The sequence below is a fragment of the Cloacibacillus sp. genome (assembly GCF_020860125.1).
Classification (GTDB): Bacteria; Synergistota; Synergistia; order Synergistales; family Synergistaceae; genus Cloacibacillus.
Genome location: NZ_JAJBUX010000069.1, coordinates 23,303 through 68,550, shown reverse-complemented (window position 1 = coordinate 68,550; position 45,248 = coordinate 23,303). Strand labels below are relative to the sequence as shown.

Sequence of the window (45,248 nt, the reverse complement as noted above, 5' to 3'; positions counted from 1 at the left end):
ATATATATATATGCCGTCTTCACTTATAGCCGGTTTTATAGCATTGTTCTGCGGTTGGCAGTTCCTTGATATTTTGCCGTTTGCGGTGAGAGAAAACGGTTCGCCGTATATGTCTTCCTACCCCTACCTTCTAGTAGTCGTTCTATTTGCCGGGCTCTTTCTTGGCAAAGAAGAGAATGCCCCGAAAGTTAAATTCGGAAATGTAGTCAAGGAGATCGGCGATACGTTTTTTTATAATCTAGGTTCAGAGTTTTGGCAGTTCGGCGCGGCTCTTTTGTTTGGGCTTCTGGTGTTGGCGCCGCTGTTCCCTTCACTGAATCAGGGGTTTGCAATCATGTTGCCGGCAGGATTTGTCGGTGGCCATGGTTATGCCACAGCAATTGGGCAGACGTTTCAGAATTATGGCTGGGAAGAGGCAATGACAGTAGGCTATACCTCTGCGACGGTTGGATTGCTAACAGGTATTATTGGTGGAATGATACTTATAAATATAGCCACAAGAAAAGGCTGGACCAGATTAGTAAAAGATGTGTCAAGTCTTCCTGAAAGCATGCTTACCGGTTTTGTCCCTGAAAAAGAACGTGTATCGATGGGCAAAGAAACAGTTAATCCTATTGCGCTGGATCCTTTTACATGGCATTTTGCCCTGGTAATGGCGGCCTTTGCAATAGGATATTACGTTTATAATTTGACCAAAACGGTTATGCCTGGTAAGTATGAGATACCTATGATGTGTCTTTCTATGCTGGCTGGTGTTGTCATACAAAAACTATTAGACGGTATGAAACTGGGAAATTATGTAGATAAACATGTGACCAACCGTATCGGTTCATGGGTTACTGACTATCTTGTAGCTTTTGGCGTAGCAAGCATTCAAATTTCTGTCGTTGTTAAGTATGCTGTCCCAATGTTGTTGCTATTCAGTTTTGGTGCTCTATCCTGTGTGATGGTCTGTATGGTTCTTGGCCGCAGGCTGTTTCATAATTTTTGGTTTGAGCGCAGCATCTTTGTCTTTGGATGGAACACCGGAGTTGTTGCGATGGGAGTTACACTGTTACGGGTCGTTGACCCAAGTTTTAAAACAAAAACGCTTGAAGACTATGGCCTAGCGTATGTGTTCATCTCATTCTTTGAAATAGCGATAGTGTCTATAGTTCCTAGCCTTGTGGCCAACGGAATTATCTGGGCACCAGCCATCGTTCTCACAGTTGCAGCGGTTGGTTGTTTCTTATTGTCGGCTGTAACTTGCGGATATTACGGTAAGGTGCCTCCCACAGCATTACGTGAGGGAGAAGAGGCAGTCATCAAAGATTTCCAGTCTTCTCTGGAGAAAAATCCTGCATGATGTGATTTTATTTTATAAAGAGATAAAAAGCCCTGCCATAGTTAGGCAGGGTTCTTTATTAGGGAGGCGAAAAAATGGGTTTCATAAATTTCATTTTATCGATGATAATAATGTTATTTTTTATATATACTTGGGGTAAAATAAAAAGAAAAATAGCATACAATAGATTTATAAAGGCAATTGATTTGCTCAATGATAAAAGGTATTTTGATGCTATAAAACATTTAGAGAATATTGGTGATGAATTAAAATACGACAGTATGTATTGGTTTTATTTAGCAACCGCCCTTGCGTGTGCAGGTTCCATTAGTGATGCGAATGAAGCTGCTGAGAAGTCGTTAAAGTTGGATGCAAATAATGTACATGCAAAGAATATTTTAAAACATATCAAAAAACAGTACCTACCTCGAGAATCTACTAATTGTAATTAATAACTAACATAAAAATCAATAAGTATATATCAATGAGAGTGTATTGATATTAATGAATAAATCAAATCAGATTTTTATATTTAGGACTTGAAATATTTCATTTCATATAATATAATATAAGAAATAAAACATTTCATGTTAATAATTAAGAAGCAAAAAATTGTTTTGTGTTAGGCATCACGTTGGGTATCTTAGGTAAGTAATGCGAATTACATTTGTATGAAAATTTTAGAGAAAGGTGTCATAGTAATGAAAGAATATCTCAACAAACACAGTGAACAGCTCTATGAATATGTGTTGAACGAGCGTTTTTTAAAGGCGCCACAACACATTCAAGCAATGTTGAAACGAATAGTCGTTGACACGTTTGGAGCCATTATTGCAGGCACGGAGGCACCGGTAAGCCGCATTACGCGTGAGGTTGCTAATGCTCAATATGCTCCTGGAAAATGTACTGTCCTAGGACAGAGAGGTAAGCTGGCAATGGTGGGAGCTGCTTTCGCGAATGGCGCGTCCGCCAATGCTTTGGACTGTGACGACGGTAACAGACCAACAAAGGGACACTGCAGTGCTTCTATACTTCCTGCGATATTCGCATTGGCGGAAGATATGCAGCTTTCGGGAGAACGTTTTCTTGACGCGCTGCTTGTCGCCTATGAGATTGGAATCCGTGCCTCTGTTCTAGTACATAAACTGCGGCCGGATTATCATTCTACAGGTTCATGGAGTGGACTTGGCATCGTTGCGGGACACTGCAATATAAAAAAATACGATATGGAGACATTTTTCCACGCACTTGGCATAGCAGAAGGATGGGGTGCCTATTCTCCGATGATGCGCGGAGTCGATTACCCGAATATGCTGAAGGATGCAATTTCCTGGGGCAGTATGTCCGGCACGGTTTCAGCACTTATGGCCGAAAAGGGCCATACTGGCATACCGCCGCTCTTTACATTTAAAGAGGCTGAACCAGAAATAGATACTCTCGGTAAGAAATACAGAGCTGAACAAAACTATTTCAAACCATTCTGTGCCTGCCGTTGGACTCACGCTGGCGCCTATGCAGCGAAAAATCTACTTGACAAGTACCATTGTGATGTAAACGACATAGCGGAGATAAAAATATGCTCTTTTGAAGAGGCTATCAGACTGCCATATTCTGAACCCTCCAATACTGAAAACGCACAGTATAATATTGGTTTTCCGATAGCCTCTTATCTTGTCTACGGTCAGGTTGGTCCTCGCCAAGTATTAAATGAGTTTAGGAATGAAAAGATCTTAACGTTAATGTCCAAGATGAAAGTTGAGCATGACCCTGAACTTCAGGCACTTTTTCCTACCACCAGCAAAACTAGACTAGAAATAACTATGAATGACGGTGCTGTCTATAAAAGCGAAGCCATGCAGCCAGAAGGTGATTATAATTATAAGCCATTTGACGATGTGTCAATAAAAGAAAAATATATGCGTTTTGTCTCTCCTGTGCTTGGCGAAGCCAAGACGGAAGCATTTTATGAAAATGTCATGAACATTGAAAAATTTTCTGCGGCGGCCGACATCCTTAAAGGACTTGATTTGTCCAACTAGCAGGTTGTTTGCGAAGGAGTTGTTATTATGAGAAAAGTAAAAAAAGAAAGTGTTAGGCATTACATTTCACCAGAATATAAGCTACATATCCTGGGTGATGAGAAGTGTCGCAAGATAGACGCATATGCGAGGCGCATAATGGAAGAAATTGGCATGATCGTCGGTGATGAGGAGATCAAGTCACGTCTACTGGACAACGGGGCGAAAGAACTTGGAAAAGGCTATGTTTCCATTCCCGGTTCTATGGTGGATAAGGCGCTGAAGACAGTTCCCTCTTCTTTTAAGCTTTATACGGTGAACGGCGAGCTTGCTATGGATATAAACAAAGTAAATAAATACTTTGGCGGCTCTACGAATAGCCTAACGTATGTTGATCCGGTCAGCGGCAAGATAACGGTGCACACGATGGAAACAGCGTCAAACGTAGCTAAGGTGGCCGACGCCCTTCCAAATGTCAATTATCTTGCCAGCAATGGGCTTGTATCAGACTGCGATCCTGCCATTGCAGGTCGTATGTGTTTTGCCAATACTTTGAAATATACAACTAAACCGATGTATTTTAGTCCGGACTATGCGCCAAGCTACAAAGACATAATTGAATTGTCAAGGGATATAAAGGGCGGAGCGCGGGCTCTCAGAGAGAAACCATTTTTATTTGGCTACTGTGAACCTGTACCTCCATTTAACCACAGCGGCGACAGCTTAAGGAAGCTGATGATATGTTCTGAAGCCGGAGTTCCCTGTATTTATATGCCATATTCTATGCGCGGCGGTACGGCACCAATCTTTCTTGCCGCTGCCTTAGCTCAGAATTTTGCGGAGATCCTTTCAGGACTGGTCATACAGCAAATAGCATATCCAGGAGCAGCTTTTATCGCTGGAAGTATGCCGACTGTGCTTGATATGAAAACGACTACTGGTTCGTATGGCGCTCCTGAGTTCCATTTCGGAATAGCCGCATCGGCTGAAATGTCAGATTTTTATAATCTGCCATTCTTTGGCACCGCTGGCTGTACCGATTCGCAGCATCTTGATATGCAGGCGGCGTCTGAGGTGACTATGGCGGTGCTTTCAACAGCCCTTACAGGTGCCGACATTGTGCATGACTTTGGCGTCATGAATCACGCCTCTGCTATCTCACCGGAGCTCTATGTCTATACTAATGAAATCTTAGATATGCTTCGGGTTTATCAGGGGGGTATTGACTGTTCTGACGAGGCCTTTTTATTTGATACGATCAAAAAGGTTGGTCCCAGGGGACATTACCTTGAAGAGGATTCCACTCTGGATAATTTTAAGTCTGTTTGGTATTCCAGGATATTTGATAGAAGTCTAACCGGAGAGATACCAGCTGATTCTTTTGCACAGAAGATAAAGCAGAAGACGTTGACGCTTATCAATGCGCCAGTAAATCCGGATATCGATCCGTTGATACTGCGGATTCTGACAGAACACGAAAAAAAGTGGAAGAAACTTATAGATTAAACATTAAAAAATTAGATTTAAGGAGAGATCAAGATGAGCCAGATACTGGAAATGATTGCCGAGGCATTAGTAGATGGGGCTGTCAGTACTGTAAAGACAAATGTACAGAAAGCAGTTGACGAAGGGATACCGGCAAAGGAAATATTAAACGATGGTCTGCTTGCTGGTATGGATGAGGTCAGCGTTCTGTTCAAAGACGGGGAGATGTTCGTTCCAGAAGTGTTGGTATCCGCGAAGGCAATGCAGGCTGGCGTCGAAATTATCAAACCTTTGTTGCTTGCGGCGGGTGCAGAACCGTCGGCAAAAATTCTAATGGTGACGGTTGAAGGCGACCTTCATGATATCGGTATTAAATTGGTGGGAATGATGCTTGAGGGGGCCGGTTTTGAAGTGATCAATATTGGTGTGGATATACCAGCCGCGGAAATTGTTGCGAAGGTTAAGGAAATTAAGCCTGATATCGTAGGTCTTTCCGCGATGTTGACCACAACAATGGCCACAATGAAGGATGTAATAGATGCCCTTAAAGAAGAGGGGCTTACCGACAAGATGCCTGTAATGGTCGGAGGCGCCCCGCTTTCTCCAATGTATGCGGAAAAAATAGGCGGATTTTACTCCTCTGATGCAAATGAGGCGGTAACGGTAGCAAAACAGCTTTTGTCTGTTTCAAAGTAAAACTCATAATTAAATTATGGAGGTTCATGTAATGAGTAAAATGGAATATCTGAAAGATATGCCGATAGCGGTTCTCGGCGGCGGAGCAGTTGGTAAGACTTGTGCGGCGGATGCAAAATTGGCTGGACGCGAAGTTCGTCTTTACGACATGATGCCGTTTGCCGAGACGACGCTTGCCAATATTGATAAGACAGGCATTCTGCTTGATGGCGTACAGCGTAACCTGTACTGTTTTGAGCGTTCCGGCCGCGCGTTCTTTGATATTGTAACAAGTGATATAGAAAAAGCGGTAAAGGGAGCGGGGCTGATCGTAGTCGCTGCGCCTGCGATGGCTCATGAGCCATTTTTCCGGGCTCTCATTCCTTACCTGGAAGATGGACAGGTCGTTCATATCTTTACCGATAATTTTGCCACGTTGCTGCTGCGCAAACTTATGCGTGAGATGGGATGTACGAAGAAAGTGATAATCGGCGGATGGTCATCAGCACCTTATGGAACCAGAATCGAAAATGTCAACGGCTTTGCCTTCCCGCATGTTGGTGTAAAATACCGTGCGATTACACTGAGGGGCGCCTCTCTTCCAATGTCTGATATCGATGATTTTCTTGAATCATCGAAATATCTGCCCTGCATCGACGCCGTGACACAGGGCAACGGTCCGGAGGCGGGAAATACCGTACTGGATATAGGCTTTGCCAATATCAACCCTGTTATCCATGTTCCCGCTACGATTCTTGGCGTGTCGACAATGGAGAACTGGGGGAAAATCTTCGGGGGCTACGATAAGAACAGTTACTCGATGTACTGCCATGGTTTATGTCCTTCCATTTGCGAAGTACAGTATCAATTCTACGAAGAAGAGAAAGCCATCGCAAAGGCAATTGGTGTTGGTACCCCATCCTATTCCTATGAATCCTTCTTCTCACGCCGCAGCGTTTTGACCCAGGAATATATGGGACTTAACAAAGACGGAAAGGATAACGTTGTCTTTCCGTTGGATCAGCCTTCGACCGAAGGCAATTTAGGTCCGAATAATATCAACCATCGCTACTTGACGGAAGATGTTCCGGTTGGATGCAAGATCTATCATGATCTTGGCGTTCAGTATGGTGTAGCTACGCCTGTCATTGATTCAATGATAATTCTTGCAGGTGCGATGCATAAGAAGAGTTTCTTCGAAACCAGCAAATATAGCTTAGCTTACCTAGGCATTGACAACATGAGCAAAGAGGATCTGCTGGAATATCTTAACAACGGAAACTATCGGAAGTAAGTTTATTTTTCTAATAAATGCGTAGGGATGAGATGGTTAATATTATCTCTACGCATTATGCTTAGATAATATGCCGCTTATATAAAAATATGAGATGGAATATTTCAAAGGTATAATTTTAGTTTTAGTGGCTACGTTTTTCTGGGGGGTGGCAAGCCCCATCGCCAAATTAATGGTGGCGGCCAATATACATGTATTGTCCGCCTTGGTTATAAGAAACGCTTTCGTAGTAGGTATGCTTGGTGTGTGGTTCTTATTTTTTAAAAAGGAAAGTTTAACAAAGGCATTTTTTGAAAAAGAACAGTTTTATTTAGTTGCCTCATTTCTTTCTGTAATATGCAATACAGGAGGATACGCTATGTCTCTGCAGTATCTCTCTGCATCGGAGGCAATCATACTTCATTATACTTTTCCATTATTCACATCAATCACGTCATTATATTTTGCACATGAAAAACCACGACGGGGAGATATTTTTTCAGGCATCCTCATTCTCTGTGGAGTATATGTTGCGGTGGTCGGCGCTGGCGTCCCGCATCTTGAAGAAATGCCGACATCCGGCATTCTGTGGGGATGTGTGTCCGTATGCGGCATAACGTCGTTGGTATTTTTTACAAGAAAAAGAGCGCAAGCAGAACGTATCGACCAGTATAAACTCCTCTTTTTTTCAAATTTGTTCGGCGGCATAGGGCTTTTTATATGTAAAACTATTTTTATTGGTTGGGCCGATGTTGCTAATTTTACGTTTCAATACTTGAGTATCACGTTATTTCAGGCTGTCACAAGTACTTTTGTGGCATATGCTTTCTTTTATTCCGCCTTAAACTATATTCCTGCCTCTTTTGTGAGTATAATAACGTCATTTGAAATAGTAGTCGTTTTCATCTTGGGCTTTTTACTTATCGATGCGATTCCGACGGCTGCAGAAATTTTGGGCTGTGTGCTCATTATTTTTGCGATAAGTTGTTCTGCCATAAGGACAAGATTCATTGATTCACTGCGCAAATTGACGTACGCGATTCAGTTAAAAAACAGAGGCGTCACTGGAGGTCATAAGAATGGGCAGTCAGATTCACGGTAAAATATTAGGCATTGACGCGGGAGGTACCTTTACTGATTTGGTTCTCTTATCAGAGAAAGAACTCTCGGTGGAAGATTTTGTAAAAGTTCCTACCGACAAAGAAAACATGGCAGATACAATAAAAAATGGATTGAAGCAACTCCTTAAAAATTTCGCTTCTAATGATATAAGGTCAATAAGTCTTGCAACAACTTTTGCCACAAATGCTTTGGTCGAAAATAAGATTCGTGAAACAGCGCTGATTCTTATTGGCTATGACGTTGAAAGGGTGAGTGCTGCAAGACGAAACGGCGTCTTTCCCACTGAGAGAATTATTGCGGTAAGTGGTGGCCATGATATGAAAGGGAACGAGAAGGCTGCTTTGGATATTGAAACTCTTGTCCCGTGGCTGAAAGAAAATATTCCTCACGCTGAGTCTGTTGCTGTCTCAGCTTTTTTTTCTGTGCGCAACCCGTCACATGAACTTAGAGTACGTGAGCTTATCTGTTCGATGTTCAATGGTAAGTATGTAACCTGCGGACATGAACTGTCATCTGACCTCGACGCGATGCTAAGGGCTGTGACAGCATCATTAAACGCCAATCTGATTCCAATTATAATGGATCTTTTTGAATCTGTTGAAAAGGTGTTCAGGAATGAAGGAATTGTCGCTCCTATTTCCGTAGTAAAGAGCGACGGAACGTTAGTTGGACTTGATTGGGCCAAATTACATCCTATCGAGAGTATATTATCCGGTCCGGCTGCGAGCGCGGTAGGGGCCAGTCATTTGGTGTGTGCCGGTAAATTTGGCAAACCATCATGGGTTGTGGACATCGGAGGAACGACAACGGATGTTATTTATCTTGATGCAAACGGCGCGCCGGCACAGAGAACCGAAGGCGCAACCATAGGCAGCCACAAAACGTTGATTAAAACGATAGATATTTACACATTTGGCCTTGGAGGGGATAGCCGTATATACGGTAGAGGGCGGAATGACAGGATTACTATCGGTCCCCGCAGGGTCTGTCCACTCTGTCGCTGCTTTATGAAAAGTTATGTGGGTGGAGTTGAAACAATAGATGACCTCAGATTTGCTGATGAGCCACTGATTGTCTTTCCTTCCAATGACGGAGCGTTTTGTGATGACTTTGAACGTGTGATTGCCAAAAAACTCGAAGGTGGTCCAATGGCTGCTCAGGAGTTGCTGACAGGCGAACGGTTGTTTAGTGTTGGACTGAAGCGTCTGGAAAGTATGGAAGAACGAGGGCTCATATCCTTTGGAGGTTTTACGCCGACAGATATGCTTCATGTTCTGGGCAAACTAAAAAAGTGGAATATTTCCGCTGCGTGTTCAGGAGCGGAGACTCTTGCAAAAGGGGAGGACTTATTATCTTTCTCAGAGGATGTATATAAGACGATCATTCACCATATAGCATATAACGTATTATGTAAAAGTTTTGAGCGAAGCGGCAGGGAGATCAGCAGTGACAGCGGCGCCGGTAATCTAATTTCTGATTCCCTATATAATGACAAGTCCAGAGGTCCTCAAATCAGGTTTGAACTTGACGGTATACTGATTGGTGCCGGAGCGCCGTCATGGGCCTTCATAAAGGATACCGCTGCAGTTCTGGGGTGTGAATTCAGTCTTCCGGAGTTCTCTGAGGTTACCGGCGCTGTTGGGGCGGCCGCAGGGACATTTTTACTCAATTATACTGTTTGGATAAACCCCATAGGCGGTGGCCGATTTAGAGCTCATCTCCCATTTGATATTGAAGATTTTGAAGATGTGGAAAAGGCAGTTTTTTATACGCTTGAGGTGATGATTCCATGGCTTCGAGAGCGTTCACTGAAGGCAGGCGCCATGGTTCCACATATTGAATACGAGCGGAACGATGAAATAATATCCACGGGCGGAAACAGTGTGCATATATGGACTGAACTGGTTTTTAAAGTGTGTGAAGAAAACGCTGCCGTATCAAATGTGTAATATGGAAGGAGAGAAAGTTGATGGAAATAATTAATCTAGATAAAGTGTCGTTTAATTGGCAGGATATACTGGCAAGACTTTCAAAAGGACGCAGAAAATCTTCCTCAGAAGATATGGTAGTGACTGCTGAGCGTGCTTACAAAGAGGGATTACCCGCTCTTCATATGCAGTCTGTGATAGAAGTTTATGAAAAAATTGATCTTCTAGATGGATGTCTGATGTTGTCACTTGGCGGAGGTGCTAAAGAAAAACTCTTAATCGGCCCCAGGGCTGGGTACCTTGTTCCGGCGGAAAAAGTTGCTGTAGTACTTAACACAGTCGGCTCAGGACTCGTTGTGCTTATGCAGGATTATTCACAGAAAAAAGATTATCTTATGATGTATTGCCTTGATCTTATAGGTGTGCAGGCTCTAGCAGAGGTTTCCAGCAACGCTAGAAAGTACGTAGAGTCGATGGCGGAGAAAATAGGCTGTGGTGTGGGGCCCTCGATGCAGCCAGGTTCTGTTAATGGATGGGGTGTGGACGGACAGCGTGATCTTTACCGACTTGGCCATGGCGAAAAAATTGGCTTAGAATTAAATGAAGCCACATTTTTAGTCCCTCATATTTCAAATTCCGCAGTTATTGGGCTTGGTGCGGATTACTCGGAGAATAAAGTTGGCTCTATGTGTCACGAATGTCCTCGAAGAGATGAATGCCTGTGGCGAAGAGAAAACGTGGAATAGGAAACAGTTTGCCACAGTAAAAGCCAACGCCAATCTTTGCTGTCAGCAAATGAAGCATGATATTTTTTGTTTACAGCTTACTCATGAAGTTATAGTCTTTAAATACGAACATATCGGACGAAATAATTGTTTTTTCGTAGTTGTTGAGGCGTTTCTTTATATATGCCTCATTTTTCTGGTAGATGGCTACGAGTAACGCGTGCATCAGCGTGATTGCTGGTGCGTTGGGGTCGACGAAAATCATCAAATACCTCTGTGGTGTTAACAGGTAGTGGGTACAGTATCTGATGATGGGAGAAAACCTGCTGTCGGTGATACCTATGGTCGTTATGCCTCTGCTTGTGACGGCCTCCAGCATTTTTTGTGTCTCAACGGGATATCGCGGATAGCTCAGGACAATGGCTACGGACTTTTCCGTCAGCGACTCCAACGCCCCGAAAAAAGGCATGTCAAGAGAATGTGCGGCCTTGACATTATCGTGAAAAAGCGGCAGGAAGTTTGTTAGGTAATCTGTCAAAAAAGAGTGCGTCGGTCCACCAATCAGTAAAATTTGATCTGCGGTGGCTATCTTGTCGACGCAGGTTTCAAAAACATCAGGATCTATTGTGTTTAAAGTCTCGTCCATCAGGCTTTTTTCCAACTCGAAAACACGTTTATATACAGGCCGGTCCTTGCGCCCGTATTGTTCTTGGCGAAAAGGGTTATTGAGGTTGGATTCTTGTGTCTGTCTGCGCAGATCCAGCAGAAACTCTGAAAAACTGGAATATCCTAAAGTGTAGACAAAACGCGTCAGCGTAGCCTCGCTTACCCCTGCCTGTTTTGCAATCATGGGAGCATTCATAAGGGCTGCTGCATACAGATTTTCACAAATATACCTTCCAAGAGTGGCCTGCTTTTTCGTTAATTTGGGCAACGCCTCCATTATTTTATCGCTTACCATTTAATATCACCCCGATATCCGCATGAAGAATACAAAAACTATAACATAAAACGATTATGTAGCGGTAATTATATTATAATTTTTGAGCCATTGCGATATATATTGAACTGTATGCCGCGCAATGTCTTATCTTTTATACGAAGCGCTATGGTTTGCATATGTACTTAATCCTTAATTTTATTTATTTTTATATAAAAATATATGATAGGGGAAAATAGGAATAAATTTTCAAAACATATATTGACAAAGAGAAATAGTATAATATAATTTTTGTAGAAATAATTTCTTATTAATTTATTTGTAGAATTAATTTCAATAAAAGAAAGGGGAGAAAGTGGAATGGCGAGCGGAAAAGAACTCGTAATGAATGCCCTTCGTTTTCGCGAGGTAGAGCGAGTACCCTGGGTGCCGTTTACGGGAGTGCACGTCGCACGCTTGGTTGATATGGATGCTGAAAGTTTTTTAAAAGATTCTGACGCCATCGTTAAGGGGGTTGTAGCTGCCGCAGAACGCTACCGCGCCGACGGCGTATGTTCTGTCTTTGATCTGCAGGTAGAAGCGGAGGTGTTGGGATGTTCGCTTAAATGGGCGCGTAAAAATCCTCCTGCGGTAGTGGGGCATGTTCTTGAAAATGGCGGCGATATTAACTCTCTGCCTGAATTTACAAAGGATAAAGGACGTATTCCTCTATGTCTTGAAGCTACGAAAAAAATCGTTAGCGAAATAGGTGATACAACGGCGGTCTTTGCCCTCATCTGCGGCCCTTTTACGTTGGCGATGCACCTGGCTGGAAGTTCTTTTCTTACGGGTATGATCGAGAATCCGGATTATGCGAAGGAGTTATTGGCTTATTGTTCCGGTATCTCAATGAAGATGTCAGAGTGGTACCTCGAGACTGGGGCACATGCGGTCGCCGTTGTCGATCCTATGACAAGCCAAATTTCTCCGCGGCACTTTAAACGCTTCGTCACTCCGACGATTGAGCCTCTTGTAAACGCGGTTCATGAACGCGGCGGTATTATAACTCTTTTTTGCTGTGGCAACGCCACAAAAAATATCGAGCTGATGATGCAGTGCAGACCTGATGGCATCGCGTTCGACGAACAGGTAGACCTTGCGATGGTGGCAGGGTTGGCCGATAAATACAATGTCTGTTTTGAGGGCAATATGGCACTTACGACGACGCTGCTTTTCGGTTCGCCGGAGGAGTGCGTCAAGGAGGCTGCGGAGCGTATCGCCATTGGAGGTAAACGCGGTTACATCCTTTCTCCGGGGTGCGACCTCCCATTTGACACCCCGTTCTATAATCTTGAGGCGGTAGGAAATTATGTACAGGATGGCGTCGTGCCGGAAAAGAACTCTGGATTCCTTTCGCTGGAAGAGGCACTTAAACAATGTGCCGATTCAGAGGAAGAAGACGATGATGTCAAAACTGAAGATGGGAAAATCTTTATTGAGATCGTCACACTCGACTCAGAAGGCTGTGCGCCGTGTCAATACATGGTGGAGTCGGTAAGGTCTGTGGAGCCGCTTTTTAACGGCAGAATCATATGGAGAGAGACTCTGATTAAAAGCCTTTCAGGTATACGCAGGACGCAGAAGCTAGGTGTTTCTACATTACCGACAATGCTCATCAATAACGAAGTCGTATTTGACAATATCGTGCCGACCAAAGAGGAGCTTTGTGCTGAGATCAACAAGCGTCTGAAATAGCCACACGGAACAGATAAAAAAACTTTGAATGGGAGGGGCACATCTATGGGGACTTTTAAACTTTTAAGCGACGCAGATCTTTTGTGCATCGACCAGGCATCGCGGGCATTGTTATGGGAGGTAGGCGTGGAGGTCCACGATGAAAGGGCGATGGACTATTATGAAAAGGCCGGCGCGCATGTTGACAGGGAGAAGTGTATGGTGCGCGTCCCCGATTATGTCATCACCGATACGCTGAAAAAATGCTCTTCCAGCGTGCGGCTGTACAACCGCAAATATCCGGAGCCGCTCGTAATCGGCGGTGATGACGTCTATTTCGGCACTGTCGGGATCGCGACAAATGTTCTGGATATAAATACCGATCAGTACAGATCTGTGCTGACACAGGATCTTGTAGACATAATCCAGCTCTCCGACGTGCTTGAACGTCCTCATTATATTCTCGTACCGGCGACGCCTACCGATGTGCCGTCTGCGGTAGTGGACCTTGTAGAGACGAAAGCATTGCTCATGAATACGAGCAAACATTTTATAACCGAGGCTCAAAACGCTGAAAATTGCAGAAGGGCGATCGAGATGGCGGCGCTTGTCGCCGGCGGCCTTGACAAACTTGTCGCGAAACCATTTATGACGATGCTTGTGACGCTGACCAGCCCACTGCATTTTCGCCAGGATGTCGCCGATCTCATAATAGAAACAGCGAAGGTTGGACTTCCGCTCTTTATCGAGTCAGGCCCAATGGCCGGTGGAACGGGACCAGCGACGATGGCGGGAAATCTTATCTGTGCTAACGCAGAAATACTTAATGCCTTTGTGTTGGCGAAGGCCGTCAACCCGGAGGTACCCCTTGTCTATGCCAGTTGGGCACGCCTTCTTGATATGCGCGCCGCCACCTGTTCCCATGGAGGGCCGGAATTTGCCATGCTCAGAGTTGGAACCAGCCAACTGGCGAAATACTACGGACTTCCCTGCGGCGGTGGTTCGGTGTTGGCGGATACAAAATCGATAGACGTCCAGCTTGGAATGGAAAAGATGGGAACGGGACTGCTGCCCGCGCTTGCTGGTACAAATATGTGCACGGGGATGGGGCTTTTCGCTGACGAAAACGCAATCAGCCTAGAAACTCTGGTCATTGACTGGGAGATAACGGGATGGATCGAGAGGGTTCTTCGCGGCATAGAGGTGACAAAGGAGGCCTGTGACCTTGCTGTATTCAAAGAAGTCGGACCTGGGGGCGATTTTGTCCGCTGTGCTCATACGAGAGAAAATTATAAGAGGGAAAGTTTCCTGCCGCATATCATGGACAGGGGCTATCTGGCTCTGGATAAAGATCCTCTGGCAAAGGAGATGCGCAAGCGGGCGAAAACTATGTATCCGAAGCTTATGAGGGAATACAAGGCGCCGGAAATTTCCGCCGATGTCGTGCGGCAGATGGACGAAATTATTGCTAGATAGGGGGCAGAGATCATGAGTAAACAGGAAATGCTGGGCAAAATCATCGCGGCGTTGATGGACCAGGACCGTACGGAGACGAATGCGTTGGTGGACAAAGCTCTGGAAAATGGCGTGACGCCGATGGAAGTCCTGAACGAGGGGTTGGCTGCCGGATTGCAGGAACTTGGCGTCCTCTTTGCCGAGGAGGAGGTATTCCTGCCGGAATTGCTGTTGGCTGCGGAGATCACAACCGACATAATGAAACGCCTCCAAGATAAATTTGAAGCGGAAGATACTAAAATCGAAAAGCGCGGGACGGTGCTTCTGGCAACTGTCGAGGGTGACGTGCACGATATCGGAAAGAGCCTTGTAGGCATGATAATGAACGCCTCTGGATATAACATTATCGACGCTGGGAAAGACGTGCCTAACAAAAAGATGATTGAGCTGGTAAAGGAACATAAGCCTGACATCGTAGGACTTTCGTCACTGCTTTCGACGACGATGCCAGCGCAGCAGGAATTCATCGAAATGGCTAAAGAGGCTGGTATAAGAGACCAGATAAAGGTAATCGTTGGCGGTGCTCCGGTATCGCGCGACTGGGCAAACAAGATCGGAGCCGACGGCTACGCGGAGGATGCCTCAGGTACGGTAATCGAAGCAGATATGCTGCTTGGGCTGAAATAAATATTTTTATTTATTTGGGGAGGGAAAGAAATGTACGTTTATCAGAAAGAAAACGCTGACAAAAAAATCATGAATGCGCAGGGTAGATATTTTGGCGGTGTTCCGATTGGTATAATACTGTTTGGTGTGGCAGGTTACACTCTACCACCGGGAAGTGTTGAAAATGCTACTTCATTTAAATATCCGGTTCACTATAAGGCGATTCCTGCGGCTTCCATTCCTAATGTAGTACAGCCAGAACCGCACCCGGAAGTATTAGCACAGCTGATAGAGGCTGGTAAAGAGATGGAGTTGCAGGGGTGTCGTGCTATAATCGGTGCTTGTGGATATTTTGGCAACTATCTCCCGATGGTTCGAAAAGAACTAAAAGTTCCGTGTTTTTTCTCCAGTTTGATGCAGCTTCCCATGATTTTAAACTCTATACCAGAAAATAAAAAAGTTGGAGTAATATGCGCAAACGGAAATGTTTTACCCAAATCGAACGTTTTGAAAAACTGCGGAGTACACGACCTGTCCAGGCTTGTCATTAAAGGCGGCGGCGGTTCGGACGTTCCGGAGATGACAAATGAAATATTGATTGATAGTGGCGGTTATAATCCTAAACAGCTTGAAAGGGACGTTGTTGCATGTGCCCTTCAAATGGTTGAGGAGGAGCCAGAGATTGCTGCGTTCATGCTGGAATGCACACTCTATCCCCCATGTTCATATGCCGTACAGGAAGCCGTCAGGATGCCCGTATATGATTTTATAACACTCATAGATTGGGTCCAGAGTGCGGTCGTCCACCGTCCGTTCTTCGGTTATATCTAACATCAGCGTGAGTATCTAGGTGTAAAGTGCAGGAAAACATTTGCTTATATTTTCCTGCACTAATTCATTACTGTAAAGGAGGGAAATGCTTTGAATAATAACTCTGCCGATAAAAAACAGAATAATATGGTATGTTATGTCTCGATGTTCCTTAGCTTAGCGGTGATTATAGTGGGGGTACTCTATCCTGAAGAATTTATAAGTAGAATGACAGGGCTCTTTGATATCCTGTCAAAAGATTTTAACTGGATATATCTAGGAGTAGTAACAGGATATGTTGTTTTTTTACTTTACTTGGCCCTGTCAAAGTTTGGTTCGATCAAGCTTGATCCTGATGGCTGCGAACCGGAGTTTTCTCTATATTCCTGGATAGCGATGCTATTTTCGATATCTTTAGGGGTAGGGATTATATTTTTTGGGGTACAGGAACCACTTTATCATTACCTGAATTCTCCAAGGATAACACCAGATACACCAGAAGCGGCAGTATGGAGCATGCGAATTATGTATTTGCACTGGGGGATTCACCCCTGGGCTGTTTATGCCTTCACAGGATTAGGCTTAGGTTATTTCTCCATGAAAAGGGGATTGCCATTACTTATTAGCTCCCTTTTGGAACCAATCTTAAGGGGAAAAAGCTACCGCAAATTTGTGGAAACATCTGTAGATATGTGGATCATGGTACTGACCGTTACAGGTCTTGCATCGGCCTTTGGCATGGCATGTAGTCAGATAACTTCTGGTGTTCACTATGCGTTAGGAGTCCCTAACAATTTTACCGTTTACATAATTGTAAATATATTTATGTCGATAATCTATATCGCTACCGCTGTCAGCGGTGTTGATAAAGGTATAAAGATAGTTTCTGACATTAATCTAACTTTGGCGCTGTTTTTTCTAGCAGCAATGTTTTGTCTAGGGCCAACGACGAAAATCATTCAGATAATGTTCTCTTCTCTTAGTAGTTACCTGCAGAATTTTATTGGTGATTCATTATTGATGGATCCGTTTGACGAAAAATTTTCGCAATGGCATCAATGGTGGACCGTCTTTTATTGGGCCTGGTGGTGTTCGTGGGGTGCGTTCTGCGGTATATTTATTGCTCGTATATCCAAAGGTCGAACGATACGTGAATTTGTCTTTGGAGTAATGGGGATTCCACCGATAATTTTGTTTATCTGGTTCTCGACCTTTGGTGGTTCCGGCCTGGAACTTATTATGGGCAATGTTAATCACATATTGCGACAAGTTGTCATGAATGATCCTACAAGTGTAACCTTTGAATTCTTGAAATTTCGGCCACTGACTCATTTGTGGTACTGGATAGTAATATTTCTTCTGTTTACCTTCCAGATCACGTCAGCAAACTCGGGTGCGTGGGTAATGGCGACGTTATCTTCCAACGGTACAGTTAACCCGACTAAAAGAAGAATTATAATATGGAGCATAGTGATGTCATCTACAGCAGCCATTATATATAAATCCGGTGGTATAAAGGGATTGCAGATGGTGGCACTTTGTGTTGCGTTTCCATATTTGATATTAACAGCTTTTGCAATTTACGCTATGATGAAAGAATTTGTTGAAGTAGAAGCTCCTAAACTAAAATAAAAAAATAATCGAAGGATGAGTTAATCATATTTGAGCAGTCTAGGACCGAATCTTATCGGGCCTAGGCTTTGGAGTTTTTAACCAGACATTATAATTTACTTAGTTGCTTTGTTATATAATAAAAATAATGAGGAAGGTCAGAATGGCTGAGATAGGAAATATTCATGAACAAAATGGAATACTTGGCATAGACGCAGGGGGAACCTTTACCGATCTTGTTTTTTGGAGCGAGGCTGACGGTACGGCCATTGCCTCGGCGAAGACTCCTACCATGCATTCAGATCTTGCCGGTACTATAGAAAATGGCCTGAAACTAATACTTGCGGAGGTAAATCCGGAGCAGATCAAAGCCTTTAATCTGGCGACGACGCTGGCCACCAACGCTATCGTGGAAAATAAACTTCGCCCCAGCGCTTTAGTAATTATAGGCTACGATCAAGATATTGCCGAGAAATACAGCCACGAAAAAAAATTTGGCACTGACCTTGTCTATCAGATAAGAGGCGGACATGATCCGAAGGGCAACGAAGCGGCGCCGTTTGACGAGGCGGCATTTTGTGAAATCTGTGACGCGATACTGCCCGAAATTGAGACAGTGGCCGTGTCGTCGTTCTTCTCCGTTCGCAACCCGGCGCATGAGATACGCGCGCGGGAGATTATCCGTACCAAAAGGCCGGATATCCATGTGACATGCGGTCATGAGCTGGCTACTGAGCTTGACGCTTTGAAAAGAGCCACCACCGCAGCGCTGAACGCAGGGCTTATCCCGATAATCATTGAACTTTTGAACTCTGTCGAAGACGTCTGTACCAGATTAGGTATCAATGTGCCGATAATGGTCGTAAGGAGTGACGGTTCTCTTGTCAGCATGGATTGGGCACGTGTGCACCCGATAGAGACGGTACTTTCCGGACCGGCGGCCAGTGCCATCGGCGCCTGTTATCTGGCAAAGGCCGCTGGATTTGTCAGAGGGTCATGTATAGTGGATATCGGAGGTACGACGACGGATATCATTTATCTGGATGAGGGCGGGCATCCAGTTATTGGTACGAGGGGAACCACCGTCGGAGGCCATCATACTCTTGTAAAATCTATCGATATTTTTACATTTGGCCTTGGCGGAGACAGCCGAGTGCGTTTTTCAAAAGACAAGGAACTGCTGATTGGTCCGAGGCGTGTCCGCTCTTTATGTTCAGCAGCAGCCGATAACTCAGAGGTGATAAGCTGCCTGAAGGATATTCTCGCGGAGGGTACCTCTCAGGAACCGATAGTAGTTTTTCGCGGAGAGAAATGCCGAGTCTCCGACAGCTTTGAGAAGAGGATATTGTCGGCTCTAGGAGATAGACCGTCGACTGTAAGCCGCCTGTTGAAAGATGAACGACTTTTGAACATGGGAATGATACAGCTTGAGGAGATGGAAAAGAGGGGGCTGATTCAATTTGCGGCCTTCACTCCGACGGACGCGCTGGTTGCTTTAGGCAGGCTCAGTAAATGGGATAGCTGCGCTTCCGAGCTGGGGGCAAGGATACTTGCCGGCGGTAACTTGGAATCTGTTGCAGGCTTGTGTACTTTGGTGTGTGAAAAAGTGAGTCAGCTCGCCGTGAAAAATATTTTTGTAAAAAGGCTTTCCACACAGGGATTTGATTTTGCTCGCCATAATGGGGCTATTTCGCTCATCGATTTTGCGCTTTCTTCCCAAACTAGCCTGCCTCCAGCGCTTCTGCTCAAATTGAACACGGAACTGATTGGCGTGGGGGCTCCCTCGTGGGCCTTTATACCGAGGATCGGGGAAATACTTTCCGAAGAGGCTATACAGCCGGAAAATGCCGGTGTAGCTGGTGCGGTAGGAGCCGCGGTGGGAACGTTTTTTCTCCGGTACTCAGTGCTGATTACGCCGCTAGCCGCGGACGGCGGTTACCGGGCCCATCTTCCGGTAGGGATCAAAGATTTTGAACATTTGGATGAAGCGGTTAGCCATACTGTCGAAGCTCTTGTTCCGTGGGTAACGGAGCGGGCGCTGAATGCCGGTGCAAAGCGCCCGGTTGTCTGTCACAAACGTGAAGACACTGAAGCTTTGGTCGCCGGAGGAATACGGAAGATTCACCTTTCGACACATATCTATTTTGACGTTTCCGAAGACCTCGCAAAATAAATATGTTTTTGTCTGGTCCGCAGAGGGGAGATGATTTTAATGAAAGATACCGCAGACAACTTTGTATACCTGATTTCTTGTACGAGAGTGAACCCGATGGAGGGTGAAACTCTGGGGGAACTTATGAGACGCTCTGGAAGCGAGGTGGCTGAACCGTGCGGCGGAAACGGAACCTGCGGCAAGTATCGTGTAAAGATTAAAGGTGTCGTCACCGACTGCCCTGAGAGGGAACGGCTGCTTCTTAGCGATGAAGAGATTGAGGCCGGCATAAGGCTGGCCTGTATTACGCCGGCAAAAAGAGGCATGGTGGTGATCCGGGCAGACGTGGAGCCGCAGCACATGAGGATACTTTCCGGTGAAGAATGCGCCGCAGCCGACAACGACGGCAGTAAGGATGAAAAGGTGTTGTTTTCTATCGCTGTCGATATTGGGACCACGATGATTGTCGCCTATCTTGTCAATAAGAGTTGTGGTACGGTAATCGCGGTTTCATCGGCGATGAACCCCCAAGTGACATTTGGCGCTGACGTTATCTCCCGCATCGGATATGCCTCGGAGAGGGAAGATGGCCTGGCGGTGCTTCAGAGCAGAGCTGTCGACGCGGTGAACAGGCTGATATTCAACCTGCAGAGGCGGGCATCCGTCTCGGAAGATGAGATAACAGAGGTTGTCGTCTCTGCCAATACCACGATGGAACATCTCTTTGCCGGTGTATCGCCGGCGAGTATCGGCAGGGCTCCTTTTACTCCACAATACCATGAATTTCCGACTCTAACCGCCGCACACATGAATCTGGCGCTTTCTCCGGAGACCGTTGTCCGTCTTTTGCCCAATATATCCGGTTTTGTCGGCGGCGACATCACTGCCGGGATAATCTATACAGGAATGACAAAATCGGAAAAGCTGTCGCTGCTCATAGATATAGGGACAAACAACGAAATGGTGCTTGGCTGCAAAGATTTTTTGCTCTGTTGTTCAGCCGCGGCGGGACCGGCCCTTGAGGGAGCGAAGATATCCCAGGGAATGTGTGCCTCCGAGGGGGCTATAGACCACATAAAAAAAGAACCAGGCGGGATATATGTTTCCACGATAGATAATATTCCGGCCATTGGGATTTGCGGTTCCGGTCTGGTAGACGCGATAACCCTGCTGCTTGAAGAGCATATTATCGATAATAGCGGAAAATTTGAGAAAAAATTGTCTCCTGAAAATGCTCTCTACGAGAGGCTTGACGTGGGGCAGAGGCGGTTCCTGCTCTCAAAAAACAGTAAAAGAAGCATCTATATAACGCAGAAAGATATTCGGGAGCTGCAGCTAGCCAAAAGCGCGATTGCAACCGGCATCGAGATAATGCTTGAAGAGGCGGGAAAAAGATTGGAAGATATTGACATGGTATTTCTCGCGGGAGCCTTCGGAAACTACCTCAACATAGAAAATGCGATGAAGACTGGGATACTGCCTCAGCTTCCGGTCGAAAAAATCAAGTCGGTCGGAAACAGCTCCGGTTTGGGGGCGATAGAGTTCATTCTCCATCCGGAACATTGGAGAGAGGGCAGAAGGGTTATCTCGTCGGCAAAACATATTGAACTGGCCACGCATAGAGAATTTCCGTTAAAATTTGTGAAGAACCTCTCTTTTTATCTATCGTAAACAGGAGGTACGCAGGATGGAGATAATAAAGTTTGCCGAAGTTGAATTTGACTGGCAGGATATGCTTGCTGACTCTCTGAAGCGGAGCCGCAGGAAGAAGGCCTCCGACGATATGATCGTGGCGGTCAAACGGGCATACGATGAGGGGGGCAAAGTTCTTGATTTGAAGTCAGTGCTGGAGATATATAAGAAAGAGCGTGATGAAGAGGAATGCATCGTTATATCTCACCACGAAGGCAGCGAAGAAAAGCTGTACGTTGGTCCGAGAGCAGGTTACCTGATTCCCGCCCAGGAGGTGGCTGTGTGCCTGTGCAGCGTCGGCGGCCCGCTGGTCACGCTTATGCATGAGTACGCCAAGGCCGAAGATTATTTCATGATGTATTATCTTGATGTCCTGGGTGTGCAGGCGCTGGCGGAAATTTCCGGCAAAATGCGCGCCCATATAGAGTTGCTGGCAGCGGAGAGGTGCTGGGGCGTGGGGCCATCCATGCAGCCGGGTTCTGTAGATGGGTGGAGTGTGGAGGGGCAGCGTGATCTTTATCGTTTGGGGCACGGAGAGGAGATAGGGCTTTCTCTTAACGACAGCTCTTTCCTTATACCTCATATCTCAAACTCATCTCTAATAGGTCTGGGGCCGCACTACAAGGAGAATAAGATCGGCTCGATGTGTCACGAATGTTCTCGAAGAGATAAATGCTTATGGAGACGGGAAAATGTGAGAGAATCTTAGCTGTGCGTCATACTAGGAAAAGCCGGTGAACAAAGTATGGAGCGAGATCTTCATCGCTTTTTTGTATCTTTGTGTCCATAGCTTTTGATAAAAGTGTATAATATCGCAAAAATAAATGATAAAGCTGGTGCCGGTAATGTACAGTTATGATAATTCAGGCAATCTGTTCCTAATTACGCTGACTCTCTTTTTGCTCATATTTTTTGTGAAATCGGCCTGCGCGGCGGATACTTCTAAAGAAAAAGAGCTGGTTATTCTGGACTCCGACATGGTGGAGATATACGACGACGGTATGGCGATGGCAATGTTGGCTCTGTCGTCCAAGGTTGAACTGCTTGGCGTCAGCGTTGTGGCGGGCAATACCTGGGTGGAGGAGGGGACCGCCTTTGCTCTTCGCCAGCTGGAGGGAATAAGCAGGGCGGAGACGATACCGGTAGCAATGGGAGTTAATCACCCGCTTCGCGGTGGCCGTCTCGCCAATATGAAGGAGGAACGCGAGCTCTTCGGTTTCGGGCGTGACAACTGGCAGGGAGCGGGAGGATATCCCAGGCCCGAATCATGGCGTGCCGTCTATAAGAATACCTATAGGCTTGAACCTCAGTCCGCCCCGCTCGGAGAACATGCGGCAGATTTTATCATTGAGCAGGTGAAGAAATATCCAGGCAGGGTGACAATTGCGGCGATCGGTCCCTGCGGCAACATCGCCGAGGCGGTGCGTAAAGCGCCGGAGATAGTTCCTCTCGTAAAACGTGTCGTCTATATGGGCGGCGCCTTCTTTCAGGAAGGCAATGTGACGCCTGCCGCGGAATTTAACTGCTGGTTCGACCCGGAGGCGGCAAAGATCGCCCTCAGGAGTCCTTTTAAAGAGCAGATAATCGTGCCCCTCGACGTCTGCGAAAAGGTGAAGCTTTCCGCCAAGAGATATGCTGAGACGGAAGAGAATATAAAAAATCCCGTCTTCCTTGAAATGGTGCGCCGTAATTTCCGCTATGAAAAATTCAAAACAGAGCCGGATTATGTCACCTATATATGGGACACGATCGTCTCCGCGATAATCATCGACCCAACGGTAATTACGGAAGAGATCACCCTGCCGGTCGATGTCAACGATGACTATTCTCTCTCCTACGGACAGATGCTGGCCTTCAAAGGAGGCGCCCCCAGAGGGGCGCAGTCTGCACGCATCGTGCTCTCCGTTGATGAAGATAAGCTTTGGAAGATGATATTTGAGGTGTGCCGGGGTCTGTAGCTGCCGGTCTGCCGCTATTTGCTATTTCTCCATCAGCGCGGCAGGGTCGAAAAACTCTCCGCGCCAAGCGGTGCTGAAGTGGAGATGTGGGCCGGTGACGCGTCCCGTCTTGCCTGAGAGGCCGAGGATGTCTCCGGCCTTTACCACGTCACCCTTTTTTACATTTATCTTTGACATGTGTCCGTAAAAGGTGACGAATCCCGCTCCGTGGTCGATATAGACGCAGTTTCCCGCGAACCAGAAGTTGTTTCCCGCCAGCACTACGGTACCGTCCGCCGCCGCCTTGATTGGAGTTCCCTCTTTAGCGCGCATGTCGACGCCGCCGTGGCGGCCCCGGAATTCGCCGTTAAAGTAACGGCTCTTGCCGTAGATGGAGCTGAAGCTGCCGGGCACAGGGCGCACGAGCGGCAGTTTCGGCGCCTGTCCCGCGCTGTCGCTCTGCATCGCGGCGCGCCCGAGCTTGGCCTCGCGCGCGATACGCTCGGAGAGCTCCTTTGGCGGCGTGACCTTCGAGGGGGCGACGTCCAGTTTTTCCACGGGATATTTACGCGCGGACAGCTTTATTGAATGTTCGATCTTTTCTCTTTTGCCGCCGGCGGTGAAGGTGACGAAGAGCGGGCTGGGCCCAGGCTTGGCGTTCTTCAAATCGGTGCCGGTCAGCACGGAAAACCTTTGCCCGTTTACGGTATCTTCCGGGACCAGCAAGGATTCGTGCCTCTGCCACGAAAACCTGACGTCGGATATCTTTTCGCCGGAGACCTCTATCGTTATGACGAAGGGCTGGCCGATCTCCGCCGTGGCCGGCGCTCCGACCACCACATCCGCCGCCGCCTGCGAAACGGCCATTGTCAGAATGGCTGCTGTTATTAGCGTACCGCGGATGATGCGTGCGAATGTCATTTTTTCCCCTTCTACAGCACGTTCAGGATCAGGTTCAGCACCGCGCCAGTTATCAGCGCGGCTGAGAGCATAAGCGCGCTGCTCTGAAGCATGCGCCGGACGCCGAGCTCCTTCCACATGACTACGAATGTCGCGATGCAGGGAAAGGTCATGGAGAGGACGATGACGGCGACTAGCATCTGCTGTGCCGTAAGGTCGAGCGGAATGAGCAGCCCCATCGCGATATCTTTGCGGAAGAGTCCCATCACCACCGGTACGGCGGTGGCGGCTGGCAGTCCAAGCACAGTTTGGAAGAAGGGCGCGAGAAGATTGCCGATCCACTCCAGCAGGCCGATGGTGTCGAGTATATTGACGAGCAGAATGCCGCCGAGCACGAGAGGCGTCGCCTCAAAGAAGAAGTCCTTGATGCGGAACCAGAGCTTGCTCATCCAGGCCTTGAATGATGGCAGGCGGTAGGGCGGTATCTCCACGATCAGCTCAGGGCTGTAGCCGGAGAGCGTCAGGTGCATGAGGCGTCCGAGTATGAGCCAAACGACGAAGAGGATGAAATAGACGGCGCCGACATACCGCATGCCGAAACCTCCGAGCGTCGAGGCGAGCATCGCCTGTATCGATACGCAGGGCACGCCGACGGAGATGAGTGTTGCCGCGATAAAGCGTTCGCGCTCCGACTCGAGAACGCGCGTAGCCAGTATCCCCGGCACATTACAGCCGAAGCCGAGCAAAGTGGGGATGATTGCGTATCCGTGGATGCCGAAGCGGTGGAGCAGCGCGTCGAATACGACGGCGAGGCGCGGCAGATAGCCGAAGTCCTCCAGGAAGGAGAGCACCGCGTAAAAGGCGATGATGTAGGGCAATACCATCCCGAACTCGACGTAGAAGCCGGTCGACAGCACCCCCATGCTCTGTTCGAGGTCGATGGAGCCGTCGAAGAGTTTTCCTATCAGCAGCGTGCGCAGGTACCCGTCGCCGAATACGCCGCTGAGTTTTTCAAGCAGCGGCAGCCAGATGTTTTCAAAGATCGGGTCAAAGATGTAGTTTATAAGCCCCTCTCCGACGAAGCGGATAAGAGTGAAGCTCAGCGCGAGCACAAAAAAACCAAGCAGTACGCCGATCACGGGGTGGACCGAAATGTCCTCGATACGGTCAAGCAGGGTGTGGTGGCGGTGGGTCACCGTCTGTACGCCGGCGATGATCTCGCCGATTTTCTGCCAGCGTTCTTCCTTCGTCATCGGTTCTATCGGGCTGATCCGCGCCCGTTCAAGGTTGTCAACGAGGTCGCTGATTCCTCTTCCCGTCGTCGCTACCGTCTGGTAGATGGGAACTCCGAGCTCTTCCTCAAGTTTCTCCACGTTGAGCAGTATTCCCTTGTGTCGGGCCTCGTCTGTCATGTTGAGCGCGACGATCACCGGTATGTGATAGGAAAGCACCTGCAGTGACATTACGAGATTGCGTTCAAGCGCCGTCGCGTCGATGACGAGTATGACCTTGTCTGCTCCCTCTTCGATGATGCGGCGCGCAATCTCCTCCGCCTCGTTTGTCGGGTCCAGGGTGTAGGCGCCTGGGACGTCGATCAGGTCGGCGCAGATATCTTTGTGTTTTATGAGTCCCTGCGTGAAGCCGACTGTCGTCCCGGGATAGTTCGAGGAGAGCGCGTGCACCCCTGTGAGGCGCGAAAAAAATACGCTCTTTCCAACGTTGGGATTCCCCATCAGAAAAATGCGCATACGTTTGCGGCAGCCGCATTCGTCGGTCTGCCCCGCGTGGGGATTTTTTATCTCCGTCTGAGCGGATGAATGGCAGTGCGCCCCGTCCCGCTTAGTCCCTTTTTTATCAAGGCATAGTTTACAGTCTTTACAGCTCATCTATTCTCCCTGCCGGTCCCAAGGCTACAGGGAATCGGCCTTTTCTATTTCGATATGCTCCGCGATGCTGTGTGACACAGCAAAATGGCGTCCCTCCAACATCACCGTTACCGGCCCGCCAAAGGGCATGCAGGAGATCTTTTCTATCTCCTTGCCGCTTCGTAAGCCAAGTGCCTCAAGGCGCTGTGCCGCCTCTCCCTCCGGCAGCATCTTTATCACAGCCCGCTCTCCGCTCTTCATCTCTACAAGATTCATCTATAGGCTCAACTCCACGAATATGTTAACTATAGCTAATTGGCGTATACCCGCGCGGCTGCTCTTAAATTCTCAAGCCTGTTCGCAAGCTGTTCGCTTTCTAAGGTATAATTATAGCGATAATTTATAAAAAAGATATTCTTTTGGTTTTATGAAAGGGTGTGTTTGTTGATGAAAAAATTTATATTGCCGGCTGCGCTTATCCTGATGATGCTTATGGAATGCTCCGCCTTTGCGGCGCCGAAGCGGGTCTCATTGATGCTGGAGGGATCGGACACAGCCTCCGCCTCGGGTTTTAACTGGCTCTGTCTCGAGGGGATGCGGAACGCTCAGGTGCGCTTTGGGAGTAAAAAGCTCTCCACCAAATACTATAACGCTCTTGACGATAAGGAGAAGCTGCTGCCGCTGCTCAAAGAGGCCGCCGCCGCGTCGGATTTGGTTATCATCACCTCCATCGCCTACATAAAATATCTGCCGGAGGTGATGAGGGAATATCCTGCCTGTTCGTTCCTCACCTTTGATACGAATAATTTAGACGGTGTCACGGAGATTGTCTTTCGCGAGGAGGAGGGCGGATTTCTCGCCGGCGCCCTGGCCGCTATGATGACCACGCGTGAAGATGTGGAGCGTGTCAACGATGAGAAGAAGATCGGCATCATCCTTGGAGAGGACGTTCCCCCAGTCGAGCGGTTCAAACAGGGATATATCGCGGGGGCCTGGTATGTAAATCCGGATATCAAGGTACTCTACGAATATACTAATGACTTCTATGACCGGGCAAAGGCCGCTGGGGCGGCGATGAAGCTAAAGCGCGCCGGTGCGGATATAATCTTCTGCGTCAACGGCGACGCCGGCATCGGTGTGATAGAGAGGGCAAAGGAGGGCGGCTACTGGACGATCGGCGTCGATACGGAGCTGGAGAGCGAATTCCCCGAGATGGTGCTGACCAGCGTCGTCAAACGCAGCGGCCATGTGATCTATAAGGTAATAGAAAATTTTTTGCAGGATAACCTTCCCAAAGATCGCTTTTCGATTGGGCTGAAGGACGAATGTATCGATATTTCGACGTGGACGCGCGAGACGAAGCAAAACGTCCCCCTTGATGTACGCAAACGTATAGACGAGCTTGAGGATAAGGTCTCCAGTGGTCTCATCAAAATAAAAAAGACTGAATACCAGGGGATATCCGTTAAATAATTTTGCCTCTCTTTAACCTGCGCGCCAGAAGGAGGGCAATGGCGGCCCCCGCGGCGGCGAGCAGGATGACGAGCTGGCAGCGGTACTGGTAGATGAAATCGTCCAGCGTGTATTTGTATATATTTTCGGCGCTTCTGTTGATCACGGAGGCGCTTATTTTTTGCGGGTCCAGCTGTTCGATCGACTTGTTTATTATGGATATGAATGTCTCGGAGTTCCAGTCTTTTTCATCGTCCGTCGGCACGTAGTAAACGAGTGTCGCGAGTGAATATGGCTCCTCGATCATCGTCAAAGAGAGTATCTTCAGGCTGCGGAATTTCGGCTTAACGAAATATGGTTCGGCGACGTAGCGGTTTTCAATGACGAAATCGGTCTCGCCGCTGACGGCGGCGCTGAATGCCTGTTCCGTATTTTCGTAGGTCTGTATCTTGAACTTCGGGTACTTGGCCGCCACGCTCTCTTTGAGGGAGGCGGCGCCCTCTACCATCGCAAGGCGCAGCTCTTCCCGTCCGGTGTACTTCAGCGGGTCGATGCCCGCGATAATATTGCCCGAGTAGAAATAGGGAATGCTGAAACGCAGCCTATTTGCCTGCGCGCTGAACCGGCAGTAACGGACTCCGCTCATGACGCGCACCTTGTTCTCTTCCAGATATGTAAGCTCCATCTGCTCCCGCCGGCAGGGCACATAGACGAATTTAAGACCGCTGATCCGCGATATTTCATCAAGAATATCCCGCTGAACGCCATGGAACTTTCCGTCGCTGCCTGTAAAGGAGAGCGGCGCCCTGTCGGTCTCGTAGGCTATCCTGATCGGCGGCGCATTTTTTATGAAGAGATACTCGTCGTAGTTGAAGATGGTGTTCTTATAATGAGGGAAATGCTTCTGTAAGAGCCCGCCGTCGAATGTCGGGTCGTTTACCTCCATACGGTATATCGCGTCGTCAAGCTTATTCAGCAGCGTGTTGTTGCTTTTGGCGGTGATGTAATAGACGGCCAGCGGCGCGAAGCGCCCCAGTATCTTCAGACTGTCGTCATAGAACATGATATTACTGACAATCGCGTCGACCCTCTTCGCGTGGAGGGCGTCGAAGAGCTCCGTCGTGTTGTTGTAATACGTGATGTCCGGCGATATATTATATTCCTTCGCGTGCTCGATGAATTTGCTGGTGAAGGTGGAGTTCCTGGCCGCGCCGTATCTCAGCTTGGCTAGGGTGTCTATATCTTCGTATACCAGATCGTCCCGCTCTTTGAGAGCGTAGATGGCGGCGAGCTCCATTCCCATCGGGTAGGCGGTATAGGCAAATTTTTCTTTAAGTTCAGGGATCTTCTGCGCCGGAGCGAGCAGATCGATCTTCCCCCTCTCCAGCAGCGCGGTGGCCTCCACCCAATTTCCGCAGGGGACGAACTCATACTCCCAACCGGTGATATCGGCTATCTTGGAAAGATAATCAATGTTGTATCCCGCGGCGGCGCCGTTTTCGTCGATATACTGGAACCTTCCCAACGGGAAAAAGCCGACACGAATCTTTTCCGTGGCCCGGAGCTCGGCAGGATGACAGACGGCCATGGCAAGGGCGAAGAAAAAGCATACGACAGCTATTTTGAACAGCCGAGTTTTAGACAAAAACATCCCCTCCGGGCACTTATCCTAATAAAGATAGGCAGATATAAAATCGGTCAATTTACGGTTTGTACGTAAGATAAAAAATCTCCTCCTCAATTGCCCGGACATCTCAATTATAGTAAACTCTTGCAAAGAAGTATAATAATAAAAAAATATGGAGTTGATATAGATGCTGCATTGTGGGATCGTTGGACTGCCGCTGAGCGGAAAGTCTACAATATTTAACGTGATAACAAGGGCCGGTGCGGAAGTAAAACCTTACGCGGGGGGGAAGACTGACCCCAACAAGGCCATCGTCTCCGTTCCTGACAAACGCTTCGACGAGCTTGTAAGAATCAACTCGCCGCGCAAAGAGACGCCTGCGCAGGTGGAGTTTGTGGACTTGGCCGGACTCTCGCGCGGCGCGGGAAAGGGCGAGGGACTCGGCAACGCCTTCCTCTCCTTCGTCGCCGACGCCGACGCCCTCATTCAGGTGATACGCTGCTTCAGCAACCCAGGCGTGGAACACCCGGAGGGGTCGGTCGATCCCGTGCGCGACTGGGATATTCTGGACAACGAGCTCATCTTCCGCGACCTTGCCGTCATTGAGAACCGCCTTGGCAAACTTCGGGCGAAGAAAAAACTGACCTCCGACGAAGATAAGGAAAAGGCGCTGCTTGAAAAGTGTTATGACTGCCTCATGGAGGAGCGGCCGCTTTCGAGTATCGAGCTGAAGCCGGAGGAGTGGCGGCAGCTTCGCGGCTTCTCATTCGTCACGCTGAAGCCTCAGATAATTCTGCTCAACCTCGACGAAAGCCAGAACGAGGAATCCAAGATCCCGAAATGGGAGGCGCTTAAAAAGCGGGCCGAAGAGCACGGCGCGAAGCTGTGCACGCTCTACGGCAGTCTGGAGATGGATATAATGGACCTTTCACCCGAAGAGGCGGCGGAGTTCACCGAGGGACTCAACATCACCGAGCCGGGACGCGAACGTCTCATCGAAGAGGCCTACCGCGTACTTGGCCTCATTAGCTTCTTCACCTCCGGTCCGGACGAAGTGCGGGCCTGGACGCTGCATGACGGCGATACGGCGGTCGACGCGGCGGGAACGATACATTCGGACCTTGCCCGCGGCTTTATCCGCGCGCAGGTGGTCTCCTTCGACGATTACATGAAATATAACAGCTCGTTTGACGAGTGCCGCAAGGCTGGCGTGCTCCGCCTCGAGGGTAAGGAATACATCGTAAAAGACGGGGATATGATAGAAATACGTTTCAACGTTTAGCATGCAGGCCGCCGCGTCAGCGGCGGCCTTAATGGTTCGATAGATCAGGAGAGGTGATGACGGATGCTTTTTGACATCTTTGAAATTAGGGGAAAGCGGCTTCAAAACCGTCTCTGCGCCGCCCCGCTGGCCTCGCTTTCCAGCGGCGTCGACGGGCTGCCAACGGAACGGTCGCTCGAAGTTTATGGAAAAATAGCCGCCTCAGGCGTTGCTCTCGTCAATGTGGAACACCACGCGGTTAACCCCACAGGGCGCGTGCGGCCGGAACAATTTCTCGTCGACAGCGACGAGGCGGCTGCGGCGCACGCGAAGATCGCGGAGCTGATCAAAAATGGCGGTAAGACCGCCGTCGCCCAGATAAGTCACGGCGGGGCGAATATCTCAAGCGACGGTGTCTTCGGGCTTGAGGGATTCCGCTGCCTCTCGCCCTCCGGCGTGAGGGTGGGGAAGGTGTGGAACAAACTCTCGACTGAGCCGGAAAAACTCTCCCTGCCGGAGATAAAAAAGATTGTTGAAGACTTTGCCGCCGCCGCCAAAAGACTTGTGCGGACGACTGGATATGACGGCGTAATGATACACGCCGCGCACGGCTACCTCGCGGGGCAGTTTCTGAGCCCGCTGACGAATCTCCGTGACGACGCCTATGGCGGCAGCGGATACAGGCGCGCCCGCTTCCTCTACGAGATAACCGACGCCGTGCGCCGCACGCTGCCCAACGCGGTCGTCTCCGTACGTCTTGGGGCGGCGGATACCCTACCCGACGAAAAACCGCACGGCCTCACTGTGGAAGATACCGTCCCAGTCGCCCGCGAACTCGCGGCGCTCGGCGTTGATCTGATCAGCGTATCTGGCAACCTATGCGGCTATGGAATGGACAGGACGAACGGCTCCTACTTCGCCCCCTACGCCGCGGCGATAAGGGAGGCGGTGGACGGAAAGGTACCCGTGGAATGCACGGGCGGCATCCGCGGCATCGAAAGCGCGGAGAAGCTGCTTGTGGACGGGTGCTGCGACCTTATCGGCGTTGGAAGGCCGCTGGTGGCCGACGCCGGTTTCCTTGATAAGTGGAGGGCCGCCATATGAAAATATACATAAGCTCGGATATGGAGGGCTCTACAGGGGTAGTCAGCACCGCGCAGGTGGACTGCACGAAGCCGCAGTACCTCTTTGGCCGTGCGATGCAGGCCGCCGACGCCGACGCCGCGGTGAGGGCCGCGCTGGAGGCCGGCGCCGAGTGTGTCGTCATAAACGATTCGCACTGCACGATGACTAACCTCGATATCGCGAAGTTTGGCGGCGAAGTGCAGCTGATAACGGGAACGCCAAAGCTGCTTGGCATGGTCGAGGGCGCGCGGGGCTGCGACGCCGCGATATTCCTGGGATATCACGCGATGGCCGGTACGGAGAAGGCGGTGCTCGACCACACCTTTGACCAGCATACTATCTACAGCCTCAGCGTGAACGGACGCAAGATGGGGGAGACCGGCGTCAACGCACTCCTCTGCGGCGCGCTCGGCGTGCCGGTAGTTATGGTCAGCGGCGACGACGCCCTCTGCATGGAGGCGGAAAGTCTGCTGGGGCCGGAGCTTGTGACCTGCTCCGTCAAAGAGGGGCTGGGGCGGGCAGCCGCGCTCTGCCTGACGCCGGAAAACACGGCCGAACTGATATATTCCGGAGTAAAAAAGGCGATGGCGCGGCTGAAAAAAGGCGAGTGCCGTCCCTTCGCGCCGGAAGCCCCTTATCTGCTTGAGGTGACGCTGATGAACACCCTGCAGACCGACGCCGCTTCGCTGGTTCCCGGCGCGGTGCGGACGGCGGCGCGTACCCTGCGCTTTGAGACGGAAGATGCGCTTGAACTGCGCCGCTTCCTCTACTCCGTGATGGAGTGCGCCGCGGCGACGCTCAGCGACTTTTGATGAAGAAGATAGGGATTGACCTTGGAGGGCATACGATAACGGCCGGTTCCGTCGATTTTTCCGGAGCGGCGCCGCAGGTCCTCTCCACGGTGACCGTCCCCACCCCTGAAAGCAGGGATCTCCTTAGCGTCATCCATGTGCTGGAGGAGCTTATATTGCTTTGGGCCGCTCCCGGAGATGATTGCTTTGTCGGGATCGGCATTCCCGGCTTCGTCGACGGGGAACGGCGCCGGATACTACGGCTAACCAATTTCTCGGACTGCGACGGTGTCGTCCTGGGAGAAATAATCTCGGCGAACCTAAAGGCGCGCGGTATAAGGGCCGATGTTCGCCTGGAAAACGACGCGAACTGCGCGGCGCTCGGAGAGGGCGCCGCCGGAACGGCGCGCGGAATGCGCGATTATGTGGTGCTCACCCTCGGCACCGGGATCGGCGCGGGCATTGTCGCGAACGGCAGACTGCTGACCGGCGCGCACGGGATGGCGGCGGAGTGCGGCCACATGGCGGTGAGCGGCGATCCGCTGCTCTGCCGCTGCGGCTGCGGCGGCAGGGGACACCTTGAAGAGTCGGCCTCCGCCGACTGGATAGAGCGGCGCGCAGGCGCCGCCGGACTGCCGCCAATATTCCGCGAGGTATGGGAGATGCGCCATACCAATACGGAGGCCGCCGCGCTGCTTGAGCCCGCGCTTGAGGCGCTGGCGCGGGGAATATCATCACTGGCGGTGACGCTGGACCCTGAGGCGGTCATCCTCAGCGGCGGCATGAGCCACGCCGCCGGACTTGCGGACGAGCTGCGGGTGAGGATCGAGAAATATCTTCCCGTCCCCTTCAGAGCTGTCTTTATTTTGAAAAATTCAGAAATCGGAGGTTCAGCCGCGGTGATCGGCGCCGCCTCCCTCGGACAGGAGATGTGTAAACGATGACAGAGCTTCACTTTAACCTTGTCGAGACAGTGGCCTTTGCCACAGCCATTCTCTGGCTTGGCATGTTTCTCCGGAAAAGGATATTCTTCCTCAGCAAGTACAATATCCCCGCACCGGTGATCGGCGGCGTGATCTTCGCGCTTGCCAGCTGGGCGCTCAAAGACAGCTTTTCCTTCAACTTTGACATGGTCGTCAAAGATCCTCTGATGATAACATTCTTTACCAGCATCGGTCTTGCCGCCAGCTTCAAGATGCTGAAGCAGGGCGGACCGCAGGTTTTTATCTTTTTGATCGTCGCCTCCGTGCTGGTGCTTCTCCAGAATGTGATCGCCGTCGCCCTCTCATACGCTACGGGGATACATCCTCTGCTGGGAATGCTGGCCGGGTCCATTACGATGTCCGGCGGCCATGGTACCGGCGCGGTCTACGCCAACCTATTTGAGAAACAATACGGGCTTGCGGGCGGCATGGAGCTCGCGATGGCCGCCGCCACCTTCGGCCTTGTAATGGGGTCGATCCTCGGCGGTCCGGTGGCGCGGCGCCTGATAGAGCGCAACCATCTCTCTAAATCGCATCTCAACCCCGACGAAATGACCTACGAGACGGTGGACGAAACGCTCGACCCCGCCTCCGACGGCCCCGTGTCGGCCTCGGTGCTGATGACGACTTTGATGCAGATCACGATTGCGATGAGCGTCGGCGCCTTTATCTATGAGGAGCTCATAAGGGTAGGGATACAGCTTCCGACCTATCTCTGCGCCCTCTTCGTCGGTATCTTCATCCGTAATTTGAGCGACATGAGCGGATGGTACAAAGTACACCTGCGGCTCGCCGACACGATCGGCGCCGTCGCCCTTTCGCTCTTTCTAGCGCTCTCGCTGATGTCGCTCAAGCTCTGGCAGCTTGCGGACCTCGCCGGGCCGATGGCGCTGATCCTGCTCGGAGAGACGCTGCTGATGGGATTCTACGCCTACTTTATCACCTTCAACGTGATGCGCCGCGACTATACCGCCGCCGTCATTTCAGGCGGACACTGCGGCTTCGGCCTCGGCGCCACACCGAACGCCATTGCCAATATGGACGCGATCACGAGCAACTACGGCCCCGCGCCGCGCGCCTTTTTTGTCGTCTCTATAGTCGGGGCCTTCTTCATCGACATTGTGAACGCCATAGTCATACAGAGCTTCGTGGCATTTCTTTAAGGGAGGGATAAGAGATGGCGGATATTTTTATGGTAAAGATGGACTTCATTCAGACGATGGCCTTCGCCTCGGTACTTTACTGGCTGGGCGTGACGCTCTGCCGCCGCGTAAAGTTCCTCATACGCTACAACATACCGCCCGCGGTCGTCGGCGGACTGCTCTTTGCCGTACTCAGGCTCCTGCTGACCTCCAGGGTAGGTTTTGAGTTTGACCTTACCCTTATGGAACCCTTTATGATCGCCTTCTTTACCACGATCGGCCTCGGCGCGAGCGTCGCGCTGCTCAAAAAGGGAGGTTCGGCGGCCTTCAACCTGCTTTTGGCGGCCTGCCTTCTGCTGGTACTGCAGAACGCCGCGGCGATCGTGATCGGTAAATTCTCCGGCCTTCATCCGATGCTATCTGTTCTCGCCGGTTCCGCGACGATGACAGGCGGCCATGGAACCGGACTTGTATTTGCCGACGAGCTTGAAAGGGTCTTCGGCCTTCAGGGCGCTCAGGCCACGGCGATTGCCTGCGCCACCTTCGGCGTACTCGCGGGGTCGCTGCTCGGCGGGCCGATCGCCGAACGCCTTATCAAGGGACAATCGCTGGCGAAAGAGGTCAACGGCGAAAATTATCGTAAAGAGATGATCCCTGACGTCTTCAGCTTTGGGGATACCGGCGAGGAGATAAATACCCATTCGATTTTGATGGCCGTCTTCCAGATAACCTTCGCCGTTGGGCTCGGCATGTGGCTAAGCGAATGGTTTGGGACGCGCGGCATCCTGCTGCCTGCCTACGCGCTCGCCCTTGTCGCCGGAATGGTGATCCGCAACACCGGGGACCACGTGAGACTGCTTCGCGTCAATCCCAGGATCGTCAACCACATCAGCGGCGCCTGCCTCTCCTTCTTTCTCGCCTTTGCGCTGATGTCCGTGGACCTTACAGCCCTGAGCGGCCTGGCGGCGCCTCTGTTCTCCATCCTTGCCTTCCAGGTCGTGCTGATGATCCTCTTCGCCTACTACGTGACGTTCCGTCTTACAGGCGGCGACTATCAGGCAGCCGTCATCACGGCGGGGCATACGGGCTTCGGCCTTGGCGCCACGCCGAACGCGATTGCCAACATGGAGGCCGTCTGCGCCAAGTACGGAATAGCCCCCGATGCCTTCTTTGCCGTAGCGGCGGTCGGAGCTTTCTTCATAGACATTGTAAATGTGATAGTGATAAACGTACTGATAAAGATCTTTGCCTGACGGGGAGGGGCGGCGGACAGGCCGCCCCTCTCTTTTATATGACGTTCTTTTATCTTTAAGACCGCCGCGCCCCAGCCTGGCGGCGGTATCTCTCAATGCACCGTTCCGCGGTCCGCGCCCCTTACAGATACGTCCGGTACAATCTGTTAAAACCTTCGTCTTTTTCTTATCCGCAGCCAAAAGCATATTCTTCAAATCTCCGATCTTTGTCGTCATAACGGACGTGGCTGCCTCAGCCCATCTCCGGCAAATATATTTTATTCTTGTGCAATAGCGAGCGTCGGCGGTGCCTGACGCTTCTCATGTCAGCCCTCCGCCCTTTTTTATACCGGCGTAACAGAAAGCTGCAAAGAATGTGTGAATATATCGTAAAAATATATTGAAAATAATTTTCATATATAATATAATCAAACTAGTGAATGTTTAATGTTTTTTAAAAATATTTTGTGTTAAGAGGGTTTTGTGTAAATAAAAGGGGCGATAAGCATGTATTTTATATGCTTATAGTATGATTTATGCTGTTTAAGCACTTATGGATTATAGAAAATTATTTTTAAAAATATTGTTTTAATTGAGAAATACCTATTCCATCTTAAAACTAAATAATGAAGGGGGCAAGAGTTTGCCTATGCGGCCTACTCGAAGATTATGCTAAGTTCCACCACAAGAGCCTTTGGAAGTCCTTTGCGTTATGTGCAGGGGCCGGATGAGTTCAGCCGGCTGCCGCAGTATACCGCGCCTTATGGAAAGGCCTGCGTTCTGATCGACGGCTTTCTGTATCCGGAGCTGAACGCACAGCTGGAAAACGCCTATGACGGCGGAGAATTTACCTCAATAAAGTTCCAGGGAGAGTGCTGCGACGAAGAGATCGGCAGGATCGGCGCCATCGCCAGAGAGCAGGATGGCCGCGTCTTTGTCGGCGTCGGCGGCGGAAAGACTTTGGATACGGCGAAATTATGCGCCAACGCCATGAATATGCCGCTGATCATCGTGCCCTCTTCCGCCTCAACGGACGCGCCGGTGAGCGAGATCGCGGTCATCTATACTCCCGGCGGGGAATACATCGGTTCGCGCAAGGTGAAAAAGAACGCCGACCTTGTGCTTGTTGACAGTGAAATAATCGCCAAATCCCCCCGCCGGCTTTTTATCGCCGGCATGGGCGACGCTCTGGCCACCTGGCTTGAAGCTCAGGCCGTCGACGCCTCCGATTCCCCCAATTATATCGGTACGGGCTACCGCCGCAGCAAGGCGGGCATGGCCATTGCCAAGGCGAGCTGGGATATCCTCTTCGCAGACGGACTCAACGCGCTGGCGGCGCTTGAGCTCGGCGTCGTCACCGAAGCGCTGGAAAACGTCATCGAGGCGAACACGCTGCTCAGCGGCCTCGGCTTTCTCAATACCGGCCTGGCCACCGCTCACGGCATCCATTCCGGTCTCACGGCTCTGCCGGAGACCCATAAATATCTGCATGGGGAAAAGGTGGCCTTTGGCATCGTCTGTCAGCTTGTGCTGGAAAACAGCGATGCCGCCGTCGTGGATAAGGTCATGAACTTCATGGCCGCCGTCGGCCTGCCCGTGACGCTGGCGGATCTCGGCGTCGAAGCGGCGCCGGAAAAGATCACGGCGATCGCGGAGAAGACGGCCAGCGGCCCTCTTGTACATCAGGAACCTTTTCTGGTGAACGCCGAACGGGTATACGCGGCTATCGTGGCCGCCGACGCTTTAGGTAAAAAGTACAAAGCAAAAGCAGCAGCAAATAAATGAGGAGGAATTTTTTATGAAGAAGAAGCTCTGTCTCGTCCTGTCAGTTCTGTTACTTACCGGCATGCTGGCCTCCGTCAGCGAAGCGAAGGCGAAGGTCACCCTTGAGTTCGGGCACATCCAGAACCCAGGACATGCGCTGGCTATCGCCCCCGAAGAGTTCAAAGCGATGGTGGAGAAACGCTCCAACGGTCAGGTCAAGGTCAATATTTATCCGTCCAGCCAGCTCGGTTCCGCGCGCGAAATGATGGAGCAGGTGACGATGGGAACGCTTGACATGACCTGCTGTGACACCGCCGACTGGGCCGCGGCGCTGAATATTCCCCAGCTCGCCGTGTTCAACATGCCCTTCCTCACCAAGGACCTTGCCACACAGGCCAAACTTATAGACGGCATAGTGGCGCAGGAGGTGCCGAAGATGCTCAAGGACTCCAATGTCCGCCTGCTGATGACCTATTCCAACGGCATCCGCCAGCCCCTGCTCAAGACGAAGCCGATAACCCGTCTTGAGGATATTAAGGGCGTTAAGATGCGCACCGCCGAAACGCCGCTCTACGTCGATATCTGGAACTGCCTCGGAGCGAGCACCGTCACCTCCGCGTGGAGCGAGGCTTATACGCTTCTCCAGCAGGGCGTGGCCGACGCCGTCGAAGCCGACGTCACGGGGCTGGTAAATCAGAACCTGCAGGAGCAGGCCAAATACCTCTCCAAGATCGGCCACCTGGGCGCCATATACTGCGTATTTATCAATAAGGATAAATGGGACTCCATCCCCAAAGACCTGCAGGATATAATCCAGAAGAGCGCGCTTGAGAGCCAGAAGAAGCAGCTGCAGAACCGCCAGGCTTCGGACAACGCAGCAGAGAAGGCGATGGCGGCGGCCGGCGTGAAGATCAACGATATATCGCAGAAGGAACGCGACAGGATGAAGAACGCCTGCCAGCCGATATACGACAAGTATGAGAAAAATTACAAGCTTGGCGGCCTCATCAAGAAGATGCTGTCGCTGAACAGTTAACCGCCCTTTATGTTGCAGCGGAAGATTTAACCTATCGATCAAGACGGGATGCCTCCGCGTGCGTTTGCCGCGCGGAGGGCGCCCTTACCGAGACATGAGGTCAATAAAGATGAAAACATTGATAAAAATAGACAGAATAATCGAGAATATCCAGGTATGGTTCTGCGCGCTGATGTTCATCCTGATTTTGATCTTCGGCAGCCTGCAGGTTTTTGGCCGCTTTATCCTTCATTCGTCGCCGCCGTGGACCGAAGAGGCCATGCGTTTTTGCGGCATCTACCTGACGTTTATCGGCTCGGCCCTGACTGTGAGGGCGGACGCCCATGTGTCGGTGGATATCGTCATCAGCTTTATGAAAAACAATAAGGCGCGCGCGGTGCTGTTTATCATCGGCAGGCTGATCTGCGTCGTATTTCTGATCATGTTTTTTCCGGGATCGATCGTTCTGGTCTCGAAGAGCTTTAATTCGCTGGGAGCCGCCATCCGCATTCCCTACGCCTACATATACGCGGCGGTTCCTCTGGGAATCGTCATGATGCTCTGCTCTTACGCCAGCGCCATTCCCAAGCTGGCAAGACAATACGGGGAAGGGGAAAGATAGATGATTGCCATTGCGCTGATAACCCTGCTGATTTTTCTGGTGCTGGGAGTGCCGGTATGTTTTGCGATCGGTCTCTCCGGGCTTTTGGCGATTATGTTCGGCAGCGAGATTCCCGCCTTTATGGCCGTACAGCAGGCCATTCGCGGCATGAATTCCTTTTCGCTGATGGCGGGGCCGCTCTTCATTCTGGCCGGGGAGATCATGGGAGCCGCCAACCTCTCCACGCGTATCCTTGATTTCTGCCGGGCCTGCGTTGCGCAGATACGCGGCGGCATGGGGATGGTCTCCGTATTGGCGAATATGATCTTCGCCGGCATCTCCGGGTCCGGCGCGGCGACAATGAGCGCGATCAGCACTCTGACGGTGCCTGAGCTTAACAAAGAGGGGTACGACAGAGGGTTCATCGCCTCGATGATCGCGGGCTCCGGAGCGCTGGCGCCGATCATCCCGCCAAGCACCAATATGATCGTCTACGCCTCGCTGACGGGATTCTCCGTGGGCAGGCTCTTTATCGGCGGCCTGATGCCCGGCATTCTGATCGGCTTCTGCCTGATGGTGATGTGCTATTGGTACGCGACGAAGTACAACGTCGACCAGGGCAGCGGGCGTTTCAGCCTCGGGTCGGTATGGCGGGCCTTTTTAAAGTCCTTTTTCGCGCTGATCACGCCGGTCATCATCCTCGCGGGCGTGGTCACCGGCTTCTTCACGGCGACGGAATCCAGCATTGTGGCCTGTGTCTACGCGCTGATCTGCGGCTTCTTTATCTACCGTACGCTGAAGCTTAAAGATATGCTGGGGGTATTCAAAAGGGCCTCTTCATCGTCGGCGATGCTGATGATGATCATGGGTATCTCGAACATCTACTCCTATATTTTCGCGCGCGAAAACGTCACGCCGATGGTTGAGAAATTCCTGCTTTCGATCACGCACAACCCGGCGGTCCTGGTGTTTATCATCATCGTCATGATGCTGATAATCGGCTGCTTCATGGAGACGCTCGCGGCCACGGCGGTCGTCCTGCCCACTGTCTACCCGATCGTGATGCACCTGGGAGTCGATCCGCTGCTCTTCGGCGTGCTCTTCTCAATCTCCACGGTCGTGGGCGCGCTGACGCCGCCGGTTGGACTATATCTCTTCCTGTCGATGAATATCGCGGGCGCGACATTCCGGCAGGCGATCAGCTATACGGTACCCGTCGTCCTCATCATCCTCACCGTAATGCTGCTGATGTGGTTCTTCCCGCCGATAGTCACCTTCGTGCCTAATCTGCTGATGGGCGCTTAATATAAAAGGAGATTCATACTGATGAAATTAACGGTTGAAACGATTCGTATTAAAGATCTGCAATTCGGCAAGTCTACCTGCCTGCGCGACGGCGTACTCTACGTAAGCAAAGAGGATATCCTGGCATTCGCCGCGGGCGAGCCCTGCTTTGACACCCTGAAGATCGACATTGCCCGTCCCGGCGACTCCACGCGTATCATCAATGTTGTCGATGTCGTACAGCCCCGCTGCAAGATGTCGGATAATATTGACTGGCCGGGCGTACTGACGGATGACTATGAGATCGCGGGCGGCGGCGTGACGCGCGCCGTCGAGGGGATGGGCATCGTCCTCTGCCAGAATGACACATACTGGTCAAGAAAATGGGGATCGTTCGATATGAGCGGCGAATGCGCGGAGATAAATCCCTACGCGAAGATGCCCATGCTCGTCATTGAACCGATGACGCCGGCCGACGCCGATTTTCGCGAGTACCGCGAGGCGCTGCGTCGCGTGGGTTTCAAAACGAGCGTGATGCTCGCGAAGGCGACGCGGGAGCAGGCCGCCGACAATAGCGAAACCTTTGACAACAGCGAGCGGCATCCGGGGCTGCCCAATGTCGCCTATGTCTATCAGATCTATTCAAAGCAGTATGATACGCAAAATTACCGGGAGCCGATGCTTTACGGCAATGCCGTCCCGGATACGCTGCCGCTGATCATGCAGCCCACGGAGGTGCTTGACAGGGCGATCTCACCATGCGGCGGTTTCCGCTGCGTCACGACCTATGAGATACAGAACCATCCCGTCATCATCGAGCTGATGCGGCGTCATGGCAAAGAGCTGAATTTCGCGGGCGTGGTGATCACCGTCACCTCGGTGGAGGCCAAGCACCGCAATCTGGTCTCAAAGATGGCGGCAAGCCTGCTCAAAGAGGTATTTCACGCCGACGGCGCCATCATCACCAAGGGGGTCGGCGGCGCCTCGACCCTGTGCGTGGGGGCGATCGCGAGCGAAGCGGAAAAGCTTGGCATCAAGGCCGTTCCCATCATTCAGATACTAAACGGAAGGAGCAACCTCGGCGTCGAATGTATGATCAGTGACCATAACGTCAATTCGATCGTATGTTCCGGCACCTATTATCACAACTTCTCACTGCCTGCGGTCGAGACTTTGCTGGGCGGCCCGGAAGATGCTCTTTACCTGAGCGGCGACGACGGCGTCATCGGCGGCCACAAGATAGCGACCGGGGACCCCGCGAAGGGGCGGGTCCGCTCAACCTATATGAAACAGGTGGGGCTGATGAGCCAGGTGGGCTTTTCCTACGGGATGGCTGTGGATTACTAGAGGAGGCGCTGCGTTATGGAACAAAAAAAATGGCGGGTAGTCTGCTATATAAATCAATTCTTCGGACAAATCGGCGGCGAAGAAATGGCCCACGTCGGCTTCAGCGTCAAGCAGGAGGCCGTCGGCCCCGCGAGGCTCTTCCAGGAACTTTTGCGGGAGCGCTGTGAGGTGGTGGGGACGGTCATCTGCGGCGACAACTATTTTGCGGAAGACACGGAGCGCGGCGCGGCCGAGGGGCTGGCGCTGGTACGCGCGCTGAAACCCGACCTGTTTATCGCTGGGCCGGCTTTTAACGCCGGGCGCTACGGCATCAGCTGCGGCTGCATGGCTTCGGCGGTAGGCCGCGAGCTGCATATCCCCACGGTCACCGGCATGTTCCCGGAGAACCCCGCCGTCGAGCTTTACCGTAAGGATACCTACATCGTGCGGACCGGGATAATGTCCTCGCAGCTGCGCAAAGCCGCCCCCGTGATGGCGGGCATCGGGCTGCGGCTGCTGACGGGGGAGCATATCGGCAGCGCCGCCTCCGAGGGGTATATGATCCGCGACGTGATCCTCAACGAGGAACAGCCGGACAACGCCGCCGTGCGCGCCATCGATATGCTGATGAAAAAGATAAAAGGGGAGCCCTTTGTCAGCGAGCTGCTGCCTCCGAATTTCGATAACGTGGAGCCGGCGCCGCCGGTAACCGATCTGAGCGGAGTCAAATTGGCCCTTGTCTCAGACGGAGGCCTTATCCCCGAACAAAATCCCGACAAGCTGAAACCCAACGGCAGCACCACCTGGGGCCATTACGACTGGGACAGGCTCGTGGCGGAGCCTCATTTCGTCATCCACAGCGGCTATGACGGCACCTGGGTGCTTGAAGATCCCTGCCGCCTCTTCCCCGTGGACGTGCTGCGCGAAGAGGTTTCGGCGGGAAAACTCGGAGCGCTGGAGCCGGAGGTCTGCGTGGCGACGGGAAACTGCGCCTCGGTAGCCGCCTCGCAGGATATCGGGCGGCAAAACGCCGCCGAGCTGCTGAATAAGGGCGTCAACGCCGCCATCCTCACCTCCACCTGAGGCACGAGCACTCGTTGCGGGTCAACGATTGTCAAGGAGATAGAGCGTGTTGGCATCCCGGTGACGCAGATCTGCGCCGTGGTCGATATCGCCGGTTCCGTGGGCGCTTCGCGTATACTGCGCGGCTTTGCCATCACCTGCCCCGTCGGCAACCCCAACCTCAGCCCGGCGGACGAAAAGGCCTGTCGCCGCCGCTATGTGGAAAAGGCGCTGGAAATGCTCACAGTTCCCGGCCAGCCTGGGCATGTGGAGGATCTTTTATAAATTTAATACCGCGCCGAGGTAAATTTAGTTTGCTCCTGAATCTTCAAATATGTAAAATTGGGATAACGGACGATAAATACATAGTATAGAAAACGGAGCCAACGGACATGAGAGAAAAATCTACTAGCGGCGCTTTTTACAGCCGGGTACAGGAAAAGCTGGATTCCCTTTCCAAAAAGGAGCGGAAGACGGTCGAGTACATGGCGGACAACCAGGAAAAACTAATCTACGCCTCGATCACCGAGCTGGCGGAGCTGGCGGGGACCAGCGAGGCCACCGTCACCCGGGTATGCACGAAGCTGGGGTATTCGGGGTTTCAGGCCCTGAAGGTGGGAGTCGCGCGCGAGCTGGTCTCGCCGCAGGAAAAGATCCACGAAGATCTAAACGCCGATTCCTCGGCGGAGGTGATCATCGACAAGATATTTTCCAGCGCCATCCAGACGATGACGATGACGCAGAGGGCGCTTGACGCCTCCGCGGTGGCGAGGTGCATAGAGGTGCTTTGCCGCGCGCGGCGTATAGTCGTCATCGGCAACGGCAACTCCGGCGCGATCGCGATGGACGCTCAGCATAAGTTTTTGCGGATCGGCCTCAACGTGAGCGCCTACACCGACGACCATATGCAGATGATCGCGATGGCCTCCCTGGGTAAGGAGGATGTCGTGATGGCGATCTCCCATTCCGGCAGCTCCCGCGACGTGGCCGACGCGATCCGGTTTGTGAAAGAAAACGGGGCGACGGTCATATCGCTCACGAGCAACGGGATATCGCCGGTTTCGAAGCTGGCCGACATCCGCCTCTATACCCACTCGCAGGAGACGAGGTACCGGACCTACGCGATAGCGTCGCGGATGGCGGAACTCACGATCATCGACACTCTCTATACCGGCGTTTCGCTGAAGCTGGGAGAAAGCGCTATCCAGAATTTTGAGGCGCTGGAAAAGGCGCTTGTAGTAAAAAAGTATTAGCGTACGGCTCTGCCGCCCTCCGGCGCGCATAGCAGGGCAGTGCGCCTAAAATGGAGGGACCCTTATAATGGAAAAGCTTTTTGGCGTGGACTTTGGCACCGGCGGCTGCAAGGCGATGGTCATCGATCTCGACGGCAATATCTGTGCCTCGGCCTTTGAAGAATACCCGTCGCAGCATCTGAAACCGGGATGGTCGGAGCAGGACCCCACGATGTGGCTCGACGCATTCGTGAAAACGGTACGTTCCTGCGGAGAGCAGATGAAGGACGGCTTTGGAGGTGTGCTCGCTCTCGCGGTGACAGCCTCGACGCACAACGCGGTGCTGCTTGACAAAGACTCGCGCGTGATCCGTCCCTGTATCATGTGGAACGACCAGCGGAGCGGAGACCAGTGCCGCCGCCTGAATGAAAATTACGGCGACGATATATTCCGCATAGGCATGCAGATGCCGACGCCCACCTGGACGCTGCCGCAGCTGATGTGGCTCAAAGAGCACGAACCGGAAAACTACGCGAAGATCGACCGCCTGATGTTCACCAAAGACTATATCCGTTCATATATAACAGGCGATTTCTGCACCGACATGGTCGACGCCCAGGGAAGCCTGCTCTTCGACGCGAGGAAGAACTGCTGGTCCCCCGAAATATGCCGAATAATCGACCTGCCGCTGGTGGTGCTGCCCGACGTGCGACGCTCCAAAGAGGTCGTCGGCAGGGTACGCGCCGGAATAGCCGCGCTTACCGGACTGCCGGAGGGGCTGCCCGTCATCGCCGACTGCTCCGATACGGCGGCTGAGGATTTCAGCGCCGGCGCCGTAACGGCCGGTCAGATCGTCGTCAAGCTCGCCACCGCGGGCAATGTCAACCTCATAACCGACAAGGCCGTCCCCCACGAAAAATCATTCACCTATCCCTACTCGGTGGAGGGTAAATGGTATACGGTCACGGCGACCAACAGCTGCGCCTCCGCCTACCGCTGGATGCGCGACGCGCTCTATCCCGCGGAAAAGGAGCTCTGCGAACGCGAAGGCAGGGATGTC

General features: G+C 51.1%; 37 protein-coding genes and 1 pseudogene. 33 read left to right on the top strand and 5 right to left on the bottom strand.

Translation table 11 applies throughout. The features are described from left to right. From LIO98_RS08785 to LIO98_RS08745, 9 genes and pseudogenes are all read left to right on the top strand, one after another. A pseudogene (locus tag LIO98_RS08785) lies at positions 1-1,345 on the top strand (hypothetical protein); the annotation flags it as partial. Between the two features lie 74 nt (positions 1,346-1,419). Next, positions 1,420-1,776, top strand: coding sequence for a hypothetical protein (locus LIO98_RS08780; protein ID WP_291955642.1), 357 nt, complete (start codon positions 1,420-1,422; stop codon positions 1,774-1,776). 219 nt (positions 1,777-1,995) lie between these two features. Beyond that, complete coding sequence (locus LIO98_RS08775; protein ID WP_291955639.1) at positions 1,996-3,363, top strand: MmgE/PrpD family protein; 1,368 nt, start codon at positions 1,996-1,998, stop codon at positions 3,361-3,363. Between the two features lie 27 nt (positions 3,364-3,390). Next, positions 3,391-4,848: a trimethylamine methyltransferase family protein gene (locus LIO98_RS08770; protein WP_291955636.1), complete on the top strand. Its 1,458-nt coding sequence runs from the start codon at positions 3,391-3,393 to the stop codon at positions 4,846-4,848. A gap of 33 nt (positions 4,849-4,881) precedes the next feature. Continuing rightward, positions 4,882-5,523: a corrinoid protein gene (locus LIO98_RS08765; protein WP_273310265.1), complete on the top strand. Its 642-nt coding sequence runs from the start codon at positions 4,882-4,884 to the stop codon at positions 5,521-5,523. A 31-nt stretch (positions 5,524-5,554) separates the two neighbouring features. Further along, positions 5,555-6,796 (top strand): NAD/NADP-dependent octopine/nopaline dehydrogenase family protein, encoded by a 1,242-nt coding sequence (locus LIO98_RS08760; RefSeq protein ID WP_291955633.1) that lies wholly within the window; start codon positions 5,555-5,557, stop codon positions 6,794-6,796. Between the two features lie 94 nt (positions 6,797-6,890). Next, positions 6,891-7,877: a DMT family transporter gene (locus tag LIO98_RS08755; RefSeq protein ID WP_291955631.1), complete on the top strand. Its 987-nt coding sequence runs from the start codon at positions 6,891-6,893 to the stop codon at positions 7,875-7,877. Continuing rightward, entirely contained in the window at positions 7,855-9,846 is a 1,992-nt protein-coding gene (locus LIO98_RS08750) for a hydantoinase/oxoprolinase family protein (protein ID WP_291955628.1), read from the top strand. The genes LIO98_RS08755 and LIO98_RS08750 overlap by 23 nt, the downstream gene beginning before the upstream one ends. A gap of 20 nt (positions 9,847-9,866) precedes the next feature. Beyond that, positions 9,867-10,571 carry a hypothetical protein gene (locus LIO98_RS08745; RefSeq protein ID WP_291955625.1) on the top strand — a complete coding sequence of 235 codons (705 nt, stop codon included), beginning with the start codon at positions 9,867-9,869 and terminating at the stop codon, positions 10,569-10,571. Positions 10,572-10,641: 70 nt separating this feature from the next. On the opposite strand, the gene LIO98_RS08740 is transcribed toward LIO98_RS08745, so the two are convergent. Further along, the gene (locus LIO98_RS08740; RefSeq protein ID WP_291955622.1) at positions 10,642-11,511 is read right to left on the bottom strand and encodes a MurR/RpiR family transcriptional regulator; all 870 of its coding nucleotides are present in this window, start codon (positions 11,509-11,511) and stop codon (positions 10,642-10,644) included. Positions 11,512-11,850: 339 nt separating this feature from the next. Here LIO98_RS08740 and LIO98_RS08735 point away from each other — a divergent pair, with 339 nt between their 5' ends. The 9 genes from LIO98_RS08735 (at position 11,851) to LIO98_RS08695 (ending at position 23,547) form a co-directional block, all read left to right on the top strand. Further along, positions 11,851-13,224, top strand: a complete 1,374-nt coding sequence (locus LIO98_RS08735) for a uroporphyrinogen decarboxylase family protein (RefSeq protein WP_291955619.1) — start codon at positions 11,851-11,853, stop codon at positions 13,222-13,224. A gap of 45 nt (positions 13,225-13,269) precedes the next feature. Beyond that, positions 13,270-14,679 (top strand): trimethylamine methyltransferase family protein, encoded by a 1,410-nt coding sequence (locus tag LIO98_RS08730; RefSeq protein WP_291955616.1) that lies wholly within the window; start codon positions 13,270-13,272, stop codon positions 14,677-14,679. A 12-nt stretch (positions 14,680-14,691) separates the two neighbouring features. Further along, positions 14,692-15,345, top strand: a complete 654-nt coding sequence (locus LIO98_RS08725; protein ID WP_277001988.1) for a corrinoid protein — start codon at positions 14,692-14,694, stop codon at positions 15,343-15,345. 30 nt (positions 15,346-15,375) lie between these two features. Beyond that, complete coding sequence (locus LIO98_RS08720; RefSeq protein WP_291955614.1) at positions 15,376-16,155, top strand: aspartate/glutamate racemase family protein; 780 nt, start codon at positions 15,376-15,378, stop codon at positions 16,153-16,155. Positions 16,156-16,245: 90 nt separating this feature from the next. Then, complete coding sequence (locus LIO98_RS08715) at positions 16,246-17,766, top strand: BCCT family transporter (protein ID WP_291955612.1); 1,521 nt, start codon at positions 16,246-16,248, stop codon at positions 17,764-17,766. A gap of 142 nt (positions 17,767-17,908) precedes the next feature. Continuing rightward, complete coding sequence (locus tag LIO98_RS08710) at positions 17,909-19,918, top strand: hydantoinase/oxoprolinase family protein (RefSeq protein ID WP_291955609.1); 2,010 nt, start codon at positions 17,909-17,911, stop codon at positions 19,916-19,918. A 39-nt stretch (positions 19,919-19,957) separates the two neighbouring features. After that, entirely contained in the window at positions 19,958-21,568 is a 1,611-nt protein-coding gene (locus LIO98_RS08705; RefSeq protein ID WP_291955606.1) for an ASKHA domain-containing protein, read from the top strand. Positions 21,569-21,584: 16 nt separating this feature from the next. After that, complete coding sequence (locus tag LIO98_RS08700) at positions 21,585-22,298, top strand: hypothetical protein (RefSeq protein ID WP_273310247.1); 714 nt, start codon at positions 21,585-21,587, stop codon at positions 22,296-22,298. Between the two features lie 115 nt (positions 22,299-22,413). Further along, positions 22,414-23,547, top strand: a complete 1,134-nt coding sequence (locus LIO98_RS08695) for a nucleoside hydrolase (protein ID WP_291955602.1) — start codon at positions 22,414-22,416, stop codon at positions 23,545-23,547. Positions 23,548-23,568: 21 nt separating this feature from the next. Here the strand turns inward: LIO98_RS08695 and LIO98_RS08690 are convergent, their stop codons facing one another. From LIO98_RS08690 to LIO98_RS08680, 3 genes are read right to left on the bottom strand one after another with little or no spacing between them, the layout of a single operon-like run. After that, a complete protein-coding gene (locus LIO98_RS08690) occupies positions 23,569-24,447 on the bottom strand; it encodes a M23 family metallopeptidase (RefSeq protein WP_291955601.1) in 879 nt (292 codons plus the stop codon). Positions 24,448-24,458: 11 nt separating this feature from the next. After that, the gene (locus tag LIO98_RS08685; RefSeq protein ID WP_291955599.1) at positions 24,459-26,312 is read right to left on the bottom strand and encodes a ferrous iron transporter B; all 1,854 of its coding nucleotides are present in this window, start codon (positions 26,310-26,312) and stop codon (positions 24,459-24,461) included. A gap of 24 nt (positions 26,313-26,336) precedes the next feature. Further along, positions 26,337-26,567 carry a FeoA family protein gene (locus tag LIO98_RS08680; RefSeq protein ID WP_168951289.1) on the bottom strand — a complete coding sequence of 77 codons (231 nt, stop codon included), beginning with the start codon at positions 26,565-26,567 and terminating at the stop codon, positions 26,337-26,339. Positions 26,568-26,774: 207 nt separating this feature from the next. Between LIO98_RS08680 and LIO98_RS08675 the strand changes: the two genes are divergently transcribed. Further along, positions 26,775-27,764: a BMP family protein gene (locus LIO98_RS08675; protein WP_291955594.1), complete on the top strand. Its 990-nt coding sequence runs from the start codon at positions 26,775-26,777 to the stop codon at positions 27,762-27,764. On the opposite strand, the gene LIO98_RS08670 is transcribed toward LIO98_RS08675, so the two are convergent. Next, positions 27,757-29,388, bottom strand: coding sequence for a transporter substrate-binding domain-containing protein (locus tag LIO98_RS08670; RefSeq protein ID WP_291955591.1), 1,632 nt, complete (start codon positions 29,386-29,388; stop codon positions 27,757-27,759). The genes LIO98_RS08675 and LIO98_RS08670 overlap by 8 nt on opposite strands. Before the next feature lie 169 nt (positions 29,389-29,557). On the opposite strand from LIO98_RS08670, the gene ychF reads away from it, so the two are divergent. The 14 genes from ychF to LIO98_RS08600 form a co-directional block, all read left to right on the top strand. Then, on the top strand, positions 29,558-30,652 hold the full coding sequence (ychF, locus tag LIO98_RS08665; RefSeq protein WP_291955588.1) for a redox-regulated ATPase YchF: 1,095 nt from the start codon (positions 29,558-29,560) through the stop codon (positions 30,650-30,652). 63 nt (positions 30,653-30,715) lie between these two features. Further along, entirely contained in the window at positions 30,716-31,735 is a 1,020-nt protein-coding gene (locus tag LIO98_RS08660) for an NADH:flavin oxidoreductase (protein ID WP_291955586.1), read from the top strand. After that, positions 31,732-32,568, top strand: coding sequence for a M55 family metallopeptidase (locus tag LIO98_RS08655; protein ID WP_291955583.1), 837 nt, complete (start codon positions 31,732-31,734; stop codon positions 32,566-32,568). Before LIO98_RS08660 ends, LIO98_RS08655 begins: the two co-directional genes overlap by 4 nt. Then, positions 32,568-33,491 carry an ROK family protein gene (locus tag LIO98_RS08650; RefSeq protein WP_291955581.1) on the top strand — a complete coding sequence of 308 codons (924 nt, stop codon included), beginning with the start codon at positions 32,568-32,570 and terminating at the stop codon, positions 33,489-33,491. Before LIO98_RS08655 ends, LIO98_RS08650 begins: the two co-directional genes overlap by 1 nt. After that, entirely contained in the window at positions 33,488-34,693 is a 1,206-nt protein-coding gene (gltS, locus tag LIO98_RS08645) for a sodium/glutamate symporter (RefSeq protein WP_291955578.1), read from the top strand. Before LIO98_RS08650 ends, gltS (LIO98_RS08645) begins: the two co-directional genes overlap by 4 nt. A gap of 14 nt (positions 34,694-34,707) precedes the next feature. Beyond that, positions 34,708-35,925, top strand: coding sequence for a sodium/glutamate symporter (gene gltS, locus LIO98_RS08640; protein ID WP_291955576.1), 1,218 nt, complete (start codon positions 34,708-34,710; stop codon positions 35,923-35,925). Between the two features lie 648 nt (positions 35,926-36,573). Further along, complete coding sequence (locus tag LIO98_RS08635) at positions 36,574-37,689, top strand: glycerol dehydrogenase (protein ID WP_291955571.1); 1,116 nt, start codon at positions 36,574-36,576, stop codon at positions 37,687-37,689. A gap of 13 nt (positions 37,690-37,702) precedes the next feature. Beyond that, a complete protein-coding gene (locus LIO98_RS08630) occupies positions 37,703-38,704 on the top strand; it encodes a TRAP transporter substrate-binding protein (RefSeq protein ID WP_291955568.1) in 1,002 nt (333 codons plus the stop codon). A gap of 109 nt (positions 38,705-38,813) precedes the next feature. Beyond that, positions 38,814-39,305 (top strand): TRAP transporter small permease, encoded by a 492-nt coding sequence (locus tag LIO98_RS08625; RefSeq protein ID WP_291955565.1) that lies wholly within the window; start codon positions 38,814-38,816, stop codon positions 39,303-39,305. Then, positions 39,306-40,589 carry a TRAP transporter large permease gene (locus LIO98_RS08620; RefSeq protein WP_291955563.1) on the top strand — a complete coding sequence of 428 codons (1,284 nt, stop codon included), beginning with the start codon at positions 39,306-39,308 and terminating at the stop codon, positions 40,587-40,589. 21 nt (positions 40,590-40,610) lie between these two features. Next, positions 40,611-41,915 (top strand): glycine/sarcosine/betaine reductase component B subunit, encoded by a 1,305-nt coding sequence (locus LIO98_RS08615; protein WP_291955560.1) that lies wholly within the window; start codon positions 40,611-40,613, stop codon positions 41,913-41,915. 15 nt (positions 41,916-41,930) lie between these two features. Beyond that, entirely contained in the window at positions 41,931-43,241 is a 1,311-nt protein-coding gene (locus LIO98_RS08610; protein ID WP_291955557.1) for a glycine/betaine/sarcosine/D-proline family reductase selenoprotein B, read from the top strand. Between the two features lie 107 nt (positions 43,242-43,348). Further along, positions 43,349-44,209, top strand: a complete 861-nt coding sequence (locus LIO98_RS08605; protein WP_066746388.1) for a MurR/RpiR family transcriptional regulator — start codon at positions 43,349-43,351, stop codon at positions 44,207-44,209. Positions 44,210-44,276: 67 nt separating this feature from the next. Next, on the top strand, positions 44,277-45,248 hold a 972-nt coding region (locus LIO98_RS08600), incomplete at its 3' end, for an FGGY family carbohydrate kinase (protein ID WP_291955554.1).

Bases quoted from the DNA above. Each gene is read 5' to 3' on its own strand.
- LIO98_RS08710 (WP_291955609.1), top strand. From the start codon at position 17,909: ATGGCTGAGATAGGAAATATTCATGAACAAAATGGAATACTTGGCATA.
- LIO98_RS08745 (WP_291955625.1), top strand. From the start codon at position 9,867: ATGGAAATAATTAATCTAGATAAAGTGTCGTTTAATTGGCAGGATATA.
- LIO98_RS08615 (WP_291955560.1), top strand. From the start codon at position 40,611: ATGAAATTAACGGTTGAAACGATTCGTATTAAAGATCTGCAATTCGGC.
- LIO98_RS08700 (WP_273310247.1), top strand. From the start codon at position 21,585: ATGGAGATAATAAAGTTTGCCGAAGTTGAATTTGACTGGCAGGATATG.
- LIO98_RS08630 (WP_291955568.1), top strand. From the start codon at position 37,703: ATGAAGAAGAAGCTCTGTCTCGTCCTGTCAGTTCTGTTACTTACCGGC.
- LIO98_RS08625 (WP_291955565.1), top strand. From the start codon at position 38,814: ATGAAAACATTGATAAAAATAGACAGAATAATCGAGAATATCCAGGTA.
- gltS (WP_291955576.1), top strand. From the start codon at position 34,708: ATGGCGGATATTTTTATGGTAAAGATGGACTTCATTCAGACGATGGCC.
- LIO98_RS08685 (WP_291955599.1), bottom strand. From the start codon at position 26,312: ATGAGCTGTAAAGACTGTAAACTATGCCTTGATAAAAAAGGGACTAAG.
- LIO98_RS08605 (WP_066746388.1), top strand. From the start codon at position 43,349: ATGAGAGAAAAATCTACTAGCGGCGCTTTTTACAGCCGGGTACAGGAA.
- LIO98_RS08720 (WP_291955614.1), top strand. From the start codon at position 15,376: ATGTACGTTTATCAGAAAGAAAACGCTGACAAAAAAATCATGAATGCG.
- ychF (WP_291955588.1), top strand. From the start codon at position 29,558: ATGCTGCATTGTGGGATCGTTGGACTGCCGCTGAGCGGAAAGTCTACA.
- LIO98_RS08760 (WP_291955633.1), top strand. From the start codon at position 5,555: ATGAGTAAAATGGAATATCTGAAAGATATGCCGATAGCGGTTCTCGGC.
- LIO98_RS08690 (WP_291955601.1), bottom strand. From the start codon at position 24,447: ATGACATTCGCACGCATCATCCGCGGTACGCTAATAACAGCAGCCATT.
- LIO98_RS08660 (WP_291955586.1), top strand. From the start codon at position 30,716: ATGCTTTTTGACATCTTTGAAATTAGGGGAAAGCGGCTTCAAAACCGT.
- LIO98_RS08740 (WP_291955622.1), bottom strand. From the start codon at position 11,511: ATGGTAAGCGATAAAATAATGGAGGCGTTGCCCAAATTAACGAAAAAG.
- LIO98_RS08750 (WP_291955628.1), top strand. From the start codon at position 7,855: ATGGGCAGTCAGATTCACGGTAAAATATTAGGCATTGACGCGGGAGGT.
- LIO98_RS08725 (WP_277001988.1), top strand. From the start codon at position 14,692: ATGAGTAAACAGGAAATGCTGGGCAAAATCATCGCGGCGTTGATGGAC.
- LIO98_RS08695 (WP_291955602.1), top strand. From the start codon at position 22,414: ATGATAAAGCTGGTGCCGGTAATGTACAGTTATGATAATTCAGGCAAT.
- LIO98_RS08770 (WP_291955636.1), top strand. From the start codon at position 3,391: ATGAGAAAAGTAAAAAAAGAAAGTGTTAGGCATTACATTTCACCAGAA.
- LIO98_RS08730 (WP_291955616.1), top strand. From the start codon at position 13,270: ATGGGGACTTTTAAACTTTTAAGCGACGCAGATCTTTTGTGCATCGAC.
- LIO98_RS08735 (WP_291955619.1), top strand. From the start codon at position 11,851: ATGGCGAGCGGAAAAGAACTCGTAATGAATGCCCTTCGTTTTCGCGAG.
- LIO98_RS08705 (WP_291955606.1), top strand. From the start codon at position 19,958: ATGAAAGATACCGCAGACAACTTTGTATACCTGATTTCTTGTACGAGA.
- LIO98_RS08775 (WP_291955639.1), top strand. From the start codon at position 1,996: ATGAAAATTTTAGAGAAAGGTGTCATAGTAATGAAAGAATATCTCAAC.
- LIO98_RS08765 (WP_273310265.1), top strand. From the start codon at position 4,882: ATGAGCCAGATACTGGAAATGATTGCCGAGGCATTAGTAGATGGGGCT.
- LIO98_RS08680 (WP_168951289.1), bottom strand. From the start codon at position 26,567: ATGAATCTTGTAGAGATGAAGAGCGGAGAGCGGGCTGTGATAAAGATG.
- LIO98_RS08635 (WP_291955571.1), top strand. From the start codon at position 36,574: ATGCTAAGTTCCACCACAAGAGCCTTTGGAAGTCCTTTGCGTTATGTG.
- LIO98_RS08620 (WP_291955563.1), top strand. From the start codon at position 39,306: ATGATTGCCATTGCGCTGATAACCCTGCTGATTTTTCTGGTGCTGGGA.
- LIO98_RS08650 (WP_291955581.1), top strand. From the start codon at position 32,568: ATGAAGAAGATAGGGATTGACCTTGGAGGGCATACGATAACGGCCGGT.
- LIO98_RS08755 (WP_291955631.1), top strand. From the start codon at position 6,891: ATGGAATATTTCAAAGGTATAATTTTAGTTTTAGTGGCTACGTTTTTC.
- LIO98_RS08780 (WP_291955642.1), top strand. From the start codon at position 1,420: ATGGGTTTCATAAATTTCATTTTATCGATGATAATAATGTTATTTTTT.
- gltS (WP_291955578.1), top strand. From the start codon at position 33,488: ATGACAGAGCTTCACTTTAACCTTGTCGAGACAGTGGCCTTTGCCACA.
- LIO98_RS08675 (WP_291955594.1), top strand. From the start codon at position 26,775: ATGATGCTTATGGAATGCTCCGCCTTTGCGGCGCCGAAGCGGGTCTCA.
- LIO98_RS08655 (WP_291955583.1), top strand. From the start codon at position 31,732: ATGAAAATATACATAAGCTCGGATATGGAGGGCTCTACAGGGGTAGTC.